Origin of the sequence: [Mycobacterium] fortunisiensis (assembly GCF_019050325.1) — a bacterium.
Lineage (GTDB): Bacteria > Actinomycetota > Actinomycetes > Mycobacteriales > Mycobacteriaceae > Mycobacterium > Mycobacterium fortunisiensis.
This window is the reverse complement of sequence record NZ_VOMB01000026.1, coordinates 1-54,846: the sequence shown is the minus strand read 5'-3', so window position 1 is coordinate 54,846 and position 54,846 is coordinate 1. Positions and strand designations below refer to the sequence as shown.

General features: G+C 66.8%; 60 protein-coding genes. 29 read left to right on the top strand and 31 right to left on the bottom strand.

Features of this window, described 5'->3' with window-relative positions; genetic code table 11:
• Window positions 1-90 precede the first annotated feature (90 nt).
• From carD to rlmB, 5 genes are read left to right on the top strand one after another with little or no spacing between them, the layout of a single operon-like run.
• Entirely contained in the window at window positions 91-579 is a 489-nt protein-coding gene (gene carD, locus FR943_RS23770) for an RNA polymerase-binding transcription factor CarD (RefSeq protein WP_003921720.1), read from the top strand.
• A gap of 6 nt (window positions 580-585) precedes the next feature.
• Window positions 586-1,254, top strand: coding sequence for a 2-C-methyl-D-erythritol 4-phosphate cytidylyltransferase (ispD, locus tag FR943_RS23765; RefSeq protein WP_217160741.1), 669 nt, complete (start codon window positions 586-588; stop codon window positions 1,252-1,254).
• The gene (gene ispF, locus FR943_RS23760; RefSeq protein WP_217160740.1) at window positions 1,251-1,727 is read left to right on the top strand and encodes a 2-C-methyl-D-erythritol 2,4-cyclodiphosphate synthase; all 477 of its coding nucleotides are present in this window, start codon (window positions 1,251-1,253) and stop codon (window positions 1,725-1,727) included. Before ispD ends, ispF begins: the two co-directional genes overlap by 4 nt.
• Window positions 1,728-1,746: 19 nt before the next feature.
• Window positions 1,747-3,183: a cysteine--tRNA ligase gene (cysS, locus tag FR943_RS23755; RefSeq protein ID WP_217160739.1), complete on the top strand. Its 1,437-nt coding sequence runs from the start codon at window positions 1,747-1,749 to the stop codon at window positions 3,181-3,183.
• On the top strand, window positions 3,184-4,128 hold the full coding sequence (gene rlmB, locus FR943_RS23750) for a 23S rRNA (guanosine(2251)-2'-O)-methyltransferase RlmB (RefSeq protein ID WP_217160738.1): 945 nt from the start codon (window positions 3,184-3,186) through the stop codon (window positions 4,126-4,128).
• Between the two features lie 6 nt (window positions 4,129-4,134).
• Here rlmB and FR943_RS23745 read toward each other — a convergent pair whose 3' ends face one another.
• The 4 genes from FR943_RS23745 to mrf are packed head-to-tail and all read right to left on the bottom strand — an operon-like array spanning window position 4,135 to window position 7,756.
• Window positions 4,135-5,367, bottom strand: coding sequence for an SLC13 family permease (locus FR943_RS23745; RefSeq protein ID WP_217160810.1), 1,233 nt, complete (start codon window positions 5,365-5,367; stop codon window positions 4,135-4,137).
• Window positions 5,368-5,369: 2 nt separating this feature from the next.
• A complete protein-coding gene (locus FR943_RS23740; protein ID WP_217160737.1) occupies window positions 5,370-6,296 on the bottom strand; it encodes an MBL fold metallo-hydrolase in 927 nt (308 codons plus the stop codon).
• Between the two features lie 15 nt (window positions 6,297-6,311).
• Window positions 6,312-6,575, bottom strand: coding sequence for a type B 50S ribosomal protein L31 (locus FR943_RS23735; protein WP_217160736.1), 264 nt, complete (start codon window positions 6,573-6,575; stop codon window positions 6,312-6,314).
• The gene (gene mrf, locus FR943_RS23730) at window positions 6,572-7,756 is read right to left on the bottom strand and encodes a ribosome hibernation factor-recruiting GTPase MRF (RefSeq protein ID WP_217160735.1); all 1,185 of its coding nucleotides are present in this window, start codon (window positions 7,754-7,756) and stop codon (window positions 6,572-6,574) included. The genes FR943_RS23735 and mrf overlap by 4 nt, the downstream gene beginning before the upstream one ends.
• 75 nt (window positions 7,757-7,831) lie before the next feature.
• Between mrf and rpmB the strand changes: the two genes are divergently transcribed.
• The 4 genes from rpmB to rpsR are packed head-to-tail and all read left to right on the top strand — an operon-like array spanning window position 7,832 to window position 8,800.
• Complete coding sequence (gene rpmB, locus FR943_RS23725; protein WP_217160734.1) at window positions 7,832-8,068, top strand: 50S ribosomal protein L28; 237 nt, start codon at window positions 7,832-7,834, stop codon at window positions 8,066-8,068.
• Window positions 8,068-8,232: a 50S ribosomal protein L33 gene (gene rpmG / locus FR943_RS23720; RefSeq protein WP_217160733.1), complete on the top strand. Its 165-nt coding sequence runs from the start codon at window positions 8,068-8,070 to the stop codon at window positions 8,230-8,232. Before rpmB ends, rpmG begins: the two co-directional genes overlap by 1 nt.
• Complete coding sequence (gene rpsN, locus FR943_RS23715) at window positions 8,232-8,537, top strand: 30S ribosomal protein S14 (protein WP_217160732.1); 306 nt, start codon at window positions 8,232-8,234, stop codon at window positions 8,535-8,537. Before rpmG ends, rpsN begins: the two co-directional genes overlap by 1 nt.
• A complete protein-coding gene (gene rpsR, locus FR943_RS23710) occupies window positions 8,537-8,800 on the top strand; it encodes a 30S ribosomal protein S18 (RefSeq protein WP_217160731.1) in 264 nt (87 codons plus the stop codon). Before rpsN ends, rpsR begins: the two co-directional genes overlap by 1 nt.
• A gap of 9 nt (window positions 8,801-8,809) precedes the next feature.
• On the opposite strand, the gene FR943_RS23705 is transcribed toward rpsR, so the two are convergent.
• The 4 genes from FR943_RS23705 to FR943_RS23690 are packed head-to-tail and all read right to left on the bottom strand — an operon-like array spanning window position 8,810 to window position 11,979.
• Window positions 8,810-9,355: a TIGR03943 family putative permease subunit gene (locus FR943_RS23705; RefSeq protein ID WP_246585235.1), complete on the bottom strand. Its 546-nt coding sequence runs from the start codon at window positions 9,353-9,355 to the stop codon at window positions 8,810-8,812.
• Between the two features lie 42 nt (window positions 9,356-9,397).
• Entirely contained in the window at window positions 9,398-10,159 is a 762-nt protein-coding gene (locus FR943_RS23700; protein ID WP_217160730.1) for a LamB/YcsF family protein, read from the bottom strand.
• Entirely contained in the window at window positions 10,159-10,821 is a 663-nt protein-coding gene (gene bluB, locus FR943_RS23695; RefSeq protein ID WP_217160729.1) for a 5,6-dimethylbenzimidazole synthase, read from the bottom strand. Before bluB ends, FR943_RS23700 begins: the two co-directional genes overlap by 1 nt.
• Before the next feature lie 27 nt (window positions 10,822-10,848).
• A complete protein-coding gene (locus tag FR943_RS23690) occupies window positions 10,849-11,979 on the bottom strand; it encodes a GTP-binding protein (protein ID WP_217160728.1) in 1,131 nt (376 codons plus the stop codon).
• Window positions 11,980-12,036: 57 nt separating this feature from the next.
• Here FR943_RS23690 and FR943_RS23685 point away from each other — a divergent pair, with 57 nt between their 5' ends.
• From FR943_RS23685 to FR943_RS23670, 4 genes are read left to right on the top strand one after another with little or no spacing between them, the layout of a single operon-like run.
• Window positions 12,037-12,987 (top strand): metal ABC transporter solute-binding protein, Zn/Mn family, encoded by a 951-nt coding sequence (locus FR943_RS23685; protein WP_217160809.1) that lies wholly within the window; start codon window positions 12,037-12,039, stop codon window positions 12,985-12,987.
• Window positions 12,987-13,778, top strand: coding sequence for a metal ABC transporter ATP-binding protein (locus tag FR943_RS23680; RefSeq protein ID WP_217160727.1), 792 nt, complete (start codon window positions 12,987-12,989; stop codon window positions 13,776-13,778). The genes FR943_RS23685 and FR943_RS23680 overlap by 1 nt, the downstream gene beginning before the upstream one ends.
• Window positions 13,778-14,659 (top strand): metal ABC transporter permease, encoded by an 882-nt coding sequence (locus FR943_RS23675; protein ID WP_217160726.1) that lies wholly within the window; start codon window positions 13,778-13,780, stop codon window positions 14,657-14,659. The genes FR943_RS23680 and FR943_RS23675 overlap by 1 nt, the downstream gene beginning before the upstream one ends.
• An 11-nt stretch (window positions 14,660-14,670) precedes the next feature.
• On the top strand, window positions 14,671-15,771 hold the full coding sequence (locus FR943_RS23670) for an Rv3575c family transcriptional regulator (protein WP_217160725.1): 1,101 nt from the start codon (window positions 14,671-14,673) through the stop codon (window positions 15,769-15,771).
• Window positions 15,772-15,803: 32 nt separating this feature from the next.
• Here the strand turns inward: FR943_RS23670 and otsB are convergent, their stop codons facing one another.
• Complete coding sequence (gene otsB / locus FR943_RS23665; RefSeq protein WP_217160808.1) at window positions 15,804-16,601, bottom strand: trehalose-phosphatase; 798 nt, start codon at window positions 16,599-16,601, stop codon at window positions 15,804-15,806.
• Window positions 16,602-16,613: 12 nt separating this feature from the next.
• Window positions 16,614-17,291 (bottom strand): cholesterol catabolism transcriptional regulator KstR, encoded by a 678-nt coding sequence (gene kstR, locus FR943_RS23660; protein WP_218046137.1) that lies wholly within the window; start codon window positions 17,289-17,291, stop codon window positions 16,614-16,616.
• A gap of 201 nt (window positions 17,292-17,492) precedes the next feature.
• On the opposite strand from kstR, the gene FR943_RS23655 reads away from it, so the two are divergent.
• Window positions 17,493-19,634: an acyl-CoA dehydrogenase family protein gene (locus tag FR943_RS23655; protein WP_217160723.1), complete on the top strand. Its 2,142-nt coding sequence runs from the start codon at window positions 17,493-17,495 to the stop codon at window positions 19,632-19,634.
• A 7-nt stretch (window positions 19,635-19,641) separates the two neighbouring features.
• On the opposite strand, the gene FR943_RS23650 is transcribed toward FR943_RS23655, so the two are convergent.
• Window positions 19,642-20,256 (bottom strand): TetR/AcrR family transcriptional regulator, encoded by a 615-nt coding sequence (locus tag FR943_RS23650; RefSeq protein ID WP_217160722.1) that lies wholly within the window; start codon window positions 20,254-20,256, stop codon window positions 19,642-19,644.
• Between the two features lie 60 nt (window positions 20,257-20,316).
• On the opposite strand from FR943_RS23650, the gene FR943_RS23645 reads away from it, so the two are divergent.
• The gene (locus tag FR943_RS23645; RefSeq protein WP_217160721.1) at window positions 20,317-20,832 is read left to right on the top strand and encodes an Rv1443c family protein; all 516 of its coding nucleotides are present in this window, start codon (window positions 20,317-20,319) and stop codon (window positions 20,830-20,832) included.
• Here FR943_RS23645 and FR943_RS23640 read toward each other — a convergent pair.
• Together FR943_RS23640 and FR943_RS23635 are read right to left on the bottom strand one after the other, a co-directional pair.
• Complete coding sequence (locus FR943_RS23640) at window positions 20,761-21,333, bottom strand: hypothetical protein (RefSeq protein ID WP_217160807.1); 573 nt, start codon at window positions 21,331-21,333, stop codon at window positions 20,761-20,763. The genes FR943_RS23645 and FR943_RS23640 overlap by 72 nt on opposite strands.
• A gap of 28 nt (window positions 21,334-21,361) precedes the next feature.
• Window positions 21,362-22,423, bottom strand: coding sequence for a ferredoxin--NADP reductase (locus FR943_RS23635; RefSeq protein WP_217160720.1), 1,062 nt, complete (start codon window positions 22,421-22,423; stop codon window positions 21,362-21,364).
• A gap of 168 nt (window positions 22,424-22,591) precedes the next feature.
• Between FR943_RS23635 and hsaA the strand changes: the two genes are divergently transcribed.
• The 6 genes from hsaA (at window position 22,592) to FR943_RS23605 (ending at window position 28,820) form a co-directional block, all read left to right on the top strand.
• A complete protein-coding gene (hsaA, locus tag FR943_RS23630) occupies window positions 22,592-23,782 on the top strand; it encodes a 3-hydroxy-9,10-secoandrosta-1,3,5(10)-triene-9,17-dione monooxygenase oxygenase subunit (protein WP_217160719.1) in 1,191 nt (396 codons plus the stop codon).
• Window positions 23,783-23,797: 15 nt separating this feature from the next.
• Window positions 23,798-24,673 carry a 4,5:9,10-diseco-3-hydroxy-5,9,17-trioxoandrosta-1(10),2-diene-4-oate hydrolase gene (hsaD, locus tag FR943_RS23625; RefSeq protein WP_217160718.1) on the top strand — a complete coding sequence of 292 codons (876 nt, stop codon included), beginning with the start codon at window positions 23,798-23,800 and terminating at the stop codon, window positions 24,671-24,673.
• Window positions 24,674-24,676: 3 nt separating this feature from the next.
• On the top strand, window positions 24,677-25,576 hold the full coding sequence (gene hsaC / locus FR943_RS23620; protein WP_217160717.1) for an iron-dependent extradiol dioxygenase HsaC: 900 nt from the start codon (window positions 24,677-24,679) through the stop codon (window positions 25,574-25,576).
• Window positions 25,577-25,578: 2 nt separating this feature from the next.
• The gene (hsaB, locus tag FR943_RS23615) at window positions 25,579-26,178 is read left to right on the top strand and encodes a 3-hydroxy-9,10-secoandrosta-1,3,5(10)-triene-9,17-dione monooxygenase reductase subunit (protein ID WP_217160716.1); all 600 of its coding nucleotides are present in this window, start codon (window positions 25,579-25,581) and stop codon (window positions 26,176-26,178) included.
• A 243-nt stretch (window positions 26,179-26,421) separates the two neighbouring features.
• A complete protein-coding gene (locus FR943_RS23610; RefSeq protein ID WP_217160715.1) occupies window positions 26,422-27,798 on the top strand; it encodes a hypothetical protein in 1,377 nt (458 codons plus the stop codon).
• A gap of 182 nt (window positions 27,799-27,980) precedes the next feature.
• Entirely contained in the window at window positions 27,981-28,820 is an 840-nt protein-coding gene (locus FR943_RS23605) for a mycofactocin-coupled SDR family oxidoreductase (protein ID WP_217160714.1), read from the top strand.
• On the opposite strand, the gene FR943_RS23600 is transcribed toward FR943_RS23605, so the two are convergent.
• Window positions 28,813-29,415 (bottom strand): TetR/AcrR family transcriptional regulator, encoded by a 603-nt coding sequence (locus FR943_RS23600; protein WP_217160713.1) that lies wholly within the window; start codon window positions 29,413-29,415, stop codon window positions 28,813-28,815. The two genes, FR943_RS23605 and FR943_RS23600, sit on opposite strands and share 8 nt — an antisense overlap.
• A 155-nt stretch (window positions 29,416-29,570) precedes the next feature.
• On the opposite strand from FR943_RS23600, the gene FR943_RS23595 reads away from it, so the two are divergent.
• Together FR943_RS23595 and FR943_RS23590 are read left to right on the top strand one after the other, a co-directional pair.
• Complete coding sequence (locus FR943_RS23595) at window positions 29,571-29,795, top strand: ferredoxin (RefSeq protein WP_217160712.1); 225 nt, start codon at window positions 29,571-29,573, stop codon at window positions 29,793-29,795.
• Between the two features lie 3 nt (window positions 29,796-29,798).
• Window positions 29,799-31,094, top strand: a complete 1,296-nt coding sequence (locus FR943_RS23590) for a cytochrome P450 (RefSeq protein ID WP_217160711.1) — start codon at window positions 29,799-29,801, stop codon at window positions 31,092-31,094.
• A 51-nt stretch (window positions 31,095-31,145) separates the two neighbouring features.
• On the opposite strand, the gene FR943_RS23585 is transcribed toward FR943_RS23590, so the two are convergent.
• From FR943_RS23585 to FR943_RS23570, 4 genes are read right to left on the bottom strand one after another with little or no spacing between them, the layout of a single operon-like run.
• Window positions 31,146-32,546 (bottom strand): aldehyde dehydrogenase family protein, encoded by a 1,401-nt coding sequence (locus FR943_RS23585; RefSeq protein ID WP_217160710.1) that lies wholly within the window; start codon window positions 32,544-32,546, stop codon window positions 31,146-31,148.
• Window positions 32,543-33,340 (bottom strand): carboxymuconolactone decarboxylase family protein, encoded by a 798-nt coding sequence (locus FR943_RS23580; protein ID WP_217160709.1) that lies wholly within the window; start codon window positions 33,338-33,340, stop codon window positions 32,543-32,545. The genes FR943_RS23585 and FR943_RS23580 overlap by 4 nt, the downstream gene beginning before the upstream one ends.
• On the bottom strand, window positions 33,337-34,137 hold the full coding sequence (locus FR943_RS23575) for a mycofactocin-coupled SDR family oxidoreductase (RefSeq protein WP_217160708.1): 801 nt from the start codon (window positions 34,135-34,137) through the stop codon (window positions 33,337-33,339). The genes FR943_RS23580 and FR943_RS23575 overlap by 4 nt, the downstream gene beginning before the upstream one ends.
• The gene (locus FR943_RS23570) at window positions 34,137-34,967 is read right to left on the bottom strand and encodes a mycofactocin-coupled SDR family oxidoreductase (RefSeq protein ID WP_217160707.1); all 831 of its coding nucleotides are present in this window, start codon (window positions 34,965-34,967) and stop codon (window positions 34,137-34,139) included. The genes FR943_RS23575 and FR943_RS23570 overlap by 1 nt, the downstream gene beginning before the upstream one ends.
• An 85-nt stretch (window positions 34,968-35,052) precedes the next feature.
• Here FR943_RS23570 and FR943_RS23565 point away from each other — a divergent pair, with 85 nt between their 5' ends.
• Complete coding sequence (locus FR943_RS23565; protein WP_217160706.1) at window positions 35,053-35,613, top strand: TetR/AcrR family transcriptional regulator; 561 nt, start codon at window positions 35,053-35,055, stop codon at window positions 35,611-35,613.
• On the opposite strand, the gene FR943_RS23560 is transcribed toward FR943_RS23565, so the two are convergent.
• Both FR943_RS23560 and FR943_RS23555 read right to left on the bottom strand, forming a co-directional pair.
• On the bottom strand, window positions 35,610-36,380 hold the full coding sequence (locus FR943_RS23560; RefSeq protein WP_217160705.1) for an alpha/beta fold hydrolase: 771 nt from the start codon (window positions 36,378-36,380) through the stop codon (window positions 35,610-35,612). The genes FR943_RS23565 and FR943_RS23560 overlap by 4 nt on opposite strands.
• Window positions 36,381-36,425: 45 nt before the next feature.
• Complete coding sequence (locus FR943_RS23555) at window positions 36,426-37,199, bottom strand: IclR family transcriptional regulator (RefSeq protein ID WP_217160704.1); 774 nt, start codon at window positions 37,197-37,199, stop codon at window positions 36,426-36,428.
• 162 nt (window positions 37,200-37,361) lie between these two features.
• Between FR943_RS23555 and FR943_RS23550 the strand changes: the two genes are divergently transcribed.
• Genes FR943_RS23550 through FR943_RS23540 form a run of 3 tightly spaced genes read left to right on the top strand, consistent with a single transcriptional unit; the run spans window position 37,362 to window position 40,186 of the window.
• Window positions 37,362-38,129: a CoA transferase subunit A gene (locus tag FR943_RS23550; RefSeq protein ID WP_217160703.1), complete on the top strand. Its 768-nt coding sequence runs from the start codon at window positions 37,362-37,364 to the stop codon at window positions 38,127-38,129.
• Complete coding sequence (locus tag FR943_RS23545) at window positions 38,126-38,782, top strand: 3-oxoacid CoA-transferase subunit B (protein ID WP_217160702.1); 657 nt, start codon at window positions 38,126-38,128, stop codon at window positions 38,780-38,782. Before FR943_RS23550 ends, FR943_RS23545 begins: the two co-directional genes overlap by 4 nt.
• Before the next feature lie 39 nt (window positions 38,783-38,821).
• The gene (locus FR943_RS23540; protein WP_217160701.1) at window positions 38,822-40,186 is read left to right on the top strand and encodes an MFS transporter; all 1,365 of its coding nucleotides are present in this window, start codon (window positions 38,822-38,824) and stop codon (window positions 40,184-40,186) included.
• Window positions 40,187-40,192: 6 nt separating this feature from the next.
• Here the strand turns inward: FR943_RS23540 and FR943_RS23535 are convergent, their stop codons facing one another.
• From FR943_RS23535 to fadD3, 5 genes are all read right to left on the bottom strand, one after another.
• Entirely contained in the window at window positions 40,193-41,350 is a 1,158-nt protein-coding gene (locus FR943_RS23535) for a pyridoxal phosphate-dependent aminotransferase (protein ID WP_217160700.1), read from the bottom strand.
• 105 nt (window positions 41,351-41,455) lie between these two features.
• Complete coding sequence (ipdE2, locus tag FR943_RS23530; RefSeq protein WP_217160699.1) at window positions 41,456-42,391, bottom strand: acyl-CoA dehydrogenase IpdE2; 936 nt, start codon at window positions 42,389-42,391, stop codon at window positions 41,456-41,458.
• A complete protein-coding gene (locus FR943_RS23525; protein WP_217160698.1) occupies window positions 42,388-43,356 on the bottom strand; it encodes an acyl-CoA dehydrogenase family protein in 969 nt (322 codons plus the stop codon). The genes ipdE2 and FR943_RS23525 overlap by 4 nt, the downstream gene beginning before the upstream one ends.
• Window positions 43,353-44,498: an acyl-CoA dehydrogenase family protein gene (locus tag FR943_RS23520; protein ID WP_217160697.1), complete on the bottom strand. Its 1,146-nt coding sequence runs from the start codon at window positions 44,496-44,498 to the stop codon at window positions 43,353-43,355. Before FR943_RS23520 ends, FR943_RS23525 begins: the two co-directional genes overlap by 4 nt.
• Window positions 44,489-46,084: a FadD3 family acyl-CoA ligase gene (gene fadD3 / locus FR943_RS23515; RefSeq protein WP_217160696.1), complete on the bottom strand. Its 1,596-nt coding sequence runs from the start codon at window positions 46,082-46,084 to the stop codon at window positions 44,489-44,491. Before fadD3 ends, FR943_RS23520 begins: the two co-directional genes overlap by 10 nt.
• Window positions 46,085-46,129: 45 nt before the next feature.
• Between fadD3 and ipdE1 the strand changes: the two genes are divergently transcribed.
• Both ipdE1 and ipdF read left to right on the top strand, forming a co-directional pair.
• Entirely contained in the window at window positions 46,130-47,278 is a 1,149-nt protein-coding gene (gene ipdE1, locus FR943_RS23510; RefSeq protein ID WP_217160695.1) for an acyl-CoA dehydrogenase IpdE1, read from the top strand.
• Window positions 47,279-47,309: 31 nt separating this feature from the next.
• A complete protein-coding gene (gene ipdF, locus FR943_RS23505) occupies window positions 47,310-48,104 on the top strand; it encodes a (5R,7aS)-5-hydroxy-7a-methyl-1-oxo-2,3,5,6,7,7a-hexahydro-1H-indene-carboxyl-CoA reductase (protein WP_217160694.1) in 795 nt (264 codons plus the stop codon).
• A gap of 445 nt (window positions 48,105-48,549) precedes the next feature.
• Here ipdF and FR943_RS23500 read toward each other — a convergent pair whose 3' ends face one another.
• From FR943_RS23500 to FR943_RS23475, 6 genes are all read right to left on the bottom strand, one after another.
• Window positions 48,550-50,100: a sensor histidine kinase gene (locus FR943_RS23500; protein WP_217160693.1), complete on the bottom strand. Its 1,551-nt coding sequence runs from the start codon at window positions 50,098-50,100 to the stop codon at window positions 48,550-48,552.
• The gene (locus tag FR943_RS23495) at window positions 50,078-50,782 is read right to left on the bottom strand and encodes a response regulator transcription factor (RefSeq protein ID WP_217160806.1); all 705 of its coding nucleotides are present in this window, start codon (window positions 50,780-50,782) and stop codon (window positions 50,078-50,080) included. Before FR943_RS23495 ends, FR943_RS23500 begins: the two co-directional genes overlap by 23 nt.
• Before the next feature lie 124 nt (window positions 50,783-50,906).
• The gene (locus FR943_RS23490) at window positions 50,907-52,343 is read right to left on the bottom strand and encodes a CotH kinase family protein (RefSeq protein ID WP_217160692.1); all 1,437 of its coding nucleotides are present in this window, start codon (window positions 52,341-52,343) and stop codon (window positions 50,907-50,909) included.
• Window positions 52,343-53,020: a DUF4956 domain-containing protein gene (locus FR943_RS23485; RefSeq protein WP_217160691.1), complete on the bottom strand. Its 678-nt coding sequence runs from the start codon at window positions 53,018-53,020 to the stop codon at window positions 52,343-52,345. Before FR943_RS23485 ends, FR943_RS23490 begins: the two co-directional genes overlap by 1 nt.
• A gap of 39 nt (window positions 53,021-53,059) precedes the next feature.
• Window positions 53,060-53,932: a polyphosphate polymerase domain-containing protein gene (locus tag FR943_RS23480; RefSeq protein WP_217160805.1), complete on the bottom strand. Its 873-nt coding sequence runs from the start codon at window positions 53,930-53,932 to the stop codon at window positions 53,060-53,062.
• 605 nt (window positions 53,933-54,537) lie between these two features.
• Window positions 54,538-54,846: mannosyltransferase YkcB-related protein (locus tag FR943_RS23475; RefSeq protein ID WP_504970604.1), on the bottom strand; the 309-nt coding region annotated here is incomplete at its 5' end.

The window sequence follows — 54,846 nt, the reverse complement described above, 5'->3', positions numbered from 1 at the left end:
CTTCACCTGCATGGCCCCTGACCTGCACAGTTGGTGCGCATGTGATCTGGGCCCGTGTTAGCATGGAGTAGCGAAAGGGGCTCGAATCAGATGATTTTCAAGGTCGGAGACACCGTCGTCTATCCACACCACGGTGCTGCGTTGATCGAGGCGATCGAAACCCGGACCATCAAAGGCGAGCAGAAGGAATATCTCGTACTGAAGGTCGCCCAAGGGGATCTCACCGTTCGAGTACCCGCAGAGAACGCCGAATACGTCGGAGTCCGCGACGTCGTGGGCCAGGAAGGCCTCGACAAGGTATTCCAGGTGTTGCGTGCACCGCACACCGAAGAGCCGACCAACTGGTCGCGCCGCTACAAGGCCAACCTCGAGAAGCTGGCCTCCGGTGACGTGAACAAGGTTGCCGAGGTGGTCCGGGATCTGTGGCGCCGGGATCAGGAACGCGGTCTGTCCGCGGGTGAGAAGCGGATGCTGGCCAAGGCCCGGCAGATTTTGGTGGGCGAGCTCGCGCTGGCCGAGAACACCGACGATGCCAAGGCCGAGACCATCCTCGACGAGGTTCTGGCTGCCGCGTCCTGACGCGTCGTGGCAACAACTGTCGCGGTCGTCCCGGCTGCCGGCTCAGGTGAGCGGCTGGGCGCGGGCCGGCCGAAAGCATTCGTCAATCTGGGGGACAAACCCCTGTTGGAGCATGCCCTGGACGGGCTGCTGTCCGCCGGGGTGATCGACAAGGTCGTGGTGGCGGTGCCGCCTGCGCTGACCGACGAGGCGACCTTGGTGTTCGGGGGCCGCGCCCAGATCGTGGCCGGCGGAGCCGACCGGACCGAGTCGGTGGCGCTGGCGCTGGCTGCCGCCGGTGAACCGGATTTCGTTCTCGTGCACGATGCGGCCCGGGCGTTGACTCCTCCTTCGCTGATCGCCCGGGTGGTCGAGGCGCTCAGCGGTGGTCACGCCGCCGTTGTTCCCGGGCTTCCGTTGACCGACACCATCAAGGCCGTCGACGCCAACGGTGCCGTGCTGGGCACACCCGAGCGGGCCGGTTTGCGGGGGGTGCAGACGCCGCAGGGATTCCGTGCCGATGTGCTGCGCCGCGCCTACCAGCGGGCCGGTGCCGGTGTCGTCACCGACGACGCGTCGCTGGTCGAGCAGATCGGGACGCCGGTACAGGTGGTCGAGGGGGATCCGCTGGCGTTCAAGATCACCACACCGTTGGATCTGCTGCTGGCCGAGTCCGTGTTGGCGCGCGGCATATGAGCATTCCCAGGGTCGGCCTCGGTACCGACGTCCATCCGATCGAGCCGGGTCGGCCTTGTTGGCTGTTGTGCTTGGAATTCGACGGGGCCGACGGCTGCGCCGGCCATTCCGACGGCGACGTCGCCGCGCACGCGCTGTGCGACGCACTGCTGAGTGCGGCGGGCCTCGGCGACCTCGGCGCGGTCTTCGGTACCGACCGGCCGGAATGGCGGGGAGTCACCGGCGCCGACATGCTGCGCCACGTGCGCGGGCTGGTGCAGGAAGCGGGCTTCGCGGTCGGCAACGCCACGGTGCAGGTCATCGGCAACCGGCCCAAGATCGGGCCGCGCCGTGAGGAGGCCCAGGAGCTGCTTTCCGGTCTGATCGGGGCTCCGGTGTCGGTCTCGGCGACCACGACCGACGGGCTCGGTCTGACCGGTCGGGGTGAAGGTTTGGCCGCGATAGCCAGCGCTTTGGTGGTTCCGGCGGAATAGGCCGGTAAGCTGGCACGTCGTGACCGATCGCGCTCAAGCTGTCGGGTCGGCAACAGAGACCGGCCTGCGGCTGTACGACACCATGGCGGGTGCCGTACGGGATTTCGTACCGCTGCGGCCGGGGCACGCTTCGATCTACCTGTGCGGTGCCACCGTTCAGGGCCTGCCGCACATCGGTCATGTCCGTAGCGGAGTCGCGTTCGACGTGCTGCGCCGCTGGCTGACCGCCAATGGATATGACGTTGCGTTCATCCGCAACGTCACCGACATCGATGACAAGATCCTCAACAAGGCTGCCGACGCCGGCCGACCCTGGTGGGAGTGGGCCGCCACCTACGAGCGGGCGTTCAGTGCCGCGTACGACGCGCTGGGCGTGCTGCCGCCGTCGGCCGAGCCGCGGGCCACCGGCCACATCACCCAGATGATCGAGCTCATCGACCGGCTGATCGAGCGGGGGCACGCCTATGCCGCCGGCGGCGACGTCTACTTCGATGTGCTGAGCCTGTCGGAGTACGGTGCGCTGTCCGGCCACCGCATCGACGACGTGCATCAGGGCGAAGGGGTGGCCACCGGTAAACGCGACCAGCGTGATTTCACGCTGTGGAAGGGCGCGAAGCCGGGTGAGCCGTCGTGGCCGACGCCGTGGGGCCGGGGGCGTCCGGGCTGGCACACCGAGTGCGTTGCGATGTGCGAGGCCTATCTGGGTGCGGAGTTCGACATCCATGCCGGCGGTATGGACCTGGTGTTCCCGCATCACGAGAACGAGATCGCCCAGGCGGTGGCCGCCGGCGACGGCTTCGCCCGGTACTGGCTGCACAACGGCTGGGTCACCATGGGCGGCGAGAAGATGAGCAAGTCGCTGGGCAATGTGCTCTCGATTCCCGCTGTGCTGCAACGGGTTCGAGCTGCCGAGCTGCGTTACTACCTGGGTAGCGCGCACTACCGGTCGATGTTGGAGTTCTCGGAGAACGCGCTGCAGGATGCGGTGAAGGCCTACAGCGGCATCGAGGATTTCCTGCACCGGGTACGCAATCGGGTCGGTGCGGTCGCGGTGGGTGAGTGGACGCCGAAGTTCGCCGCCGCGCTGAACGACGACCTGTCGGTACCGATCGCGCTGGCCGAGGTGCATGCCGCCCGGGCCGTGGGCAACCGGGCGCTGGACGCCGGGGATCACGACGGCGCCATGGCGCAGGCCACGTCGATCCGGTCGATGATGGGCATCCTGGGCTGCGATCCGCTCGACGAGCGCTGGGAGTCTCGCGACGAGACGTCGGCGGCGCTGGCTGCGGTGGATGAGCTGGTGCAGTGGGCGCTGGCCGGGCGGATCGAGGCGCGTGCCAAACGGGACTGGGCGGCGGCCGACGCCATCCGGGATCGGCTCAAGGCGGCCGGCATCGAGGTCACCGATACCGCTGACGGTCCGCAGTGGGCCCTCGTGGACGGGAACGGAGCGTAGATGGCCGGGAATTCGCAGCGGCGCGGCGCAGTGCGCAAGCCGGGGACCAAGAAGGGGCCGACGGTCGGGTCCGGCGGTGTCCGTCGTCGTGGGCTCGAGGGCCGCGGTGCGACGCCGCGCGCCGATCAGCGCCCGCACCACCCGGCCGCCAAGAAGGCCGCCAAGGCGGCCCGGCAGGCGCAGGGCCGGCATCGCAAGACCGACGAGAACGAGCTGGTGCTGGGCCGCAACCCGGTGGTGGAGTGCCTGCGGGCCAAGGTGCCGGCCACCGCGCTGTACGTGGCGCTGGGCACCGAGGCTGACGAGCGGCTCACCGAATCCGTCCAGATGGCCGCCGACCGCGGCATCTCGATCCTGGAGGTGCCGCGCCACGACCTGGACCGGATGAGCTCCAATGGGTTGCATCAGGGGCTGGCCCTGCAGGTGCCGCCGTACCACTACGCCCATCCCGACGACCTGGTGAAGGCCGCCCGGGAATCTGGCGAGCCGGCGCTGTTGGTGGCGCTGGACAACATCTCCGATCCGCGCAACCTCGGTGCCATCGTGCGTTCGGTGGCGGCGTTCGGTGGGCATGGTGTTGCGATCCCGCAGCGCCGTTCGGCGTCGGTCACCGCGGTGGCCTGGCGCACCAGCGCGGGGGCCGCAGCGCGAACGCCGGTGGCCCGGGCGACGAACCTGACTCGGACGCTGAAGAGTTGGGCCGATGCCGGTCTGCAGATCGTCGGCCTGGATGCCGGTGGTGACACCACACTCGATGAACTTGAGGGCACCGGGCCGGTGGTCGTGGTGGTCGGTTCCGAGGGCAAGGGTCTGTCGCGGCTGGTGCGCGAGACGTGCGATGCGGTGGTGTCGATTCCGATGGCGGGGCCGACGGAGTCGTTGAACGCCTCGGTGGCCGCGGGTGTGGTGCTCGCCGAGATCGCCCGCCAGCGCAGGACTCTCTAGCGCTCGTCACAGGAAAATGCGGAGGCTGACCCAGAGTGTCAGCACCCCGACCACCAGGGTCAGTGGCACCGTCACGAGTCCGACCCGGCTGAACTCGGTGACCTTCGCCGGCAGGCATTCTCGGTGAACAACATTGCGCCACAGCAGGTTTGACAGTGAGCCGACGTAGGTCAGGTTCGGCCCGACATTGACGCCGATCAGCACGGCCAGCACTGCGGCCGGTCCGGCACCGGCCACCAGCGGCAACAGCAGCAGCACCGCGGGCAGGTTGTTGACCAGGTTCGCCAGCACCGCGGCCACCACCGCGTAGCCCAGCAGTGCGGACAATGAGTCGCCGGCCGGCAGTACGCCGCGCATGACGTCGCCGAGCCCATTGTGGATGACTGCGTCGACCACCACGCCGAGGCACAGCACGAATGCCAGGAACGGCAGGTTCACGGCGCGGACGATGCCGCCGACCGTGCTGCGCCGCTGGGCCAGGCTGCGGACCCCGAGCACCACGGCCCCGGCCAGCGCGGCCCAGGCCGGGGAGATGCCGATCATCGAGGTGACCGCGAACCCGGCCAGCGTCAACCCCAGCACGCTCAGCACGAGCACCGGTATCTCCGGCGGGGGCGGGGCCACCTCGGCAACCGGATGGCTCAACTCGCGGCGGAAAAGCAGCCGCAGCAACACGAATTCGACGGCGATCGCAGCCACCCACGGCGCCGCCATCACCGCGCTGAACTCGACGAAGGACAGCCCGGCCACGGTGAAGGCCAACAGGTTCGTCAGATTCGACACCGGAAACAACAGTGACGCGGTGTTGGCCAGATGCGCGCTGGCATAGGCGTGCGGGCGCGGCGGGATCGACAGGGTGCGCGCCGTCGCCAGCACCACCGGAGTGAGCAGCACGACGGTGGCGTCCAGGCTCAGCACCGCGGTGGTGGATGCACCGATGACGAACACCCGGGTCAGCAGGCGCCGGGGATCGCCTCGGCTGGCCCGGGCCATCAACGTGCCCGCGGCGTGGAACAGACCTTCGTCGTCGCACAGGTGGGCCAGCACCAGCACGGCGGCCAGGAAACCGACAACCGGTAGCAGCCGCTGGGTTTCGGCCAGGGCGTCGTCGCGCGAAATCGCCCCGAAGACGATCAACAGCCCGGCCGCGGGCACCGCCGCGACCGCCTCCGGCCAGCCGTTGGGTCGCGCCATCGCAAAGGCCAGCACCACCGCCAGCGCGATGAGCGCGAGGATCAGCGTCAGGGTGCGCTCCACGGGTCGGTGCGCTGCCACACTGTGGGCAGATGCAGGCGCACCCCGTCGGTTTCGGCCAGCCGGGTCAGCACCTGCATCGAGGCGTCGAGATCGTCACCGGCATACGGCAAGGCGCGCAACGGTTTGTGCAGGGGGCGGAAGAAGTCGTCCCAGTGGATCAGCACCACCCGTCGGGCGCCGACCGCACGCACGGTGTGGGTCCAGTAGTCGACGAGGTAGGGCTCGGGTTGCAGGCCGAGTTGGCCGACCCCGAGGTAGACCACGTCGGCGCGCCGGCCGTCCAACGCGCCTGGCACCGCGCCGGCACTGCCGACGATCAGCAGCCGGTGGCCGCTGGGCCGGTGGCCGATCAGGGTCGACCAGGCCTCGCCGCACCGGTAGGCCGACGTCCTGACCGGGGGCACGACGGGCGTGGTGATGTGGCCGGGAAACCGGTCGGGTGGGCAGTGTTCGGACTCGAACAGCGTCACGTCGTAGGAACCGAGCGTGACTGCTTCGCCAGGGCTGACCGTGACGATCCGATCGGGCGACAGACCGCCCCCGGTGCCGACGTGCGCCGTCGACGTGCCGCCCACCAGCTGGGCACCGGTGCGCCCGGCCACCACGGCCGAATCCATCGCGTGGTCGAAGTGGGAGTGCACCGGCAGCACGGCATCGAGCTTGTCGATGCCGAGCCGGGCCAGGCAGCCGTCGATGCGGGGGAGTGACGGCGCCAGCTTGCCGATACCGACGCGCAGCAGTGGCGGCCGCGAGAAGAACCCGTCGGTGAGCAGCGCCGAGGAGCCGTCATCGACCAGCAGGGTGCTGACGCCGGCCCAGGTGACGGTGACCGGGGACTGTGGCGTGCCCGACGGCACGTCGAAGTACCGCGCGTAGGGGGCCAGGGCGGGCCGGCCGGGCTTGAGCCGCATGGGCCCACCCTAAAGCTAGCGGCGCGGGGATCCGCCGTAGCGGCGGCGGAACTTCTCCACCTGACCGGCGGCGTCGATGTGCCGCGCCGAGCCGGTCCAGAACGGGTGGGAGTCGCTGGTGATGTCGACGACGATCAGCGGATACGTCTGCACCCCCTCGGCGGTGGCCCACTCGATGGTGCGCGCGCTGGTGGCCGTCGACCGGGTCAGGAACTGGGTTCCCGTCGCGGCGTCCTGGAACACCACGGGGTGGTAGTCGGGGTGGATGTGCGGTTTCACGGTTGTCCTCCTTCGTGGTGGCCGGGCGCTGCGGCTTCGTCGGCGCCGGCCTGGTCCTCGCACGGGTCTTCGTGCCAGTCGCCGAACGGGTCGGCATAGTGGGCCCACTGGCCGGGCCGGGCGAGTTCTTCGTCGGTGAGCAGCGCGCCGCCGAGCGCGTCGGTGATCTCGTCGGGCCGGGCGCCGCAGACCAGGACCGTCAGGGATACGTGCCGGTCGCCGAACGTGTCATCCCAGTCGATGGCGGCCATGGCCAACCGTTCTGGGTCGGCGTAGGCCCGTTCGCCCGAGTCCATCGCTGCCAGCCACCGGCCGGCGTTGTGGAAATGCAGTCCGCCGCCGGCAGATTCGATCCACATCACATCGGCCGGCCGGTTGGCCAGCCAGGCCCGGCCGCGGGTGCGGACCACCCCGTCGAGCAACAGATCGATGGCGGCGTGGAGTCGCTGTGGATGGAACGGCCGCCGCGCGGTGAACTCGACGATGCCGACTTCACCGTCCTGGTCCAGCGGGGGTTGTCCGGCCAGCAGCGGATCGTGGGGCGACGTCGCGCGGCCGCGCCGGCTGTCCGGCTCCAGGTGGGCCAGCGCCATCTCGACCTGTTCGGTGCCGACCGTGAGCCGCGCGCGGGGCGCCAGCCGGCGCAGTACGGACAGGGTGGTGGCCTCGGGTTCGGTGAGCACCAGCATGTCGGCGAACTCGGCCTGGCCGACCGCCACCTGGGCGACGGTGCGTCCGTCGGCCAGTTCGTCCTCGCCGAGTGCCTGGTGCAGCCATTCCAGGCTGTCGATGCAGGTGATGACCGCCTCGATGCTGACGTCGCGAGCGGCGGGCCCGTCGATGTAGCCGGGGCCGACGTGTACGTGGATGTTCTCGACGGCCCAGCACACCGGTTCGGGTTCGAGCCAGCCCATCAGTATCACCACGATGCGGTCGACATCGCTGCGGCGGTGCAGACGCCGCAGCAGGATCAGGAGGTCGTTGCGAACCGTGCAGGACACGCAGCCGTGGGCCAGTTCGAGGGCCATCTCGGAGGTGCCGCCGGTGTCGGACACCGTCCGCAGCACCACCTGGCCGTCATACGTGTGACGGACCAGGGCGGTCCGGGGCACGCGGCTCAACTGATCGGCCACGCCATCGACGTCGCCCTGACCGGCGACGAGCACAACAGGGGTGCGCATCGGGCCTCCCAACTAGCTATTGAAAACGATTATCATTATGCTTAAGCCAGGTTACCTCACGAGTAAGGAGACTCAATGTCGGCCCATTGCCAGGTGACCGGGCGCTCGCCCGGATTCGGCAACACGGTGTCGCACTCGCACAAGCGCAGTCGTCGACGCTGGAACCCCAACATCCAGACCAAGACCTATTACCTGCCGTCCGAGGGGCGTCGGGTTCGGTTACGTGTCAGCGCCAAGGGAATCAAGGTGATCGACCGCGACGGCATCGAAGCCGTGGTGGCCCGGCTGCGTAGCCAAGGGCAGAAGATCTGATGGCCCGCACCGACATTCGCCCGATCGTGAAGCTGAAATCCACTGCCGGCACCGGCTACACCTACGTCACCCGCAAGAACCGGCGCAACGACCCGGACCGGATCGTGTTGCGCAAGTACGACCCGGTGGTCCGCCGCCACGTCGACTTCCGCGAGGAGCGCTGATGGCCAAGAAGTCCAAGATCGTCAAGAACGACAAACGCCGTGAACTGGTGGCGCGTCATGCCGAACGCCGCGCCGCACTCAAGGAGATCATCCGGAATCCGGTGAGCACCCGCGACGAGAAGGCCGCCGCCGTCTCTGCGCTGCAACGCCTCCCGCGGGATTCCAGCCCGGTGCGACTGCGCAACCGCGACGCCGTCGACGGCCGGCCACGCGGGCACCTGCGCAAGTTCGGTCTGTCGCGGGTCCGGGTACGGGAGTTGGCGCACCGCGGTGAGCTGCCCGGCGTGCGGAAGTCGAGCTGGTGATGGCGCCGAAATCCAGAAAGAATCTCAAGAAATACTCTCCGGCAGTCGAACTGAAGAAGCCCAAGCGCAACCAGCTTGCTGCGCTCGGCGTCACCGAGGTCGACTACAAGGATGTCCAAATGCTGCGGACGTTCATCAGCGAGCGGGGCAAGATCAGATCTCGACGTGTCACCGGACTGACCCCGCAACAGCAGCGTCAAGTCGCCACGGCGATCAAGAACGCCAGAGAGATGGCGCTGCTGCCATACGCCAACACCCGCTGAATCACGCGGCTAAGCGTAGGGCCGCTCGGGGGGATCGGTGCGTACGGCGTTGTGGGCCGCCATCGTCGGAATGGTGCTACGGCTCGAATCGCTCTGTCCCGCAGGTATCGTGCCCTCGACCCTGACCCAGGTGTTCTCCGGGTAACCGGCCAGCTGGGCGGCCGCCGGCCCGGAAAGGTGGATGCGGGCCAGCTGCGCGTCGGCGGCACAGCAGATGATCACCACCCGCGCCAGATCCGTGCGGTCACCGTCGCGCATCGTGAAACCGGACACCGTGACCGTGCGGTTGTCCAGGGTGCCGGCACTGTCCTGGGCGACCCGGATCAGCATGTCGGGCAAGGAGATTTCCGGTGCCCGGCCCTCGGGCAGCGGTGGAAATGGTCGTCGCAGCACATCGGTGGACACGTCGGCCACCGACGCGGCCGGCTTGAGCGGCCGGTTCGGCCAGGAGACCGGCCACCACTCGGCGACGACGACGATCAGCCGGAGAAGCCGGACGTAGGAAACCATGGCGGCGATTTTCAGCCGTGCGCGGGCGCGAAAGTATGGGGGCATATGAAAATGGTAATCATTACCGATAAAGCGCGGGAGGCTAGGCTAGCTGAAGGCGGACAGTTCGGTGCCCTCGGCGAGCAGCCGCTCGCGCACGGCGGTGGCGATCTCCACCGCGCCTGGCGAATCACCGTGTACGCAAACGGATTCGACGGTGATTCCGATGGTGCTGCCGTCCACCGCCGTCACCTGCCCGGTGGTGACCATGCGGGCCACCCGGTCGGCGATCTCGGCGGCGTCGTGCAGTACCGCGCCGGCTTCGCGGCGGGACACCAGGGTGCCGTCGGGTTGATAGGCGCGGTCGGCGAAAGCCTCGGCGACCGTGCGCAGGCCCAGCTTGTCCGCCTCGTCGAAAAACGCCGAGCCGGCCAATCCGAGCACCGGCAATTCCGGGTCGACGGCATGTACGGCGGCGGCCACTGCGGCGGCCTGCTCCTTGTGTCTGACGATCGCGTTGTACAGCGCGCCATGGGGTTTGACGTAGCTGACGTCGGCTCCCACCGAGTGCGCGATGGCCTGTAGTGCGCCGATCTGATAGATGACGTCGGCCGTCAGCTCGTCGGGTTCGACGTCGATGAAGCGCCGGCCGAACCCGGTGAGGTCGCGGTAGCTGACCTGTGCCCCGATGCGGACGCCGTGCCGGGCAGCCGATCGGCAGGTGCGGACCAGCAGTGCGGGGTCACCGGCGTGCAGGCCGCACGCCACGTTGGCGCTGGTGACCAGGCCGAGCATGGACTCGTCGTCACCGAGCTGCCAGATCCCGAAGCTTTCCCCCAGGTCGGCGTTGAGGTCGACATTTGACGGCATCAACCCAGCTTAGAGTCGTCGGGCCAGCCGTTCTCCGAGACGAATTCGGGCAGTGGGCGTCCGACGGTCCAGTGCTCGATCTCCAGCACCGGCCGATCCGGGAATTCGGGTACCGGGCCCAGGCACAGGATCGCTACCGGTTCGGCGTCACCGGGCATGCCCATCAACTCCGCCAGCGGCAGTGGCTCGAAGATCGACACCCAGCCCATGCCCAGGCCCTCGGCGCGGGCGGCCAGCCACATGTTCTGGATGGCGCACGACACCGAGGCCAGGTCCATCTGGGGGAGTGTGCGGCGGCCGAAGATGTGCCGGTCGCGGTTTTCGCCGAGCGCGACGACGAACAGTTCGGCGCAGTCGAGGATGCCCTCGACCTTCAGTGCCAGGAATTCGTCGCCGCGCGAACCCAGCGCGTCGGCGGTGCGGACGCGCTCTTCGTCGACGAGTGCATGGATCTTGGTGCGCAACGCGTCATCGGTGATCCGGATGAACCGCCACGGCTGCATCAGGCCGACACTGGGCGCGGCGTGGGCCGCCTGCAACAGCCGACCCAGGACCTCCGGTGCCACGGTGCTGCCGGGGACGAACTGGCGCATGTCACGACGTTCGGCGATGGCCCGGTAGACGGCACGGCGTTCGTCGGGGCTGAAGGCATGCTCGGACACGCAACGAGCTTAGGCGGGCCGTCCCGCTCAGTGTGCGTGCGTGACGTTCCAGGTCGGCAGTGGATCGGGATAGCTGAGCCAGACCTGCTGCCCCTCGGCCAGTTCGGCGTCGGTGAGCAGGGCGTCGTCGAGTAGTCGGTGGACCTTGTCCCGGTCGAGCTTGATTCCGATGAACACGATCTCCTGACCCGGCGCGATCTCGGTGCCCGACCAGTACTGGGCCGGCTCGATCGCCAGGTTGGGGCCCGCCTGTGACCAGATGGCGGCGATCGTCGGGCGGCTGGCGATCCAGCAGAATCCCTTGCTGCGCAGCACCCTTGTCACCTGGCCGAGTGCGTCGCCGAGGCGCTGGGGGTGAAACGGCCGGTCGGAGCGGAAGGTCATCGAGCTGATGCCGTACTCCTCGGTTTCGGGCGTATGGCCCATCGCGAGTTCCTCGTCCCAGCCCGGGGACTGGGCGGCGGCCTCCGGGTCGAACAGCCCGGTGTCGAGCACCTCGCCGATGTCGACGATGCCGTGGTCGGTCCGGATCAGCTTGGCGGTCGGATTGAGCCTGCGCAGCAGTGTTTGGACGGTGTCGAGGATCGCCGGGCTCACCAGATCGGTCTTGTTGAGCAGGATGACGTCGGCGAACTCCACCTGATCGGTGAGTAGGTCGGCGATGCTGCGGGCGTCACTCTCGCCTGCGGCCAGGTCTCGCTCGGCCAGCCCTTCGCCGCGGACGATCTCGGTCAGGAAGGTCGAGGCGTCGACGACGGTGACGAGGGTGTCCAGCCTGGCCAGGTCGCCGAGCCGAAAGCCGTCCTCGAATTCCCAGCCGAAGGTGGCCGCCACCGGCATGGGCTCGGAGATGCCGGTCGATTCGATCACCAACTGGTCGAATCGGCCCTGTCGCGCCAGTGCGCCGACGGCTTCGACCAGATCCTCGCGCAGGGTGCAGCAGATGCAGCCGTTGGTCAGCTCGACGAGCTTCTCCTCGGTGCGGTCGAGGTGGCCCTGTCCGGCGATGAGGGCGGCATCGATATTGACCTCGCTCATGTCGTTGACGATCACCGCCACCCGTTTACCTTCGCGGTTCGCCAAGATGTGGTTGAGCAGCGTGGTCTTGCCGGCGCCGAGGAAGCCGGACAGGACGGTGACGGGCAGCAGGTCGGACATCGCACTCCTTAATGAAAATAATTTTCAATAAATCATCATCCGCGCGTGCGCCAGCTAATGCAAACGGTTATCGTTATCGCCGTGCTCACGCCTCTGAAACTGCGCGCCGGTCTCGGCGCCCTGGTGCTCTCCGCACCTCTTGCCCTCGTCGCCTGCGGTTCCGGCGAATCCACCGACGCCGAACCGCAAGGGAATTGCCCGGCCACCCCGGTCAACGTGGTGGTCAGCGTCGACCAGTGGGGTGACATCGTGTCCGCCCTGGGCGGTGACTGCGCGAAGGTCACCACCATCGTCGCGGGGTCGTCGGTGGACCCTCACGAATTCGAACCCTCACCGGCCGACGCGGCGAAATTCCAGGGGGCGCAACTGGTCGTCGTCAACGGCGGGCACTACGACGAGTGGGCGAACAAGCTGGCCCAGAGCACGGCCCCGGACGCCGTCGTGATCTCGGCAGTCGGGCAGTCGGGGGCGGACGCCGGCAACCCGCACGCCTGGTACAACCCCGCCGCGGTGATCGGTCTCGCCGACACCGTGGCCGAGGAACTGGGCCAGTTGGCTCCGCAGGCTCGCGACTATTTCGCCCAGCGCCGCACCGAGTTCACCACCACGATGCAGCCCTACCAGCAGCTGATCTCCGATATCAAAGCCAAGGCCGGCGGCAAACGCTACGCCGCCACCGAAGCAGTTTTCGACGACATGGCCGCCGCGGTCGGCCTGGTCAACCAGACTCCCGCGGGCTACCAGGCGGCCTCCTCCAACGACACCGACCCGTCGCCGGCCGATCTGGACGCGTTCCTGCGCCTGCTCGCCGATCACGGCGTCGACGTCCTGATCTTCAACACCCAGACCGAGGGTTCGCTGCCCGACCAGATCCGGGCCGCCGCCGAGGCCGCCCGGATTCCGGTGGTCGATGTCACCGAAACGGTCCCGCCGGGCGAGGATTCGTTCGAGGCTTGGCAGGTGGACCAACTGACTGCGCTCGCCAAGGCGCTGGGTATACCGGGCTAGTGTCACCGAATCGCACCGAGCCGCCCGCCCTGCCGCCGGCTCTCGTCTTCGACGATGTCAGCGCCGTGCGCGGCGGACGCTTGATCTGGTCGGAGGGCACCTTCGAGATCCCGACCGGGAAGATCGTCGCCTTGATCGGCTCGAACGGATCGGGCAAGTCCACGATGCTCAAGGTGGTGCTGGGCGTGCTGCCGGCGGCCTCGGGTTCGGTGCGGGTGCTCGGTGGTGCGCCCGGGGAACACAACGACCTGATCGGTTATGTGCCCCAGGACTATGTGTCGGGTGCCGGTGAGGCCATCCGGGCCCGCGGTGCGGTGACGCTGGGCCTGACCGGGCGGCGGTGGGGGTTCACCCGGACTTCGCGCGCCGAGAAGGCCCGGGTCGACGAGGCATTGGCCTGGGTCGAGGCAACCGGTTTCGCCAATATGCGGATCTCGGAACTGTCCGGCGGACAACGCCAGCGCGTCGCCCTTGCCAGTGCCCTTGTCGGACATCCGAAGATGCTCATCCTCGATGAGCCGCTGGCCGCACTGGACCTGCGCAACCAGCATGAGATCGTGCAACTTCTGGCCCGGTTGAACAAGGACCTGGACGTGACGATTCTCGTTGTCGCCCACGACCTCAACCCGCTGCTGAGTGTGCTCGACAGCGCCATCTACCTGCTCGACGGGCACGCTCATCACGCCGCCATCGACGAGGTGGTGGACGCCGACCTGTTGACCCATCTGTACGGCACCCAGGTTTCGGTGGCCCACACCCCGCTGGGGCAGATGTACATGAGGAGCGTGTGATGCCGGTGAGCCTGGCTGCTGCTGGAACGCTCGCCCAAAGCAATCTGGCACTGGGCTACCAGCACAACTGGTGGCAGATCCTGACGTCAGCGTTCATGCGCAACGCGATTCTCGGCGGCACCCTGGTGGCGCTGGCGGCCGGGCTGATCGGCTACTTCGTCATCGTGCGCAACACCGCGTTCGCCGCCCACGCGCTGGCCCACATCGGGCTGCCGGGCGCCACCGGCGCGGCCCTGCTCGGCCTTCCGGTGGGGCTCGGTCTGGGCGCGTTCTGCGTGGGCGGAGCCCTGGTGATCGGGGCGCTGGACAGCCGTGCCAACGACCGGGAGGTGGCCACCGGCACGGTGTTGGCGTTGGCCACCGGGTTCGGTTTGTTCTTCAACTCACTGGCCACCAAGAACTCGTCGACGCTGACCAACGTGTTGTTCGGCAACCTGCTGGCCATCACTCATGAGCAGTTGCTGACCTTCACCGGGCTGCTGGTGGTGCTGACGGTCGCGGTGGTAATCGTTTATCGCCCACTGCTGTTCGCGTCGGTCAACGCGCAGGTGGCCGAGGCCAAGGGCGTGCCGGTGCGGACGTTGTCGGTGCTGTTCATGGTGTTGCTCGGGCTTGCGGTGACGATGGCGGTGCAGGCCGTGGGCACCCTGTTGTTGTTCGCCCTCGTCGTCACCCCGGCGGCGACGGCGATCATGGTGACGGCCCGGCCGGTCCTGGCCATGGCGATCTCGACGGGGATCAGTGTGGCGTCGGTGTGGGTGGGTTTAGCAATCTCCTCAATTTTCAATATGCCGCCGAGTTTCGTGGTCGTCACGATCGCGTGCGGCTGTTGGTTGGCGGTGTGGGCGGTTGACCGGGTGCGGAATTCGACGATCCACTAGCCTCGGGAAGCATGCCGAGGAGTCCCCACCCGCCGCGGCGGGCCACCCTGGCTTCGTTGGCGGCCGAACTCAAGGTGTCGCGGACGACGATCTCCAACGCATACAACCGGCCCGATCAGTTGTCGACCGAGCTTCGTGAGCGGATCTTCGCGGCGGCCAAGCGGCTCGGTTATGCCGGGCCGGATCCGGTGGCGCGGTCCTTGCGAACCCGCAAGGCCGGCGCGGTGGGGCTGATCATCACCCAGCCGCTCAATTACTCGTTCAGCGATCCGGCCGCACTGGATTTCGTTGCCGGGCTTGCCGAATCCTGCGAGGCGGTGGGGCAGGGGCTGCTGCTGGTGGCGATCGGACCCAACCGCAGTTTCGAGGACGGCTCGGCGGCGGTGCTCGCCGCCGGCGTCGACGGTTTCGTCGTGTATTCGGCCTCCGACGACGATCCGTACCTTCCGGTGGTGCGTCAGCGTCAGCTGCCGGTGGTGGTGGTCGACCAGCCCAAGGATGTCTCGGGGGTGTCGCGGGTCGGCATCGACGATCGTGGGGCCATGCGCCGGCTTGCCGAGCAGGTGTTGGAGCTCGGCCATCACGACATCGGCCTGCTGACCATGCGGCTGGGCCGGGACTGGCCGCATGCCGACCCGAAACCTGCACTGGCGGACCCGGATCGGGTGCTCTCACCGCATTTCCACGTGCAACGAGAACGCATTCACGGGGTGTACGACGCGATGACGGCCGCCGGTCTGGCGCCGAGCACGCTGACGGTGGTGGAGAGCTACGACCACCTGCCGACTTCCGGTGGTGCGGCCGCCGAGGTGGCACTGGAGGCCAATCCGCGCATCACAGCCCTGATGTGTACCGCTGATGTGCTGGCCCTCTCGGCGATGGATTACCTGCGTTCGCACGGCATCTACGTGCCGGGGCAGATGACGGTGACGGGTTTCGACGGGGTGCCCGAGGCGTTGGGCCGCGGCCTGTCCACGGTGGTGCAGTCCAGTGTGGCCAAGGGCCGCCGGGCCGGCGAGTTGCTGCACAATCCGCCGCGCGACGGGCTGCCGGTGATCGACGTGCTCCCCACCGAGGTGGTCCGCGGCCGCACGTCGGGCCCGCCGGCGTAATTTTTGCGTCGAAATGGCATTCCAGCCGGGCTCTACTCGGAGTTTCCCTGCCGGAATGCGGTTTCGGCGGAGGTGGTGCGGGGCGGGCGGCGCGCGTCGAGTACGTACTTCAGGGCTGCCGCAACGTCTTCGGGTTCGTCTACGCGATAGCCGGCCAGTGTCTCGCCGGGCCCCACCTTGACCCCCACGTCGCCGTCGCGCAGCCGTCGGAACGCCTTCTCGTCGGTGACGTCGTCGCCGAAGTAGATCACCACCGCCGCTCGATGTGTGTCGCGCAGGATGTCGATGGCCTCGCCCTTGTCGGTGGTGATCACCGCGAACTCCAGCACGGCTTTGCCTTCGGTCAGTTGCACATCCCAGCCCTGTGCAGCGGCATGTGCCTGTGCCAGCGCGGCTTTCGCATCGGCGGGGGCGGCGTTGCGCACGTGCAGGGCCACGCTGGCCGGTTTGGTTTCGACGGCCACGCCGGGCCGTTCGGCGGCGATGGCCCGCAGTTCCGCGGTGATCTCGTCGAGCAGGCCCCGGTCGATGGGATGGGCGAAGCCGGAGTCGAATTCGGCGCCGTGGCTGCCCACCATGTGCACTGCCTCCGGCATCCCAGACAAGTCGCGCAGCACCGTCAGCGCCCGTCCGGAGATCAGGGCGGTGGCGGTGCCCGGCAGTTCGGACAGGGCCAGCAGGGTTTGCGCGGCCGCCGGAAGGGGGCGTGCGTCGGCCGGGTTGTTGACGATGGGCGCGAGCGTGCCGTCGAAATCGGAGGTGATCAGGAGTGTGGGTGCCTGCGCGGCCCGGGTCAACGCGTCCTTGAGGTCGGCCGGCAGCTCACGCAGATCACTCACCCGTCAGATCTTAGGTTCGTCCTCGGCGCCGATCAGCAGTCGCACGGCCAGGTCGAGGCGCTTGCTCACGTCGGTGGCCGAGGCCCGGCGGGTCAGCCAGGCCAGCAGGTTCGACAGCCACACATCCGAGATGACCCGGGCGATGTGGTACTGGTCCTCGGTGGGCTCGCCGTCGGCCATGGCCCGGGCGAACATCGAGTCCATCAGCTTGCCGACGTGGTCCACTTCGCCGGCCGCGGAGGCATCGGCGAAGACGAAGGCCCGCGTCATGGCCTCGGTGAGCAGCGGGTTGCGCTGCATGGCCCGGTTCAGCTTGCCGACCATGAAGCTCAGCCGCTGGTGCGGAGTGCCGCCGCTGATCGCCGCACGGTCGGTCTTGGCGTCGATGCGCTCGAATTCCCGGCCCAGGGCGGAAACCAGCAGGTGCACCTTGGAGGGGAAGTAGCGGTAGAGCGTGCCGACGGCGACGTCGGCACGCTCGGCCACGGCACGCATCTGGACGGCTTCGTAACCACCCTTGGAGGCGATGGCCAGGGTGGCGTCCAGGATGCGCTTGCGGCGTTCCCGCTGTGCTTCGGAGCCGAGTTCGGATTCGGCGAGGACGGCCACGTTCAGAACCTCGCGTGGTCGCGAATCTGAGCCGGACGAGTCCTTGCCTGTTGGCTGTGATGCACCGGACATGGGGTGTGTGGCTCCTCCTCGTCGCGTACCTGGGGCAAAACGATACGCACGCCGATCTCCTTCTGCGCACCTCCGCGCCGGTAAACACACGGACGTGTCCTGCTTTGATGCGGGTCGACTTGACGGTCGAACACTGTCACCATTAGAACACGTTCTAGTGGGAAGCACGGACTTCTCGCGTTAGGGGCTAGGAGGTCCACCATGTCCGGCGCATCTGCCACCATCGCTGACGAGCAGTTTGCCGCCCGTGACCTGGTGAGGAGCTGGGCGGCGGCAGCTGCCACCGCCGCGGCCGTCCGCGAGGCGGAGCACGACGCCGATGCCTGGCGCGGCCCGTTTCAGGGGCTCGCCGAACTAGGGATCTTCAGTGTCGCGGTCCCCGAGGAGCAGGGTGGCGCCGGCGGCACGGTCGAAGATCTTTGTGCGATGGTCGACGAGGCGGCGGCCGCGCTGGTGCCCGGTCCGGTGGCCACCACGGCGCTGGCCACCTTGGTCGTCACCGACGAAGCGGTCCTGGAAGCCCTGGTGTCCGGTGAGCGCTCGGCCGGTGCGGCCTTGAGCGCGGACCTGACGCTCGACGGTGACCTCGAAACCGGCACAGTTTCCGGCACCGCCGAGTACGTCCTGGGTGCGGACGCCGCCGGGGTGCTGTTGCTGCCGGCCGGAGATCAGGTGGTCCTGGTCGACGCGGGTGCCGCGGGCGTGACGGTCGACGTGCTCGCCGCCACCGACTTCTCGTTGCCGCTGGCCCGGCTTGTGCTGGATTCGGTGCCGGCGCAGGTGTTGAGCGTGTCGCGGCAGCGCTTCGCCGACATCGCGGCAGCCGTGTTCGCCGCCGAGGCGGCCGGGTTGGCCCGCTGGGCGCTGCAGACCGCCACCGACTACGCCAAGGTGCGTGAGCAGTTCGGCAAGCCGATCGGCAGCTTCCAGGCCGTCAAGCACATGTGTGCCGAGATGCTGCTGCGTTCCGAGCAGATCTCGGTGGCCGCCGCCGACGCGGCCCGGGCGGTGTCCGAATCGGACGATTCCCAGCTGTCCATCGCTGCGGCGGTGGCGGCAGCCGCCGGGGTGGATGCCGCCAAGGCCAACACCAAGGATTGCATCCAGGTGCTCGGCGGCATCGGGATCACCTGGGAGCACGAGGCCCATCTGTATCTGCGTCGGGCATACGGGATTTCGCACGTGCTCGGTGGCCGGCGCGGGTGGCTTCGGCGCGCGGCCGCACTCACCCAGCAGGGCGTGCGCCGTGAGCTGCGGATCGATCTGGAGTCGGTGGCCGGGCTGCGCCCGGAGATCAGCGCCGCGGTGGCCGAGGTGGCTGCCCAGCCGGTCGAGAAGCGACAGGCGGCCCTGGCCGACGCCGGTCTGCAGGCGCCGCACTGGCCACGGCCCTACGGCCGCAACGCAACTCCGGCCGAGCAGCTCCTGATCGATCAGGAGCTGGCCGCGGCCGGGGTCGAGCGTCCGGACCTGGTGATCGGCTGGTGGGCGGTGCCCACGATCCTGGAGCACGGCAGCCCCGCCCAGATCGATCAGTTCGTGCCGGCCACCCTGCGCGGTGACCTGTTCTGGTGCCAGCTGTTCTCCGAGCCGGGCGCCGGGTCCGATCTGGCCGCGCTGCGGATGAAAGCCGTTCGCGCCGAAGGCCCCAACGGTGCGGCAGGGTGGAAGCTGACCGGGCAGAAGGTGTGGACCTCGGCGGCGCAGAAGGCGCACTGGGGCGTGTGCCTGGCCCGCACCGACGCCGACGCACCCAAACATAAAGGCATCACCTACTTCCTGATCGACATGAAGACGCCCGGCATCGTGATCCGCCCGCTGCGCGAGATCACCGGTGACGAGCTGTTCAACGAGGTGTTCTTCGACGACGTCTTCGTGCCCGACGAGATGGTGGTGGGCACCGTCAACGACGGGTGGCGGCTGGCCCGCACCACGTTGGCCAACGAGCGGGTGGCCATGGCAGGCGGTACCGCGCTGGGCAATCCGATGGAGGAACTGCTGCGTGCTCTCGGTGCGCAGGCCGAGGTGGATCCGGCGGACCTGGACCGTCTCGGTGAGTTGATCCTCACCGCCCAGGTGGGTTCGCTGCTGGATCAGCGGATCGCCCAGCTCGCGGTCGCCGGTCAGGACACCGGTGCGCAGGCCAGCGCCCGGAAGCTGATCGGGGTGCGTTACCGCCAGGCGCTGGCGGAGTTCCGCCTCGAGCTGTCCGACGGCGCCGGGGTGGTGCGCAACCAGGAGGTGCACGACTTCCTCAACACCCGCTGCCTGACGATCGCCGGGGGCACGGAGCAGATCCTGCTGACCGTGGCCGGTGAGCGGTTGCTGGGCCTGCCGCGCTAAGTCGGCGCTACGTCCGCAGATACCCCGCCAGCATCGCCACGATGCCGTCTTCGAGTTGTTCGGCGTCGGCGGGCTTTTCACACGCCAACAGTCGGTGCGTGAGCGATTCGATCGTGGTGACCACCAGTCTGGCCGCGAACGCGGTGTCGGCCACCGTCACGTCAGAATGGTTGTCCAGCAAGGCTTTTGCCATGTTCACGGCGTCCTCTTCGGCCCGGTGCAGCCGGTCCAGCAGGGTCGGTGAGCGCGGAGCCTCCTCGAACAGCACGCGGTGCAGGCGGGTGTCGTCGCGATGGTTGTCGATCGTGGTCCGGACGAACAGCCGCAGCAGGTCGTCCAGAGATGCCGGCAGTCCTGCCGCGGTGTGTTCGCGCAGGCGGGCGATTCCGGCGTCGATGTGCAGATCGGTGAGCGCGGACAGGATCGCGTCCTTGTTCGGGAAGTACTGATAGAGCGAGCCGATCGACAGATCCGCGGCCGCGGCGATGCGGTTGGTGGTGCCCGCGGCGTACCCGTATTCGGCGAAAACGCGAGCCGCCGCCGCCAGGATGCGTTGGCGGGTTTCGGCTGAACGGTGCTGTCTCGGCTGCTTACGGGGCCGGAACCGATCGGTCGGGGTCATCGTCACCTCCGCGCGAAAAGCGAGTAGTCAACCGCCGTGTGGCTGCCGAGAATCGGTGGTATGCAGCGCATTCATGTGGAGACGATTCTGCCAACCGAGGTCGGACGAGTGTGGCAGGCCATGCAGCAGGTCCCGACATTCCTCTATGTCTGCCGTGGCCTGTTCGGGGTGCCGGCGCTGGCGGGTCGCACCGAACCGTTCCGGGCCGGCGACCGGGGTACCGGCTGGCTGTTCGCGTTCCACGTGATCCCGGCCTACCGGCACACCATCGAGGTTCTCGATGTCGATGACACCAGCCACACGATCCGCACCCACGAGTACGGCGGGGTGCTGCGGCGCTGGGACCACACGCTGCATGTCGAGCCGGTCACCGAGCATTCGTGCCGGTACAGCGACACCGTCGAGATCGATGCCGGCCGGCTCACCGTGGCGGTCGTGATGTTGGCCCGCGGGATCTACGCCTACCGGCACCGCCGGTGGCGCAAGCTCGTGCGCAGGCACATGTCAGAAGCGGGTCTGGGCGCAGGCGCTGGGGGTGGTGACGTTGACCCCGCCGTAGACCACCTGGATCACTGAGCACGCGATGAAATCGGAGCTGGTGTCGGGTTGGCCGTTGGTCCAGTTGGTGGGCACGGATTCGCCGTCGATGGTGAACCGTTCGATGGGTCCGCCGCCGAAGTAGGTCGCTGAGATCTCGACCTTGTTGATCGACCGGTACAACTTCGACAGCACGTTGTCGTGGTTGGCGCCCTTGATTTCTCGGGGCATCCCGGCCGGCGCGCTGTAGGTCGCCTCCTGCCAGGTGTCGCGGTTCATGCTGCGCAGGGTGATGGTCTGCCGGGCCCAGGCATCGCCGGGGAAGCCGATGGGGCCTTCCGAGCCGAGCATGTTGGCCTGTGTTCGGAACGTGCACCGGGTGCCCGCACAGTCGGCGCTGACGTGCATCTCGATCAGGGGACCGCCGGGCACCGGTACGGAGGTGACCGCCGAGTTCGAGGCGGCGGCGGCCGAGGTGGGGAGCGTCAACGCAGTGGCGGTCAGCACTGCTGCTGCACTCGCTGCGGAGAGCCTGTTGATCGTCATCGTGAAAAAAGGTATCCGCTCGTTACTCGTCGTAGGTGACTTCGACTGAATCCGACACCGGTGTGGCCTGGCAGCCCAGGATCAGCCCCTCGTCGAGGTCGGAGGGTTCGAGTACGTCGTTGATCTCCATCTCGACGTCCCCGGACTTCTTGAGCACCGCGCAGGCGCCGCAGTGGCCTTCGCGGCAAGAGAACGGTGCGTCCAGGCCTTTGTCCAGCAGGACGTCGAGCAGCTTGGCCGACCGCGGCCAGCGGATCTCGTGGGTGGTGCCGTCGAGGGTGACGATCGCGGTGGCCGGGCCCTGGTCGCTGTCGTCGTCTTCCTCGATCACCACCGCGGCGAACGGATCGGAGTCCAGTGACTTGAACACCTCGATGTGGATGTTCTCGTCGGCGGTACCAGCCTGCTTCAGCGCCTGTTCGGCACCGGCCATGAACGGTCCGGGCCCGCAGATGAACGCCTCGCGTGAGGCGTAGGGGGCGACGAGTGCGGCCAGGGCGGCGGCGCTGGGCAGGCCCTGCACCGATTCGAGCCAGTGCACGACGGTGAACCGGTCGGGGTACTTGGCGGCAAGCTCGCGCAGGGTCGCGGCGAAGATGACCGAGTTCTCGTCGCGGTTGGCGTAGACGAGGACGACGTTGCCGGTGCCCTCGGCGAGCGCGGACTTGCAGATGGCCATCATCGGGGTGATGCCGCTGCCTGCGGCCAGCAACAGGAAATCGGTGTCGAGGTTGCGCGGCACGAAGGTGCCGGATGGGGCCAGCACGTGCATCTTCATCCCGGCGTGGGCGTTGTCGCACAGCCAGTTCGACGCGTAGCCGTCGGCGGTCCGTTTGACGGTGACGGTCAGCTGATCGTCGGTCAGCGGCGAACTCGACAACGAGTAGCAGCGGGCCACCGAACCCGTGCGGTCGCTGGGTATCCGCAGGGTCAGGAACTGGCCTGGGGAGTACCGCAGCCGGTCGGCGGGGATCTGGGATCCCTCAGGTACGGAGAACACGAGGGAACGCGCGTCGGCCGTCTCTTCGACGACCGCGCTCACCTGCAGTTCGAGCACATGGCTGCCCAGTGGCTCATCAGTCACGGCTGGACCCTCTCTTCACTCATAACTAGAACAGGTTACAAAAACGTACTTGCCCTGGTCCAGCCCCCGTAGCAACTCGCTACTCGACACAAATCGTAACGTGTTCTAATCTCTGTTAAGCGGTCAGCTCGCGCTCATCGCAGTCCAAATTTCTTGGGAGGCATTTCCGTGACATCCATTGAACAGCGTGACGTTCAGGCGGTTCTGGCCGGCATCGACGAACTGCTGCCGACGCTGCGCGAGCGTGCGCAGGAGACCGAGGATCTGCGCAAGCTGCCCGACGCCAACGTCAAGGCGCTGGAGGAGGTCGGTTTCTTCAAGCTGCTCCAGCCCGAGCAGTGGGGCGGCCTGCAGTGCGATCCGACGCTTTTCTACGAGGCGGTCCGGCGCCTGGCCAGTGCCTGCGGTTCCACCGGCTGGGTAGCCGGCATCATCGGCGTGCACAACTGGCACCTGGCGCTGTTCGACCAGCAGGCTCAGCAAGACGTCTGGGGTGAGGACACCGCGGTGCGGATCTCGTCCTCGTACGCCCCGATGGGTGCCGGTGTCGTCACCGAGACCGGCGACGGCTACATCGTCAACGGCGCGTGGAATTGGTCCTCGGGTTGTGACCACGCCACCTGGGCCTTCCTGGGCGGACCGGTGATCAAAGATGGCCGGCCGGTCGACTTCGGCAGCTTCCTGATCCCGCGCACCGACTACGAGATCGACGACGTCTGGCATGTCGTCGGCCTGCGCGGCACCGGCAGCAACACCGTCGTGGTCAAGGACGTGTTCGTGCCCAAGCACCGCTTCCTGTCCTACAAGGCGATGAACGACGGCACCGCCGGCGGTTATCAGACCAACACCGCCCCGGTGTACAAGATGCCTTGGGGCACAATCCATCCCACCACCATCTCGGCGCCCATCGTCGGCATGGCCTACGGCGCCTACGACGCCCACGTCGAGCACCAGGGCAAGCGAGTGCGCGCAGCCTTCGCCGGTGAGAAGGCCAAGGACGATCCGTTCGCCAAGATCCGGATCGCCGAGGCGGCCAGCGACATCGACGCCGCCTGGCGTCAACTGTCGGGCAACGTCGCCGACGAGTACACCCTGCTGTCGGCCGGCAAGGAGATCCCGTTCGAGCTGCGGGCCCGGGCCCGTCGCGACCAGGTGCGCGCCACCGGCCGTGCGATCGCCTCGATCGACCGGCTCTTCGAGGCCTCCGGTGCCACCGCGCTGGCCAATGACGCTCCGGTGCAGCGCTTCTGGCGTGACGCGCACGCCGGCCGGGTGCACGCCGCCAACGACCCCGAGCGCGCCTACCTGATCTTCGGCAACAACGAGTTCGGCCTGCCCCCGGCCGACACGATGGTCTGATCTGACGGTCTGACGATGACTGCTACGCAAGAGATCACGTTCGAATCCACCTCCCGCTACGCCGATGTGCAGGCCGGCGAGCTGGCCATGCGGTTGCACTACCACGAGGCCGGCGACCCGACGGCGCAGACGATCGTGCTGCTGCACGGCGGCGGGCCGGGCGCCTCGAGCTGGTCGAACTTCGGCCGCAACATCGCGGTGCTGGCCGAGAAGTACCACGTGCTCGCCATCGATCAGCCGGGTTACGGCCTGTCGGACAAGCACACCGAGCACGAGCAGTACAACCGCTACAGCGCCAAGGCGGTGCTGGGCCTGCTCGACAAGCTGGAAATCACGGGACGGGTTCCGCTGCTGGGTAACTCGCTCGGCGGCGGCACCGCGGTGCGCTTCGCGCTGGACTACCCGGACCGGGCCGGCAAGCTCATCTTGATGGGCCCGGGCGGGTTGAGCGTGAACTTGTTCGCGCCGGACCCGACCGAGGGCGTCAAGGCGCTGGCCAAGTTCAACTTCGAACCGACCCGGGAGAACCTCGAGGCGTTCATCCGGATCATGGTGTTCGACCAGAAGCTGGTCACCCCGGAGCTGGTCGACGAGCGGTTCGCGATCGCCAGCACTCCCGAGTCGCTGGCCGCCACGCGTGCCATGGGCAAGTCGTTCGCCGGTCCGGATTTCGAGCTCGGCATGATGTGGCGCGAGGTGTACAAGCTGCGCCAGCCGGTGCTGCTGATCTGGGGCCGGGAGGACCGCGTCAATCCGCTCGACGGCGCGTTGGTCGCGGTCAAGCAGATTCCACGGGTGCAGCTGCACGTTTTCGGGCAGTGTGGGCACTGGGCTCAGGTCGAGAAGTTCGACGAGTTCAACAAGCTCACCATCGATTTCCTGGGAGGCTGATCCATGAGCATCAAGGCACTCGGCTACATGCGCATCGAGGCCACCGACGTGGCGGCGTGGCGCGAGTTCGGGCTGAAGGTTTTGGGCATGGTGGAGGGCGACGGGGCCACCCCCGGTGCGCTCTACCTGCGGATGGATGACTTTGCCGCCCGTCTGGTGATCGTGCCCGGTGAGCAGGACCGGCTGTTGGTCTCCGGCTGGGAGGTCGCCGACGCGCCGGCACTGCAGAGCCTGCGGGAGAGCCTGTCCAAGGCGGGCGTCGACTTCGTCGAGGGCACCCGGGACGAGATCCGCGAGCGCCGGGTCGAGGGGCTGATCCGGTTCTCCGATCCGGCCGGCAACGTGCTGGAGGCGTTCTACGGCGCGCAATACCTGGGACGCCGGTTCGTCAGCCCGTATGGTCACAAGTTCGTCACCGCCGAGCAGGGCCTGGGGCACGTGGTGCTGACCTGTGACGACGACGCCGCCGCGCAGGCGTTCTACCAGGATGTGCTGGGCTTCAAGCTTCGCGATTCGATGCAGTTGCCGCCGCAGCTCGCGGGTCGTCCGGCCGACGGCGATCCGGTGTGGCTGCGCTTCTACGGCTGCAACCCGCGTCACCACGCGCTGGCCTTCATGCCGATGCCCAACCCGACGGGCATCGTGCACCTGATGGTCGAGGTGGAGAACTCCGACGACGTGGGCTTGTGCCTGGACCGGGCCAATCGCCGCAAGGTCAAGATGTCGGCCACCCTGGGCCGGCACATCAACGACAAGATGCTGTCCTTCTACATGAAGACCCCCGGCGGTTTCGACATGGAATTCGGTTGTGAGGGCCTGGAGGTCGAGGACGAGAACTGGGTCGCGCGGGAGAGTGTCGGCGTGAGCCTGTGGGGCCACGACTTCTCTGTGGGATTCAAGTAGGCATGTCCACCACCGAGATCGACCCGCGCTCGTTCCGGAATGTGCTCGGCCAGTTCTGTACTGGCGTCACGGTGATCACCACCGTGCACGAGGACGTGCCGATCGGCTTCGCCTGCCAGTCGTTCGCGGCGCTGTCGCTCGACCCGCCACTGGTGCTGTTCTGCCCCACCAAGCAGTCCCGCGCCTGGCAGGCCATCGAGGCCAGCGGGAAGTTCTGTGTGAACATGCTGCACGAAAACCAGCAGCACGTGTCGGCGCAGTTCGGTTCCAAGGCGCCGGACAAGTTCGCCGGAATCGACTGGACGGCATCGGAACTGGGCTCACCGATCATCGACGGCACACTGGCGCACATCGACTGCACCGTGCACTCGGTGCACGATGGCGGCGACCACTTTGTGGTGTTCGGCGCGGTGCATTCGCTGTCCGAAGGTTCCGCCGACGAGCGCTCGCGCGAGGAGCATCGAACACAGCGCAAGCCCCGGCCGCTGCTGTTCTACCGCGGCGAGTACACCGGGATCGAGCCGGACAAGAACACCCCGGCGCAGTGGCGCGACGATCTGGAAGCGTTCCTCACCACCACCACGTCCGACACCTGGCTCTAGGTTTCCATCTGCCTGAAGACCGGGCCCCTTCCATTCGGAGGGGGCCCGCTCTGTGTTCTGCGGTACCGCCTGTCGTGATTCGCCAGCCGTTCAGAGTTAACTTACGTGTGCGAAAATGAGGTTAGGTTTCCCTATTGATTCTTAGGCTACACTCAGCTAATTTTTGATTGTTCCTCAGTCAAATATCAGCTTTCAGGAGAACCTGTGCACCAACCTGTTCCCGAGCCCAGCCCTGTCTCAGCGGTGAGTCGGCGAGATAAGTTCCTCCTCGGCGGCGTTGCCGTGCTGAGCGTCGGCGCCATCGCCGTGACGCCAGTCGCGCCGAACACGGTGGCCACCCAACAGGCCGCTCAGGCCAAGACCCTGGCCTACGATCTGACCGCGGCGATGGATGCCACCGCTTCACCGCTGGAGGTGTACGGCGCGCTGATCGAGAACACGGTGACCAACCTCGAGGGACTCGGCGGTGCTCTGCTGGCCAACCCGGCGCCGTTGCTGCGCCAGGTGCTGGAGAACCAGCAGGGTTATGCCGAGACAACTGTCGGGGCTTTCACTGGCATTCCGGCGGCGATCGAGAGGTGGTACAACGGCGACGACGGCAAGGTGCTCTTGGACGCGGCGCAGGCCAAGCTGAGCGACGGCGACATTGCGGGCGCTTACCAAGACTTCAACAAGTCGCTGCTGTACGGGTTGGGCACAGGTCTGAGCGCCCCACTGCGGGCGCCCGGGTTCATCTTCTCGGGTGTGCCGCGCGGTGAGACCGAATACATTGCCGGAATCCCCGAGCAGATCGCGCAGAACTTCACCAATCTGATCGGTGCGAGTCTCAGCACTGATGCGCTGGCCGAAGTGTTCCAGGGCGTGTTCGCCCCGATCAGCGGCGCGGTGTTCGAGCTTTCCCGAATTGCCGATGCGATCGGCACGAGCATCGGCGAGGGAGACATCCCCGCGGTCGTCAACGCCCTGGTGAACACCCCGGGCGTCGTGGCCAACGCGGTCCTCAATGGATTCGACTACGGCGACGAAGATCCGGGGCACACCGAATGGGCGGGTCTGATCCGCTACACCCCCGTGCGCGACAGGACGCATGTCAACGGTCTGGTGCAGAGCGTGCTGATCAACATCCCGAAGGCTCTCGCCGGCGCTATTGACAACACCCCCGAGGTCGAGGCTCCTGAGGAAGACGGGGTCAGCCCGCAGACGAAGCGCACGGTCGTCTCGGCTCAGCGGTTGTCCGCTGACTTCGCCGCGCCGAAGGCCGCGATCGAGACGCCGATCAAGTCGGCGGCACCGGTCGAACTGACGGACGAGTCCGAATTGACCAGCGGTTCTGTGGAGCACGACGGGTCGGACGCCAAGGCTCTCTCGGTTGAGCAGGCGGCGACTGGTGAGGCGCAGGGGAACGCTGACAAGGGCAAGCCGTCGATCTCGGAGCGGATCAAGGACCGGATCAACGAGGCGAAAGAAGCCAGGGTAAAGGCCAAGGAAGACCGGCAGGCCAAGATCAAGCAGGCCAAGGAAGACCGGCAGGCCAAGGTCAAGGAGTCGAAGGCCAAGACCAAGGAGTCCAAGGCAAAGCCGGCCAAGTCCGGTAAGTCCAAAGGGGGCTCCGACTCCTAAGTAGCACGCCACGTAACTGGGCCCCATCCGTCAGGGTGGGGCCCAGTCGTGTCCGGGCACTTACCGGCCGTTTCGTCCGCCGGCCGCCCCTGCCGTTGATCGGTCGATCAAATCAGCTCTTGACTACGGGAATGTTCGATGCAATGTTTGATCGATCGATCAAATTTGAGGAAGGGATGGTTATGGCAGGCAGAGTCGAGGGCAAGGTTGCCTTTGTGACAGGCGCGGCGCGTGGACAGGGCCGCAGTCACGCCTTGCGGTTGGCGCAGGAGGGTGCGGACATCATCGCGGTCGACGTGTGCGCTCCGGTCACCGATACCAGCGCGATCCCGGCGTCAACCCCGGATGACCTGGCGCAGACTGCCGACCTGGTCAAGGGTCTCAACCGGCGGATCGTCACTGCAGAGGTCGATGTGCGTGATTTCGACGCGCTCAAGGCGGCCGTCGACAGCGGCGTCGAGCAGTTGGGCCGGCTCGACATCGTGGTGGCCAACGCGGGTATCGGCAACGGCGGCGACGTCCTGCACGAGACCAAAGAGTCCGACTGGGACGACATGATCGGCGTCAACCTGTCCGGCGTCTGGAAATCGGTGAAAGCCGCAGTGCCGCACATTCTTTCCGGTGGGAAGGGCGGCTCGATCGTGCTGACCAGCTCGGTCGGCGGGCTCAAGGCCTACCCGCACACCGGCCACTACATCGCGGCCAAGCATGGCGTGATCGGTCTGATGCGCAGCTTCGCGGTGGAACTGGGCCAGCACTCGATTCGGGTCAACGCGGTGTGCCCGACGAACGTCAACACCCCGATGTTCATGAACGACGGCACGATGAAGTTGTTCCGTCCCGACCTGGAGAACCCGGGGCCCGACGATATGGCAGTGGTGGCCCAGCTCATGCACGTGCTTCCGGTGGGCTGGGTTGAGCCGGTGGACATCAGCAACGCGGTGCTGTTCTTGGCTTCCGACGAGGCGCGTTACGTCACCGGTCTGCCGGTCACGGTGGACGCGGGCAGCATGCTCAAGTAGCGGGCTGCCCGGTGCCGAATCGGCGCAGGAACCGTTCGACGAAGGCGCGGAACTCGGCGTGGCCCTCGGTCACGCCGACCGCCTCTTCGTTGCACAGGCTGCGGGCGGACTGGGTGAGCAGCATCGACATCACCACCGGTGGAAACTCCTCCATGTCCACGCCGTGCGAGCGCAAAACCCCGGCCACTGCGGCGGTTTCGATGTCGCGGACCCGTTCGGAGTAGGCCTTGAGTTCGGCGCCGAGCGCCTTGCGGTGGTTGGCCAGTGCCATGAACTCGGTGTTCAGTCCGGTGGCCCGGGAGTCGGAGTTGATCAGCCACAGTGCGCGCAGTGGATCGTCGGTGGTGAGTGCGTCACGCATCCGCTCGAGGGCGGCATCGGCCCCGGATTGCAGAACCGCGACGAACAGGTCGTCGAGGGTGTCGAAGTAGTAGTAGACCAGCGCCGAGCGCACGCCGGCCACCGCGGCGATCCGCCGGGTGGTGGCCGCGGCATACCCCTCGTCGCGAATGACCTGGGCGGTCGCCTCGATCAGCCGTTGGCGGGTGCCGGCGTCCTTCTCCTTGGACTGTCGGGCCTGGCGGGGTGTGGCCATATCAGTGCGCCATCCGAAAACCGTTGCCCAACAACGGATACGACGTGCTGGTCAAAGTCCTTGACCGTCGATCGTCAGGGGTGGTAAGCATGAGCCATCCTAACGGTTTGATCGATTGATCAAATTTGGAACTGAGGAAAGAGATGCCCGAAGACATGAGCGCAGTTGGGGTCGAGGTGGATGCCGGCCTGTGTGAGGGCCACGCACTGTGCATCCAACTTGCCCCCGAGGTATTCGATCTGTCCGACGACGAGGTGGCCGGCGCTGCCCCGCCGCCCGGGCCGTGGGATCAACATACCCGCGAGGCCATCAAATCTGCCGTCGACGCCTGCCCGCGTCAGGCGATCAGCCTGATCAACACCAGCACGAAAGGCCAGTGAGCCATGACCGATTTCGCCTCCGTCGATTACTTCACCGATCCGGCCGTCGCCCAGGATCCCTACGAGTACTACGAATACCTGCGCAGCAACGGGCCGGTGTTCACCGAACCGCATCACGGTGTGGTGGCGGTGACCGGGTACGCCGAAGTGATGGCGGCCTTCAAAGACCATGCCTCGTTTTCCGCGGTGAACGCCATCGGCGGCCCGTTCCCGCCGTTGCCCTTCGAACCCGAGGGCGACGACATCAGCGAGCAGATCGAGGCGCACCGCCACGAGTTCCCGATCCACGAGCACATGGTGGTGATGGATCCCCCGCAGCATGAGCGGGCCCGTTCCCTGCTGAGCCGGTTGCTGACGCCGCGTCGGCTCAAGGAGAACGAGGACTACATGTGGCAGCTGGCCGACCGCCAGCTCGACGAGTTCATCGCGCCCGCTGGTTTGACTGGTAAGTGCGAATTCCTGTCGGAATACGCCAAGCCGTTCGCCACCCTTGCCATCACCGATCTGCTCGGGGTCCCGGAGGAGGACCGCGCCGAGTTCCGGTTGAAGCTGGGGGCCGGCCGGCAGCCCGGCAGCCGGGTGGGTGCGCTCGACGGGGAACCGGTGGGCCTCAACCCGCTGGAGTACCTCGACGACAAGTTCAGTGGGTACATCGCACAGCGCCGCGAACATCCGCGCGACGACGTGCTCGGCGGCATGGCCGCCGCGACCTACCCGGACGGATCGATCCCGGAGGTGCTCGAGGTGGTGCGCCCGGCGACGTTCCTGTTCGCCGCGGGTCAGGAGACGGTGACCAAACTGCTCAGCGCCGCAGTGCAGACGCTGGGGGATCGGCCCGAATTCCAGCAGCAACTGCGCGAGAACCCGGACCAGATCCCGGCTTTCATGGAAGAGGCGCTGCGGATACAGAGCCCCACCAAGATCGACTTCCGGCTGTGCCGCAAGTCCACGACGCTCGGTGGCGTACCGATCAAGGCCGGCACGGTGTTGATGCTGTGTCTGGGCGCGGCCAACCGCGATCCGCGCAAGTTCGAGAATCCTGACCAGTTCCATATCGATCGGCCGAATGTGCGTGAGCACATCGCCTTTGGGCGCGGTATCCACACTTGTGCCGGGGCTCCGCTGGCCCGGGTCGAAGGTCAGATCACCGTGGCCCGGATGCTGGACCGGATGCGGGATATCGCCATCGACGAGTCGGCACACGGTCCGGCCGCGCAGCGCAACTATGCCTACGAGCCGACGTTCCTGTTGCGTGGCCTCACCGAGCTGCACATCACGTTCACGCCGGTCCGGGGCTGACCCGATCTCGACCGTGACGGCCTGACTTCCCGGACAGCGTGGTCCGGGAAGTCACCGCACGGCGATCCGGATGTTCTTCACCTGCTGGAACTCCTGCAGGCCTTCTCGGCCACCGGTGCGCCCAGAGCCGCTCTGCTTGTAGCCGCCGTAGGGGCCTTGGGGAGAGATATCACTGAACTGGTTGATCCACACCGACCCGGATTCCAGCTGGCGAGCCACCCGATGCGCACGGTTCAGATCCGTCGTGTGGACGAAGGCGTTCAATCCGTACGGTGTGTCGTTTGCGACCCGGACGGCCTCGTCCTCGTCGCGAAACCGCATGACCGACACCACCGGGCCGAAGGTTTCCAGCTGGGCGAGTTCCGAGGTGTTATCCACGCCACCGAATACCGTCGGCTCGATGTAGTAGCCGTTGGCCAGGTCCGCGGGAAGCCGCTCACTGCCGACCCGGTTGCCGCCGAGCAGCAGTTCACCTACCCCGCCGGATACCGCTGTATTGATCGCATCAAGGACCCGGTCGGCGGAGGCCTGGCTGATCACCGGTCCGAATGTGGTCGAGGAATCCATCGGGTCACCGATGCGGGCCCCGCTCACCACCTCGATGAACTGCTGAACGAATTCGTCGTAGACCGTGTCGTGGACGAGAATCCGGCTCGCGCATGCGCAGCTCTGCCCCGATTGCATGAGCGGACCTTGGTGAGCTGACAGCGTGGCGGCGAGGCTGAGATCCGCATCGGCGAATATGAGGTTGGCCGATTTGCCGCCCAGCTCGGTCACCACCGGCGTGAGATTGGTTGCGGCAGCCTGTAATACCTTGCGTGCGGTCGCACCGCCACCGGTGAACGCGATCTTGCCGACACCACGATGACGCACCAGAGCCTCGCTGCCCTCGGCGTCCGCAGGAACGACGGTCACCAGACCCTCGGGCAGCCCGGCCTCCAAGCACAATTCACCGAAACGTAGCGCCGCGAACGGCGCGAGCTCTGAGGGCTTGAGTACCACGGCGTTTCCTGCGGCAAGTGCCGGTGCAACGCACGACCCGGCAACCACCAGGGCGCCGTTCCATGGGGTGATGACGGCGATGACACCGTAGGGTTCGCGCTCGACGAGGTTGATGTCGAACGATCCGTTGACCGGCGTGGTTACCCCATGTGGCTTGTCGGCGTAGCCCGCGAAATGCCGCAGGAAGCGTTCGAGCAGTACCGCATTGCCTGCGAACGAAATCGGCACGGCATAGTCGGCCACGTTGAGTGCGGCGAGCTCGTCGAGATGCTCGTGCACCACGTCGGCCAAGCGGATCATCAGGTCCCGGCGCCGGTCTACGGTTAGCGAGGCCCACTCCCGCTGCGCTTTCGCGGCCAGTTGGACAGCGTCATCGACCTCGGCTGTACCTGCCAGCGACACAGTCCCGTTCGGCTGCCCAGTCGCGGGGTAGATGTGCTCGAACGTCATGCCTCGGCTTCCCATTCTTCGAGCACCCGCTGCTTCTGCTCGCCGATCACCTGGTTGAGGTTCGCCGCCTTGGGCCAGCCGTAGTAGGCCGCGAAATGCAGTGCCAGCTCATCCATTTCCTCGAAGGAGACGTCGCGGCTCTTGAGGGCGGCGTAGACATGGCTGAGGATCGGCAGCGGCGCATCCTGAAAGGCCACACAGGCCACCGTCACCAGGCGTCGTTCCTTCATGCCGAGTCCGGGCCGCAGCCACATCTCTCCGAAGACGAAGTTGAGGATGCCCGCCCCGGAGTACGGGTTGTCTCGGGTCGGGGCGAACGGGATGCAGTTGATCTCCCGGAAGGACTGCTCGCCGCAGACCAATCGTTCCTCCGGGTCGCTCGGCGTGGGGAGCGGCAGCAGCGGTTCGGGTGCGGGCGGGGTGAGCCCCCGTTCCCGGTGGATCCGGTCCCACTGCTCGTCGACCATGATGTTGAACCGAGACGCCTTGGGCCAGCCGGCATAGACAGCGAAATGCAGGACTGTTTCCCGCATTTCGACGATCGACACGTCGCCGCTGTTCAGGGCGGCGTAGACGTGGTCGCGCAACGGTTCTTCGGCGTCGGCGGCCGCGACGCAGGCCAGCGTGACGAACCGCCGGTCCCGACGCGACAGTGTCGGCCGCGTCCACACCTCGGCGAAGACGAAGTCGAGTAATGCTGAGCTCGCAGCGGTGTTGTCGTCCGGCGCCGCGAACGTCATCACCTCGGCGAACTCGCGCCTGCCCCGCTCGGCCCGGGTGTCGGAGGCGGTCATCGGATCGTGGCTCCCGCGTCGACCTTGAACTCCAGCCCGGTGACGTGCCGGGCCTCGTCGGAGATCAGGAACAGCACCGCGTTGCTGATGTCGAGGGCCTCGGTCATCTGGATCGGGAGTGCGTTCTGGAAGATCGCCCCCAGGTCCTGGCGGGACTGGTGGATCAGGGTGTGCAGGGTGTCCGGCCGCAGCCCGGTGGCGACACCGGTGGGATGCACGGTGTTGACCCGGACATTCACTGCGGCAAGCTCATTGGCCAGGGCACGGCTGAGGCCCACCACACCGTGTTTGGATGCTGTGTAGGGCGTGTGCAGCGGTGAGCCCTTGATCCCGGCCACCGAGCTGACGTTGATCAGGCTGCCGCCGCGCTCCACCAGGTGTGGCAGTGCGGCGCGGCAGGTGTTCCAGGTGCCGATCAGGTTGACATCGACGACGGTGCGCCACTGCTCGGCGGTGGTGGTGTCCCAGGTGCCTGCGGTCAGCACGCCGGCGTTGGCCACCGAGGCCTCCAGCCCGCCCAGCTTGTCGACGCCGTCGGCCACCGCCGCGCTCAACGCTTCGCCGTCGCGCACGTCGACCACATACGGCACGGCCTGGCGGCCCAATTCGCGGACCAGACGGGCGGTTTCGTCCAGTTCGTCACGGGTGGCGAGGGGATATTCCACCTCGGGCAGGGATTCGCAGATGTCGACGAGGATCACGTCGGCGCCCTCTTCGGCCAGGCGTACGGCGTGGCTTCGGCCCATACCGCGTGCTGCGCCGGTGATCAGCACGCGCTTGCCGGTGACGCGCCCCATCAGAGTTTGTTGGTGAAGCCGGCGTCGACGGGGAGGGTGACCCCAGTGACGTATTTGGCAGCGTCGGAGACCAGGTAACTGATCGTCGCGCTGATGTCCTCGGGCTCCAGCAGTGAGACCGGCATCGGGTTCTGCAGGTGCGGACCGCCGTCGGGGTAGTTTTCCAGGAACGCCGTCATGGCCGGGTTGACGGCCATCATGGTGTTCACCGCGGTGGGGTGCACGGTGTTGACCCGGATGCTGTGTGGGGCAAGGGCGTTGGACAGGGTACGCATCAGTCCGACGATGCCGTGCTTGGACGCCGCATAGCCCAGGCCGCCGCCCTGCATGCCGCCGAAGCCGCGCAGTCCGGCGGTGGAACTGGTGAACACGATCGACCCGCCGCGTCCGCCTGCGATGAGGTGGGGGATGGCGGCCTTGGCGGTGTGGAACGAGCCGACCAGGTTGACGCCGACCGCATCGGACCACATCTCGAGGTCTTCTTCGATGGTCACTTCACGAAACGCGGTCGGGGCGACGCCGGCATTGGCGAGCACGATGTCCAGTCGACCGAACTGCTCGACGCCCGCATCGAGTGCGCTCTTGACGGCGTGGAAGTCGCGCACGTCAGCGACCGATCCGAGCATCTTGCCGCCGGCCGCTTCGACCAGGGCGACGGTCTCGTCGAGCTCGTTGCGGCCGGCCATCGGGTACGGGTTGGATGCGATATTTGCGCAGATGTCCACCCCGATGATGGCCGCGCCTTCGCCGGCGAGCGTCACCGCGTGGCTGCGGCCCTGGCCACGTGCCACCCCGGTGATAAAAGCGACTTTGCCGTCCAGATTCCCCACTGATCCTCGATTCGTCGAATGGGTGTAACCGTGTTACAGCGGTACGGTAACGTGGTTACTCTCCGGCGGCAAGGGTGTTTTCGAAGTGGCAGATGAGCGTGATCGGATCCTCGACATCGTCGTGGAGATCCTCGAGTCCGAGGGCTATGAGGCCGTGCAACTGCGGGAGGTGGCGCGTCGGGCCAAGACCTCGCTGGCCACGATCTACAAGCGCTACTCCACCCGCGACGAGCTGATCCTGGCTGCGCTCGATTCCTGGATGGCGGAGAACCGGTATTCGGGGGTGGCCGGTCAGACGCGTGCACCGGGGGAGTCGCTGTACGAGGCGCTGATGCGGATGTTCCGCACCATCTTCGAGCCCTGGGAGAAGCACCCCGACATGCTCAGGGCCTACTCGCGGGCCCGGGCCGCGCCCGGTGGGGACCGTCTGGTGCGCCGCGGCCTCGACGCTGTGGTGCCTGCGGGCCTGTCCATCCTGTCCGGGGTCGACGAGGAGTTCGTGCACGACCTCGACGCCATCCTGATGAACCTGGTCTTCGGGCTGGTCGGGCGTTTCACCGCGGGCGAGATCGACATCACCGAGATCCTGCCCAGCCTCGACCGGACGGTCTACTGGCTCACCGCCGGATATGACGCCGCACGTTAGCCGATCTGCGCGTCGATGAACTTCACGATGGCCGCCGCCACCTCACGGTGCACGGATTCGTTGAGAATGTCGTGACGGCTGCCGGCAAACTCCTTGTACTGCAGGGGTTCTATCTGTTCGGCATACGCCTTGACGGCGCCGGCCGCTGCGATGACGTCGGCCGAACCGTGCAGCGCCAGGGTGGGCACGGTGAGCCCGGGTAGTTCTGCGCCGAATCGGTCCCAGGCCCGGTCCAGCTCGCGGGTGAGCGCCACTCCGTCGGCGTCGACGAAGGCCAGCGGGTCGTTCTGTAGGGAGTCGAGGTAGAACGGGTCCGACGAGAGCCAGGTCGGATCCAGGTCCAATGCGGTGTCGGTATCGAGCATTTCGGGGATCGGCACCAACGGCGCACCGGAAATGATGCCGGCCCGGTAGCGGGTGGGTTCGCCGAGCAGCCGGAACAGCGTGACCACCGAACCGAACGAATGTCCTTGCGCCACCAGCGGTATGGCCGGGGTGTCGCGTTCGGCGAGGGCGGTGAGCGCCTCGGCCAGCGCCGAGCTGTCCTCGATGCTGCCGAAATCACCCCGGGCGCCCGGGCTCAGGCCATGGCCGAACTGGTCGACGGCCCACAGGTCGATGCCTGCGGCGTTGAGGGCGAAACCGTAGCGGTGGTACAGCCCGGTGTGCTCACCGAAGCCATGCAGGAAGACCACTGCGGCCCGGGGCGCTTCAGCGGCCCAGTGCCGGTAGTACGCCCGCCCGCGGTCGTGCTCGAGGAATGGCATGCCCACCACTGCAGCAATATCGGGGCCGAACCGCAAGCAGGTGGCTCATCGCTTCCGTTTGAGCCGCTGACCGAGGGTGTGTGCGGCCAGCAGGAGGGTCTCTCCGAGTGCCGCCTGGCGCTGGGCGCCGAAGCGGATCTCCACCCCGGTCAGGCTCAATGCCCACATGGGTCGACCGAGCTCGTTGAACACCGCCGCGCCGATCCCCCAACTGCCCTCGACGACCAGCCCCGGGTTGACCGAGTAGCCCTTGATCCGGGTCTGTTCGACGCGCCGTCGCAGCTGGGCGGACGAGTGGGTGTCGCCCCAATCCGCGGTCAGGTCAACATGTTCCAGATACGCCGTCACCTCTGCGTCCGGTAGGTGCGCCAGCATGACGATGCCTGCCGAGGCGACGCCGAGGGGAAACCTCTTGCCGGGGTACAGCACGTGGGAGCGCAGCGGGAAGCTGCCTTCCTCGGCCGCGACACAAACCGATTCGTCGCCGCGACGGGCGGACAGGAAGGCACTCTCTCCCGTATCGCGAGCCAACTCGCGCAGGATGTCGGAGGCCAGCGGCGCCGCGTCGTAGCGCGCTGCCGCCACCGAACCGAGCAGATAGACCTCGGGGCCCAGGAACCACAGCCCGGTGTCGGACGCGCGATCGACGAGGCCTTCGTCGGCCAGCGCGGTGAGCATCCGGTGCGCCGTGGCCCTCGGCATGCCGGTGGTGCGGGCGAGCACCGTCGTGGTGATCCCGTCCGACCGCGCGTCGGCGAGGGCGCGCAGGATCGCCGCAGCCCGCGTGATCACCGGGGTACCGGGCCCGACTTCGGTCACAGCCTCGACTCTAGCGTCCACTCAGTGGACGTCGGCGTCGCGGGACGTCACCTGAGCGGACACAACGTCGCCGATCAACCACCAGGCCTTGCGCTCACCAGCCCTTCGGTGATGTCCTCGGCTGGGAAAGTCATCCACTGAGCAGACGCAGGAGCATCGAGCATGGCCGGTAAGAAGGTGACTGATGTCCACGAGGCGGTCGCGGACATCGGTGACGGCGCAACCCTCGCGGTCGGAGGTTTCGGACTGTGCGGGATTCCCGACAGTCTGATCCAGGCGGTGGCTGACGCCGGCGTAGGTGACCTGTCGGTGTTCTCCAACAACTGTGGCGTCGACGGCGTGGGGCTGGGCGTGCTGCTCGGCCTCGGACGTATCCGCCGGGTGACCGCCTCCTACGTCGGCGAGAACAAGGAATTCGCCCGGCAGTATCTCTCCGGTGAACTCGAAGTCGAACTCACTCCGCAGGGCACCCTGGCCGAGCGGCTGCGCGCCGGCGGAGCCGGCATCCCGGCGTTCTACACGCCGGCCGGTGTCGGCACCCTGGTCGCCGACGGTGGGCTGCCGTGGAAGTACGCGGCCGACGGAACGGTCGCGGTCGCGTCCCCGGCCAAGGAGACCCGTGAGTTCGACGGCCGGCGCTATGTGCTCGAAACCGGCATCCGGGCCGATTTCGCGTTGGTGCACGCCGCCGTCGGCGACACCCAGGGCAACCTGGTCTTCGACAAAACCGCGATGAACTTCAACCCACTGGTCGCCATGGCCGGCCGGATCACCATCGCCGAGGTCGAAAAACTGGTGGAGCCCGGCGAATTGGATCCCGAAGCTGTCCATCTGCCCGGGGTGTTCGTCCAGCGGATCATCGAGACGGGACCGCAGGAACAACGTATCGAGAAGCGCACGGTGCGCGAGGAGACGGAGGTGCCGGCATGACGGATTCGGTGATCACCAAAGGCTGGACCCGTGCGCAGATGGCCGCCCGCGCGGCCCGCGAGCTGTCCGACGGGCAGTACGTCAACCTCGGAATCGGCCTGCCCACACTGATTCCCGGCTATCTCGACCGCGACGTGCACGTGACCCTGCACTCGGAGAACGGCATCCTTGGCACCGGCCCGTACCCGACGCCTGAGGAGATCGATGCCAACCTGATCAACGCCGGCAAGGAGACGGTCACAGTGCTGCCCGGTGCCGCGTTCTTCGATTCGGCGTTGTCGTTCGGCATGATTCGTGGCGGCCACATCGATGTCGCCGTCCTTGGCGGGATGCAGGTCTCCCGGTTCGGTGACCTCGCCAACTGGATGGTCCCGGGAAAGATGGTCAAGGGCATGGGCGGGGCGATGGACCTCGTGCACGGCGCCGGGCGGGTCATCGTCCTGATGGAACATGTCGACAAGTCGGGGCAGCCGAAGATCCTGGACAGCTGCACGCTGCCGCTGACCGGAGAGCGCGTGGTGCATCGCATCATCACCGATCTGGCGGTCATCGACATCCCCGGTGACGGCACCCTGACCCTGGTCGAGACGGCGCCCGAGGTCACCTTCGAGGAGGTTCAGGCAGCCACCGGGGCGCCGTTGGTCAGGGGCTAGTTACCGGGGACGCCGCGGCGACCTGCATACTCACACACCATGTGTGCTGCCGATCACAACACAACGGACGGTCTCGCTGGGCACTTACCGACCACTGGCCTGAAGCGCGTCGTCGCCGCCTCGATGGCCGGCACCGTCGTGGAGTGGTACGAGTTCTTCCTGTACGGCACCGCGGCCACCCTGGTGTTCAACAAGATTTTCTTCGCCCAGGCCGGCAGTGATCTCGATGCCATCCTGGCCGCCTTCGTCACCTACGCGGTGGGTTTCGTGGCCCGGCCGTTGGGCGGCATCGTGTTCGGGCACTTCGGCGACAAGTACGGCCGTAAGAAGCTGCTGCAGTTCTCGCTGCTGCTGGTCGGTGTGGCCACGTTCCTGATGGGCTGCCTGCCCACGTTCGACCAGATCGGGTACTGGGCGCCCACGTTGCTGGTGGTATTGCGTTTCCTGCAGGGATTCGCCGTCGGCGGCGAATGGGGTGGCGCGGTGCTGCTGGTGGCCGAGCACAGCCCGAACCGCAGCCGCGGGTTCTGGGCGAGCTGGCCGCAGGCCGGCGTTCCGGTCGGCAACATGCTGGCCACCGTGGTGCTGCTGGTGCTGACCGCCAGGCTGTCGGAGGCGGAGTTCCTGTCGTGGGGCTGGCGGGTGGCGTTCTGGCTGTCGGCAGTGGTGGTGCTGATCGGCTACTACATCCGCACCAAGGTGACCGATGCGCCGATCTTCGTTGCCGCGCAACAGGAAGCCGAACAGATCAGAGCGTCGGCGTTCAGCGCCATCGAGGTTTTGAAGCGGTACCCGCGCGGAGTGGTCACCGCGATGGGGCTGCGCTTCGCCGAGAACATCATGTACTACCTGGTGGTCACGTTCTCCATCACGTATCTCAAGATTCAGGCGCACGCTGACACCGGTTCGATCCTGCGTTGGCTGCTGGTCGCACACGCCGTGCACTTCATCGCGATCCCGTTGGTGGGCATGCTGTCGGACCGCGTGGGCAGGCGGCCGGTCTACCTCGCCGGGGTGCTCGGCACCGGCGCCTGGGGGTTCTTCGCCTTCCCGATGATGGACAGCGCCGACAACCTGGTGATCATGACGGCGATCGTGCTCGGGTTGGTGTTCCATGCCCTGATGTACGCCCCACAGCCGGCCCTGATGTCCGAGATGTTCCCCACCCGGATGCGCTATTCCGGTGTCTCCCTTGGCTATCAGGTGACGGCAATCGTGGCCGGGTCGCTGGCCCCGATCATTGCGGTGTGGCTGTTGGAGAGGTATGACTCATCGGTGCCGATTGCGATCTACCTGGCCCTGGCCGCGCTCGTGACCTTGATCGCGTTGGCGTTCGCCCGGGAGACCAAAGGGCTGGACCTGACGCAGATCGACGCCGACGACGTCGCGCGAGCCTCAGCCTGACGGCGTTCAGCCCAGCCACGAACCGATTCGGCGCAGCGCCTCTTCGATGTCGCTGGTCGGGCCGGCGAACGACAGTCGGACGTAGGAGCCGCCCCGCACGGTGTCGAAGTCGATGCCCGGAGCAATGGCAACCCCGGTGTCGGCCAGCAGCTTTGAGCACCAGACCAAGGAGTCGTCGGTGTACTGGCTGACGTCGGCGTACACGTAGAAGGCGCCGTCGGTCGGGGCCAGTCGATCGATGCCGATGCCGCGCAGGCCGTCCAGCAGCAGCGCCCGGTTGTCGCCGTAATGCGACAGCAGGCCTTCGGCCTCGGCCAGCGCTTCGGGCGTGAATGCCGCCACCGCGGCGTGCTGGGCCAGCGCGGGCGGGCAGATGGTGAAGTTGCCGGTGAGCCGGTCGACCGCGCGCTGCAGTTCGGTCGGCACCAGCAACCAGCCCAGCCGCCAGCCGGTCATCGCGAAGTACTTCGAGAAGCTGTTCACCACCACGGCATTTCGTGATGTCTGCCAGGCGCAGCTGGTCTCCGGCGCACCAGGGTAGACCAGGCCGTGGTAGACCTCGTCGCTGATGAGCCGGACGCCGGAAGCGTCACACCAGGTCGCGATCGCAGCGAGCTCGTCGGGCGGAATGACAGTGCCGGTCGGGTTGGCCGGGCTGGCGACGATCACCCCGGCCACCGGGGGATCGAGCGCCTCGAGCATCGCGACCGTCGGCTGGAACCGGGTCTCGGGCCCGCAGGGCATCTCGACCACCTCGCAGCCCAGCGCGGTGAGGATGTTGCGGTAACAGGGGTAGCCGGGACTGGCGATCGCCACCCGGTCGCCGGCGTCGAAGCAGGCCAGGAAGGTCAGCAGGAATCCGCCGGATGACCCGGTGGTGAGTACCACTTCGTCGACGCTCACCTCGACGTCGTACTTGCGGTAGGACGCGGCGATCTCGGCACGCAGCTCGGGGATGCCGAGTGCGACGGTGTAGCCGAGTGCGCCCTGGTTCAGCGCGGCCACGGCGGCGTCGCGCACCGCCGTCGGCGCTCCGGCGCTGGGTTGACCGGCCGAGAGATTGACCAAGTCGCCGTGTGTGCGTTGGCGTTCGGCCGCGGCCAGCCACACGTCCATGACGTGAAACGGCGGAATCCCGGCTCGCAGTGCGACGTGATCGGTCATCAAAGTGAGGTTAGCAACGCTGATCTCACCGCCGAAACCGCATTCCAGCAGAGAAAGTGCGAGTGAGCACCTGCCGGAATGCCGTTTCGGCGAGAGGGCGCAGCGTCAGAACACCTCGGCTTCGAGCCGGCGCAATTGCTGACGCGGCGGACCGAGCAACTGGGCGCTGCCGTGGGCCCGCTTGAAGTACAGCTGGATGTCGCTTTCCCAGGTGATCGCGATGCCGCCGTGCAGCTGGATGGCCTCGGCGGTCACCGCGGACAGGGCTTCGCTGGCGAAGTAGCGGGCCAGCGAAGCCGAGGTGGACGACGGCGCGGCGATGGCGTCGTTGACCACGGCCCGAGCCGAGGCCACCCTGACGTAAAGGTCAGCCATGCGGTGCTTGAGTGCCTGGAAGCTGCCGATGGGGCGGCCGAACTGGACGCGGTCCTTGGTGTAGGCCACGGTCAGGTCCAGGCAGCGCGACGCGGCCCCGATCTGTTCGGCGGCCAGCAGCAGGGCCGCGGTGTCGGCCAGGCCGGGATCGGTACCGAGTGCGGCGGTGTCACCGGGGATCACCGCGGACAGCCGGCGGGTCAGATCCATGGTGGTCTTGGGAGTGGCGGTGAAGGTGGTCCAGCGGGTCAGGTTCTCGCCGTCGGCCGCGATGACGACGTCGGCGACGTCACCGTTGATGACGTAATCGGCGTCGAAAACCACGGCGCCGATCGAGGTGCCCTCGGCGAGAGCTTCGAGTGGTTCATGGTCGTCGACGGCCAGCAGGGCGAGCTCGGCCAGCGTGGTACCCAGCAGCGGGGTCGGCACCAGGGCCTTGCCGAGCTCTTCGAGAACCACTGCGGCGTCGGCGAGTTCGCCTCCGGCGCCGCCGAGCTCCTCGGGGACGACGAGCGCAGCCGCACCGACCTGCTCGCACAGCAGGGCCCACAGCTTTTCGTCGTAGCCGCGTTCGGATGCCATCGCCGTGCGCACCGCCTCCGGCGAGGCGTGTTTGTCGACCAGCGCGGCGACGGTTTCGCGCAGCAGTTGGCGTTCTTCGCTCATGAGAGGGCCTCCAGTACCCGACGACGGTGCAGACTCGGATCGCCCCAGGCACTTCGCAGGGCCTGCACCCGCAGCAGTGACAGGGACAAGTCGTGTTCCTGGGTGAAGCCGATGGCGCCGTGGGTCTGCAGCGCCGAACGGGCCGCGAGCAGCGCGGCGTCGGCGGCGGCCACCTTGGCGGCGCTGATGTCACGCGCGGTGTCCGGTGACCCGTCAGTCAGCGACAACGCCGCACCGTAGATCAGGGGCCGGGCCAGTTCGACGGCGATGTGCACATCGGCCAGCTTGTGCTTGATGGCCTGGTACGAGCCGATGATCCGGCCGAACTGGGCACGCTGCTTGGCGTATTCGACCGACTGGTCCAGCATCGCCTGGCCGGCGCCGACGAGCTGGGCGGCAGTCGCCAGGACGCCGAACTCGTAGGCCCGTGCGGTATCGGCGGCCTGGGTCTCGCCGGATGCGGTGACGTCGAACAGCTTTCGGGTGGGGTCGACGGAATCGTGTCCGGCCCCGGCCTGCACGTCGACGCTCGCGTCGCCGACCTGTCCGTCGGCTGCCAGCAGGGTCAGTCCGGCCACGTCGGCGTTGACGGCCCGGGGCACCTGCGGCGGCATGGCGACCGTGGTGATGAGCTCGCCCGATGCGAGTTGCGCGGACCTGTCGTCGTTCGCCAGCAGAACCGGTGCCACCGCAATGGATTCGGTGACCGGGCCGGGCACGGCCCAGTAGCCGAGCCGCTCCAGCGCCACCACCAGGTCGACCGGGCTGGCCTCGATGCCGTCGAACTTCTCTGGCACCAGCAGTGCGGTCACGCCCAGGTCGGTCAACTGTGCCCACACCTTGCGCCCGGGCGCGGTGTCGCCGTCGCCCCAGGCCCGTATCGCGGCGGGCACATCCGCGGCACTCAGCGCCGCGTCGATGCTGGCTGCGAAATCCCGCTGCTGTTCGTCGATCTCGAAGTTCACGCCTTGACCCCCAACTTCGGCTCCCGCGGCAATCCGAGCAGGCGCTCGGCGATGATGTTGCGCTGGATTTCATTGGTACCGGCGTAGATCGGGCCGCCGAGCGCGAACAGCAAGCCTTCGGTCCAGTTGTCGGCGAGTTCGGCGTCGGGTCCCTGCATGTCCAGGGCAGTCTGGTGCAGGGCCACGTCCAGGTCGGACCAGAACACCTTGGTCACCGACGACTCGGCACCCAGTTCGCCGCCGTTGGCCAGCCGGGTGACGGTGCCGAAGGTGTGCAGCCGGTAGGACTGGGCCTTGATCCAGGCGTCGGCCACCCGGTCGGTGAACACCGGATCGGGGTTGTCTTTCCACATTGACACCAGACGCTGCGCCGGCGCCACGAAGCGTGCGGGGCTGCGCAGCGACATGCCGCGCTCGTTGCTCGACGTGCTCATCGCAGCGCTCCAGCCGTCGTGCACACCGCCGATGACGTCGTTGTCCGGCACGAACACGTCGTCGAGGAAGATCTCACCGAAGCCGGTGTCGCCGCCCAGCTGGGCGATCGGTCGCACGGTGATTCCGGGCGCCTTGAGGTCGAACATGAAGTACGTCAGGCCCTTGTGGCGCTGGGCCTCCGGGTCGGACCGGAACAGGCCGAAGCCCCGCTCCCCGAACGGTGCCCGTGAGCTCCAGATCTTCTGCCCGTTGAGCTTCCAACCACCGTCGACCTTGGTGGCCGTCGACCGCAGCGAGGCCAGGTCACTGCCTGACTCGGGCTCTGACCAGGCCTGGGCCCAGATCTCCTCGCCGCTGGCCATTTTCGGCAGCACGCGTTGCAGTTGCTCTTGGGTGCCGTGCGCGAAGAGGGTCGGCGCCAGCATCGCGGTGCCGTTGGCGCTGGCTCGTCCGGGCGCACCGGCGTAGAAGTACTCCTCCTCGAACACCACCCACTGCAGCAGGGTGGCGTCGCGGCCGCCGTACTCCTCGGGCCAGGCGATCACCGACAGGCCGGCATCGAAAAGCACCTTGTCCCAACGGCGATGCTGTTCGAAACCTTCGAGCGTGTCGTACGACTTCGTCGGGAAGGAGTCCCGATTTGCCGTCAGGAATTCGCGGACCTCGGCGCGAAAGGCCTCGGTCTCGTCATCGAATTTCAGGTCCATTGCACCCCTTCTCGGGTTCCTTTGCTGCGCAATACCGGCTTGATCACCTTGCCGCCCGGATTTCGCGGCAACACGTCGAGGAACTCCACCGACCGCGGCACCTTGAAGTTCGCCAGATGCTCACGGGCGTGGGCGATCACGGCAGCCTCATCGAGTTCGACCCCGGGTTTGAGCACCACGAAGGCCTTGCCGACCTCGCCGAGACGTTCGTCGGGAACACCGATCACCGCGGACTCGGACACCCCGTCCAGCCGGGCCAGCACCTGCTCGATCTCGGCCGGGTAGACGTTGAATCCGCCGCAGATGTACATGTCCTTGAGCCGGTCGGTGATGGTCAGGTTGCCGCGGGCATCCAGCGTGCCGATGTCGCCGGTGTGCAGCCAGCCGCCGGCGTCGATGGCCGTCGCGGTGGCCTGCGGGTCATCGAGGTAGCCGAGCATCACGTTCGGTCCGCGCAGTAGCACCTCGCCCGAATCGTCCAGTCGCAGCTCGAAATCCGCGATCGGCCGGCCGCACGTGGTGGCCACGGTGAGGGCGTCGTCGTCGGGACGGCACATGGTGCCGAATCCGGCGGCCTCGGTCAGCCCGTAGGCGGTCAGCACGATGTCGATGTCGAGTTCGGATTGCATCCGCTCGATCAACACCACCGGGACGACGGCCGCACCGGTCACCGAGAAGCGCAGCGAGGACAGGTCGTAGTCGGTGCGGTTCGGGTGGTCCAGCAGGGTCTGGAAGATCGTCGGCGGGCCCGGCAGAACGGTAATACGCTGTTCGGCAATGGTTTTCAGGACCTGCTCGGGGTTGAAGGTGAGCACCGGGTACAGCGTTGCGCCGGTCTGCAGGCAGGCCAGGATGCCGGCCTTGTAGCCGAAGTTGTGGAAGAACGGGTTGATGCACAGGTAGCGGTCGGCGCTGGTGACCTGCCCGCACTCGGCCCAGGCCGCCGACCCGTCGAGCGACTGGCGGTGCGCGCACCGCACCCCCTTGCTGCGTCCGGTGGTGCCGGAGGTGAACAGGATGTCGGAGACGTCGTCGGGCTGCACTGCGGCAGCGCGGGCGTCCACGGCATCAAGGTCGGTCCCCCGCGCGACGAACTCGTCCCAGGTTCCGTCGTCCTTCTCGATCGGAACGCGCACGATGTGCTTCAGAGCGGGCAGTGCGTCCCGGTCCAGTTCGGCGGCGCGGTCGGCGCCGAGGAACTCGCCCGAGGCGATCAGCAGCGGGGCGTTGGTGCGGGCCAGGATGTCGGTGGCCTCGCTGGCGGTGTAGCGGGTGTTCAGCGGCACCATCACCGCACCGGCGTAGTGGGTGGCCAGGCAGGCCACCACCCAGTGCCAGGTGTTGGGGGACCAGATGGCTACCCGGTCGCCGGGTTCGACGCCGAGGTCGATCATCGCCGCGGCGGCTCGACGGACCTCGTCACGCAGCTGGGAGTACGTGAGCCGGCGAACGGCACCGGCTGAATCGCCGGCGCCGTCGGCGGTGACCAGGGCGTCGTGGTCGGAAAACTGCTCGGCAATACGGTCCAGCACCGCCGGCACGGTGCGGCGGTCTTGCCCCGCGAGCGGGTGGTGTGCCCAGGCCATCGACTCCCCTAACAAAGCAAGTGCTTGGTAGGTTAGCCTACAGGGGTGATAGAGGTCCAGGAGTTCCGGGCCGAGGTCCGGCAGTGGCTCGCAGACAATCTGGTAGGCGAATTCGCAGCGCTGAAGGGCCTGGGTGGACCGGGGCGTGAGCACGAAGCCTTCGAAGAGCGGCGGGCGTGGAATCAGCACCTTGCCGCCGCGGGATTGACCTGCCTGGGGTGGCCGGTAGAGCACGGTGGTCGCGGGCTGTCGGTTGCGCATCGCGTCGCCTTCTATGAGGAGTACGCCCGCGCCGACGCCCCCGACAAGGTCAACCACCTGGGCGAGGAGCTGCTCGGGCCGACGCTCATCGAGTACGGCACCCCCGAGCAGCAGCAGCGGTTCCTGCCCAAGATTCTCGATGTCACCGAGCTGTGGAGCCAGGGCTACTCCGAGCCCAACGCCGGCAGTGACCTCGCCAACGTGGCGACGACGGCCGAGCTGGTCGGCGACGAATGGGTCATCAACGGACAGAAGGTGTGGACCTCGCTGGCCCACTGGGCGCAGTGGTGCTTCGTGGTCGCCCGCACCGAGAAAGGCTCCAAGCGGCACGCCGGCCTGTCCTATCTGCTGGTGCCGCTGGATCAGCCGGGCGTCGAGATCCGCCCGATCATCCAGCTGACCGGAGACTCCGAATTCAACGAGGTGTTCTTCGACGACGCCCGCACCGACGCCTCGCTGGTGGTCGGTCAGCCCGGTGACGGCTGGCGGGTGGCGATGGGCACGCTGACCTTCGAGCGTGGGGTGTCCACGCTGGGCCAGCAGATCCGCTATGCACGTGAGCATTCCAACCTCGTCGAGCTGGCCAAGCGCACCGGCGCGGCCGACGATCCGCTGATCCGGCAGCGGCTGACCGAGTCATGGACCGGTCTGCAGGCCATGCGGTCCTATGCGCTGGCGACCATGGACGTCGAGCAGCCCGGTCAGGACAACGTGAGCAAGCTGTTGTGGGCCAACTGGCATCGCGAGCTCGGCGAGATCGCCATGGACGTGCAGGGCACGGCAGGACTGACGTTGCCCGAGGGCGAGTTCGACGAGTGGCAGCGGCTCTACCTGTTCTCGCGTTCGGACACCATCTACGGCGGGTCCAACGAAATCCAGCGCAACATCATCGCCGAGCGGGTGCTCGGCCTACCCCGAGAAGCTCGTGGATGAGCGCTCGCGCGAAGACCATAGGAGAACGCTGATGTCGTCAGATCTTTCCATCGCTCCCAACGAGGTTGAGGGCCACGGCCTGCTCAAGGGCAAGGTCGTCCTGGTGACCGCCGCGGCCGGCACCGGCATCGGCTCGTCCACCGCCCGCCGCGCTCTGCTCGAGGGTGCCGACGTCGTGGTGTCCGACTACCACGAGCGGCGACTGAACGAGACCCGCGACCAGCTGGCCGAGCTCGGCCTGGGCCGGGTCGAGGCCGTGGTCTGCGACGTCACCTCCACCGAGGCGGTCGACGCGCTGATCGCCCGGTCGGTCGAAAAGATGGGCCGCCTGGACGTTCTGGTGAACAACGCCGGACTTGGCGGCGAGACCCCGCTGGTCGACATGACCGACGACGAGTGGGACCGCGTCCTCAACGTCACGCTGAACTCGGTCATGCGGGCGACCCGCGCCGCGCTGCGGTACTTCCGCGACGTTGAACACGGCGGCGTGATCGTCAACAACGCCAGTGTTCTCGGCTGGCGTGCACAGCACTCGCAGTCGCACTACGCCGCGGCCAAGGCCGGTGTGATGGCGCTGACTCGTTGCAGCGCCATCGAGGCGGTTGAGTTCGGGGTCCGGATCAACGCGGTCTCCCCGAGCATCGCGCGGCACAAGTTCTTGGAGAAGTCGGCCGACGCAGCCCTGCTGGACCGGCTGTCCAGCGACGAGGCGTTCGGCCGGGCGGCCGAGCCGTGGGAGATCGCCACCACGATCGCCTACCTGGCCAGCGACTACTCGAGCTACCTGACCGGCGAGGTCATTTCGGTCTCCAGCCAGCGGGCCTGAACATAAGCGTTCGCTGTCAGGACACTATGGCGTAGCTATCAACCCCAGGTTGATGATGAAATAGCCTGTGGCGCAGTAGTTTTTCTGCAAATCATAGTTTGCACAAAGCGGCTTCATAGTGTGCCAACCGTGACATTTGCGTAGCGGCTCCGAGATGTCGGTGATTCAATGTTGCTGCCGTGCCCGCGAGGTTCAAACTCCGGGCGCGGAAAGGAATGAGAATGAAGTCGCATTCGCGCCGCCTGATGGGCGGAGTTGCAATCGTCGGTGGAATGTCACTGGCCGCCTTGGGATTCAGTGGAGTGGCCGCCGCCAACCCGCCGCCTCCTCCACCTCCCGGTCCCGGCCCAGCACCGTGTGCACCCTTGCAGCCGTGCCCACCGGGGCCCGGTCCTGCGCCGGCCCCAGGGCACCCGGGCGGCCCGGGTGGTCCCGGCCATCCTCGCTAGAACCGAGTGGGTGCGGCGCGCAGTGGTTGCGCGTCGCACCCGCCGGTCGGGTGCGGGCTGACGGGAAGCGTTACGACAAAGGTTGTTTCCCCTGGTGCGCTGCGAACGTCAACTGTGCCGCGGTGTGCCTTGACGAGGGCCGAAACGATCGCCAAGCCCAACCCGGTGCTCCCGGCGCGGCGTGAGCGCGAGGAGTCGCCGCGGGCAAAGCGCTCGAAGATCTCGGACTGCTGGTGTTCCGGGATGCCTGGACCGTCGTCGGTCACGGTGAGCAGCACCGTATCGCGGTCGGGGCACAACAACGAGATATCGACCCGGGTTCCAGGTGGCGTGTGCACGCGTGCATTCGCCAACAAATTTGCCAGGATCTGGTGCAATCGCAGACGATCTCCGCCGATCACAACCGGTTCGTCAGGCACGTTCACCGACCATCGGTGATCGGGCGCGGCCACGTGTGCATCGCTGACCGCGTCGACCGCCAGCTGGCAGAGGTCCACATCCTCGCGGTCGAGTGCCCGCCCGGCGTCGACCCGTGCCAACAACAGCATGTCCTCGACCAGCTGGCTCATCCGCTTGGATTCGAGGTCGACGCGGTCCACGGCATACGCGAGATCATCTGGGATCACGGACAGTTGGCGGCGGACGAGCTCGATGTAGCCGCGGATCGAGGCAAGTGGGGTGCGTAACTCGTGGCTGGCGTCAGCGACGAACTGGCGCACCCGGGTCTCGCTGGCATGGCGCACCGCCAAAGCGTCGGCTATTCGGTCGAGCATCCGGTTGAACGCCGCAGCGAGTTGCCCCACCTCGGTGTGCGCCGCGTCCGGATCCACCGGCACGACCGGTGTCGGCAGATGGACCTCGCCGCGGACGAGGTCCAATTGTGCGACGTCGTGTGCGGCGTCGACGACTTTCGACAGCGGTGCGAGTTGGCGACGGATGATCACCATTCCCACCGCGGCGGCCAGCGCGAGGGCAACTGCGGCCATCGCACTGAAGAAAACCAGGATTGTCACCTGGATGTTGTGGACCCCGGACAGCGGCAGGCCGGCCACGACGATATTGCCGTCATGGGCATTGACGGCGCCCAGCTGGTACGCCCCGAGACCGTCGAGCTCGATGCGAACGGTGTCGTCTTCGCCGATTCCTTTCAGTTGCCCGAAGGCACTGGGCGTCAGCTGACTTCGAGTCCCGTCGGATGTGACCACGGCAGCTTCGGTCAGCGCTCCGTCGATGATCACCGCCCCTACCGTCCCGACGGACTGGCCGGGAGCATCGAGGAACATCGGCCCCGGCCCGGCGTACCGGGCGAACGGGGGAGGCCCGAAATCGTAGAAGACCATCGAGCGCGTCACGGCGTCGGCCACCTGATGGTCGAGCTGTTGGTGCAGAACGCGGTTCATCGCGAGCAGGGTTCCGGCGCCGATGCCGGCGCAGACAAGTATGAGCAGACCGACGAGTACCGCGAGCAACCGGGTCTGTAGCGACCAGGTGTGCGGGCTGCGGAACCGAATGCGCTCGCGAGGGTCAGCGCGCCGGTTTGAGGACATATCCGGATCCGCGGAGAGTGTGAATCATCGGTGGGCGACCGGCATCGATCTTTCGACGGAGGTACGAGATGTACAGCTCGATCACATTCGAGCGACCGTCGAAATCGTAGTGCCACACCTGCTCTAGGATCTGTGCCTTGGTGAGTACCCGGCGTGCATTTCGCATCAGGTATCTGAGTAGCTCGAACTCTCGTGCGGTCAAGTGGATCTCGTCACCGTCGCGGGTGACTTCGTGACTGTCCTCGTCGAGGATGAGATCACCGACGACAAGCTTCGCCTCGCCGGTGTCCTCCGATACCCCGGTGCGTCGCATGAGCGCCCGTAGCCGAAGGATCAGCTCTTCGACGCTGAACGGCTTGGTCACGTAGTCGTCACCGCCGGCGGCGAGCCCGGCGATGCGGTCTTCGAGTGCCTCCTTGGCGGTCAACACGAGCACGGGCAACCCGGGCTGTGATTCTCGTAATTTTCGTAGCACTTCGAGACCGCTGGTGTCGGGCAACATGACGTCCAACACGACGACGTCGGGCCGCGTGGCCTGAAACTGCCGCATCGCCGACATGCCGTCTTCGGCGGTGGCCACCTGCCAGCCCTCGTAACGCACTGCCATGGAGACCAATTCGGCCAACCCGGGCTCGTCGTCGACCACGAGCACCTGGATGGGACTGCCGTCGGCCCGGGTCATCGCCGGCCGCGTGGTGGCCCCGACCTGTGGTTCGGCGGCCCAAGGTCGGTTGTCGTCAGAATCCGGCACTCAAAGAGTGTCGTAAGTGGTGTTATGTGGTGACTGTGCCGATTCTGTGGCCTGCCTATGAGGTCGCATCGAGCGCCGACACCCGCTCGTCGATCCACGTGTGCATGGAATCTACCGCAGTGGTGAGATCTTGCTCACTGAGCCCATTTGTGAGCGGTATCGCCGCGGCGATCTCATCCAGGATGGTGTGCGCCTTCCCATCGCCATATATGCCGTCATAGAGGTCCCAGTAGACGTCGTCGTAGACCTGTGTCCAACGTTCGGATTTGAGAAATCGTGTTTTGAGCGGGTTGTCATGCGCAATTCCGGGGCCCCCACCAGGCATTTCGGGCGGCTGCCGGCCCTCCGGCGGTCCCACGCCTGCGCCATCTCCCGGCGGCCCGACCTGAACTGACTCGTGCGCTCCCACCGAGGCATTACCGTGCATCGCGAGGTTGAGGTCCCATGAGACAACGGTGAACTTCTCGGTTTCCAGGTCGTACCAGAGGTAGTAATTCTGTCCGGGGCCGCCCATGTCGTCGCCGTTGACCAACAGATTCTGGGTGGCGAGGTAGCGCGCCAGGGAATCGGTATCGAACCAATCAGACAGGTGAGAGTCGAATTCCTCCTGATCTGCACTGTCCAGCCACTCGAGGAAGTTGATGATCGGCTGGAGATTGCCGCTGTCGACAGCGTTGATCTGCTTGAACTGGTCCGCGTACGCCGATTGGTCGGTACCGACGAACTCCATGCGTGAGCCGGCGTCGGCCTTGTACAGATATCCGTCGGACTCGAACAACGAATTGGCGTACGTCTCGTCGGGGTGCTCGAGGATCAACCGGGTGGTGGTCTGGCCGTTGATGCTGTACGTGGCATAGGTGTAACGCTGTGTGGGCTGGCCGGTTTCGGCGGTAAGCGACAGAGCCAGAGATTCGTTGAGCACCGGCGTTCCCGGCCGGACGGACAGTTCGGTGAGGCCCTGATAGCCACGTCCGTCGGCGTTTTCATCGAAGCTGATCAGTAGCGGCAGCGACGTTGGATCGTCGGCGGACGCACTCATCACGGCCATCATTTCATCGGGTGGCGGCATGTCGAGGGCGGCGCCGGTCATTCCCGCCGGCCTGGCATCGTCGCCGCGCAACGTCATCAACGTCGAGTTTCCCTTCAGTCGCACTGCGACGTCGCTGATCGAGGTGCCGTCGACCGTGACGTCGGCGGTAACCCACTTTTTCTCGCCGTCCTTCTGGTATGCCGACAGCATGTCGCGGTATTCGGCCGGGGTGAGATCGATGGTGAGGGTGTGCGCGACAGAGCGGTCAAAGAGGTCGACGGTTCCGATGATGTTGTCGGTGATCTCCGAGGTCATCACCGTGGTGTCGCTGGTGATGTAGGGACGGATCGTGAGTTGACCGAAGGTCACCGTCAAGCCCACCGCGAACACGACGAGCAACGCGAGCAACCTCCAATGCTGACGCAGTCGCACCGGCAGCCGGTGGGCGAGACGGCGTTTCATCAGATATCGGTCTGGTCGTAGCCGGTCAGGACTGTCACCCGTTGTCCCGAGTTGACGGCACCGAGCGCGGCGATCAGCTCCCCGGCCTTGCGCCCCTTTTTGAGCTGTGCGGTGTAGTAGAGCTCGTTGAGGGCGCCTGAGCGGGCGGATTCGGTGGACACCAACTCGAATTCGGTGCAGTACTCGATGAGGACATCTTCGACACGCGCGGTGTATTCCGGCTCCGGCGGCACCTGGACCTTGACCACCTGGCGTTGTACATCCAGCTTGAACCAGTTGAACCGGTACATGATCAGCAGGACGAGGCAGATGACCACCGTGGCGGCGATCGCCAGGACATAGAACCGGGTGCCGGTGGTCATGCCGATCGCCATCGCCAGGAAGATGAAGCCCACGTCGCGGGTTTCCTTGATGGCATTCCGGAATCGGATCACCGACAACGCGCCGACAAGGGCGAAGGCCCGGGCGATGTTGGAACCGACGACGAGCATGATCACCGAGATCACCATGCAGACCATGACCAGCGTTTGGACGTAGGACTGGCTGTAGGAGACGTTCTTGTGGGTGTAGCGGTAGACCCATCCGATGATCGTCGCGAGGACAAATGACAATGTCAGCGAGGCGATCACGTCGAATACGGTGAAGGTGCCGCTGAGGTCTTGGAGGTCGATGGTCACGTTCGGCTTTCTTGTCGAATGGTGGGTGGTTGAGTCGAATCAGGCTGTGGGAGAAGGGAGCTCGTGTATGAGCTCGGGTGCGCCGAACCGTGAGCGCGGCGCCAGCCCGAAAGCCTCCACCGACTGACAGTATTTCGACACCCTGACTACCGACATGTCGATGCGCGCAGCGAGATCGGTGACCCAATACGGCACACGTTCGTTGGCTTTGACCTCGACGATGGCGAGTTTGGGTGGGATGATGTAGCGATTCTCCGCGCCTGAAGCGAAGTGGAAGTCGCGGTCACGTCCGTGCACCTTGTGGTCGATGGTCACTCGCAGGCCGAGATCGGCGTCGCGTCCGACGAAGGCCTCACGCAGATACCCGGTGGTGACGATGGGCCGCAGATCGAGATTGCCGACGAGCGTGGTGACTTCTTCGACGAAAGCGCGCTGCGCTGGATCACAGGACGGTGATCGGCGCCCATCGATCCATCGACGTGCGGAACCGTAAGGCATTGCGATCCGGCGCTTCTGGGTCACGCGGTTCACCCGCTGCTTGACCTCGATCTGCACCGGGGTGTCATCGGTGCAGGCCGTGGGTTCACCGTAGAGGCGGATGCGCAATTTCCGTCGGAAGCGCAGACCTTCGATCTTCTCCCAGTAGAACCGTAGGTCCTGGGTGTCGTAGTACAGCGACGTGACCGGGTACCCGCCCTGCGGCGAAAATGGGTCCGAATTCATCCGGGCGGCGAGTTCTGCGCGCAGCGCGGGAACTTTGAATTCGTCCAGCAGGTACTTGATTTCGTACCGGTTGAAGGAGTGCAAGCGGCTCGCCGTCTGTTGGTAACCGGTCGGTCGTGTCGGGACATCCGTGTGCCGGCGGTCGATGTGGCCGGCGGCTTCCGAGACGGACCGCTTGAACATGCCCATGAAGACCCTTCCGTTCCGATGGAATTCAAAGTTTGTGTCACCAGCTAACAATGTGAAGCTATGTGCTGCGTGAGCGTTGAATAGTCGATGGCTGTCAAGAAACTGAAGGCGTGAGCCGACGAGCGGTGACACTGCTGTGGCAGGTGATTCATAGCTCGCTGATAGCCAGGGCCTAGGTACCCCTCAGTCGCGCCGGAAACGATAAGTCTCGCCAGATGTATGTCGACTACGAAGGATGTGGACCATGCCGAAGAAGAATCGCCGCGCAGCGGTCGGATCGGCGCTGGTGGCCGTCTCCGTGCTCTGCGCCGGTGCGACAGTCGGAACCGCGGTTGCGGTGGCCGCCCCGCCGCCGCCTTGTCCGCCCGGAGCGCCCTGCGGACCGGGCGGGCCGGGGCCGGGCCCTGGTGGCCCGGGATTCGGGCCGGGGCCGGGTCTGCCGCCACCGGGGCCGGGTGGTCCGGGATTCCATCCGGGGCCGGGTGGGCCAGGACTGCCGCCGCCCCCGGGACGTGGGCCCTGCCCGCCGTTCGTACCCTGCTGATCGACAACGGATTGAGCCCGGCGCAGCAGCCGCTGTGCCGGGCTCAATGCCGTGTGGGCGGCTATCTGAGCGGTGCGGTCAGGTCGTAGATCGTCACGCCGTCGACCTTTGTGCTGCTGAAGTGCTGTTTCACCCAGTCCTTGATGTGCGCGGCCTCGCTGTCGCCGTTCATACCTGGCGGCTTGATCGGCGGGAGCCCGGGTTGGCCCGGCATCGCGGGCAGCCCCAAACCTGTTGACTCGACGTAGTAATGCACGCGGCCGTCGGCGACGTAGGCCTGGAACTGCTCCAGCGTGGGCGCGGGATCGGCCGAACCGAATCCGCCCAGCGCCATCACCGGGAGGTCGGTCGCGAGCTGGTAGTAGCCGGC

Excerpts from the sequence above, each read along its gene's own strand:
- FR943_RS23550 (WP_217160703.1), top strand. The coding sequence starts at position 37,362 with ATGGCCGGTAAGAAGGTGACTGATGTCCACGAGGCGGTCGCGGACATC.
- kstR (WP_218046137.1), bottom strand. The coding sequence starts at position 17,291 with ATGTCCGGTGCATCACAGCCAACAGGCAAGGACTCGTCCGGCTCAGAT.
- FR943_RS23490 (WP_217160692.1), bottom strand. The coding sequence starts at position 52,343 with ATGAAACGCCGTCTCGCCCACCGGCTGCCGGTGCGACTGCGTCAGCAT.
- FR943_RS23740 (WP_217160737.1), bottom strand. The coding sequence starts at position 6,296 with ATGCGGCTCAAGCCCGGCCGGCCCGCCCTGGCCCCCTACGCGCGGTAC.
- hsaB (WP_217160716.1), top strand. The coding sequence starts at position 25,579 with ATGTCCACCACCGAGATCGACCCGCGCTCGTTCCGGAATGTGCTCGGC.
- FR943_RS23545 (WP_217160702.1), top strand. The coding sequence starts at position 38,126 with ATGACGGATTCGGTGATCACCAAAGGCTGGACCCGTGCGCAGATGGCC.
- FR943_RS23685 (WP_217160809.1), top strand. The coding sequence starts at position 12,037 with ATGCAAACGGTTATCGTTATCGCCGTGCTCACGCCTCTGAAACTGCGC.
- FR943_RS23700 (WP_217160730.1), bottom strand. The coding sequence starts at position 10,159 with ATGCCGTCAAATGTCGACCTCAACGCCGACCTGGGGGAAAGCTTCGGG.
- FR943_RS23580 (WP_217160709.1), bottom strand. The coding sequence starts at position 33,340 with ATGACCGCCTCCGACACCCGGGCCGAGCGGGGCAGGCGCGAGTTCGCC.
- ispF (WP_217160740.1), top strand. The coding sequence starts at position 1,251 with ATGAGCATTCCCAGGGTCGGCCTCGGTACCGACGTCCATCCGATCGAG.
- FR943_RS23585 (WP_217160710.1), bottom strand. The coding sequence starts at position 32,546 with ATGACGTTCGAGCACATCTACCCCGCGACTGGGCAGCCGAACGGGACT.
- carD (WP_003921720.1), top strand. The coding sequence starts at position 91 with ATGATTTTCAAGGTCGGAGACACCGTCGTCTATCCACACCACGGTGCT.
- rpsR (WP_217160731.1), top strand. The coding sequence starts at position 8,537 with ATGGCGCCGAAATCCAGAAAGAATCTCAAGAAATACTCTCCGGCAGTC.
- rpmG (WP_217160733.1), top strand. The coding sequence starts at position 8,068 with ATGGCCCGCACCGACATTCGCCCGATCGTGAAGCTGAAATCCACTGCC.
- FR943_RS23650 (WP_217160722.1), bottom strand. The coding sequence starts at position 20,256 with ATGACCCCGACCGATCGGTTCCGGCCCCGTAAGCAGCCGAGACAGCAC.
- FR943_RS23690 (WP_217160728.1), bottom strand. The coding sequence starts at position 11,979 with ATGTCCGACCTGCTGCCCGTCACCGTCCTGTCCGGCTTCCTCGGCGCC.
- ipdF (WP_217160694.1), top strand. The coding sequence starts at position 47,310 with ATGTCGTCAGATCTTTCCATCGCTCCCAACGAGGTTGAGGGCCACGGC.
- rpsN (WP_217160732.1), top strand. The coding sequence starts at position 8,232 with ATGGCCAAGAAGTCCAAGATCGTCAAGAACGACAAACGCCGTGAACTG.
- mrf (WP_217160735.1), bottom strand. The coding sequence starts at position 7,756 with ATGCGCACCCCTGTTGTGCTCGTCGCCGGTCAGGGCGACGTCGATGGC.
- hsaC (WP_217160717.1), top strand. The coding sequence starts at position 24,677 with ATGAGCATCAAGGCACTCGGCTACATGCGCATCGAGGCCACCGACGTG.
- FR943_RS23600 (WP_217160713.1), bottom strand. The coding sequence starts at position 29,415 with ATGGCCACACCCCGCCAGGCCCGACAGTCCAAGGAGAAGGACGCCGGC.
- FR943_RS23675 (WP_217160726.1), top strand. The coding sequence starts at position 13,778 with ATGCCGGTGAGCCTGGCTGCTGCTGGAACGCTCGCCCAAAGCAATCTG.
- FR943_RS23595 (WP_217160712.1), top strand. The coding sequence starts at position 29,571 with ATGAGCGCAGTTGGGGTCGAGGTGGATGCCGGCCTGTGTGAGGGCCAC.
- rlmB (WP_217160738.1), top strand. The coding sequence starts at position 3,184 with ATGGCCGGGAATTCGCAGCGGCGCGGCGCAGTGCGCAAGCCGGGGACC.
- FR943_RS23575 (WP_217160708.1), bottom strand. The coding sequence starts at position 34,137 with ATGGGGCGCGTCACCGGCAAGCGCGTGCTGATCACCGGCGCAGCACGC.
- FR943_RS23655 (WP_217160723.1), top strand. The coding sequence starts at position 17,493 with ATGTCCGGCGCATCTGCCACCATCGCTGACGAGCAGTTTGCCGCCCGT.
- hsaD (WP_217160718.1), top strand. The coding sequence starts at position 23,798 with ATGACTGCTACGCAAGAGATCACGTTCGAATCCACCTCCCGCTACGCC.
- FR943_RS23520 (WP_217160697.1), bottom strand. The coding sequence starts at position 44,498 with ATGGACCTGAAATTCGATGACGAGACCGAGGCCTTTCGCGCCGAGGTC.
- fadD3 (WP_217160696.1), bottom strand. The coding sequence starts at position 46,084 with ATGGCCTGGGCACACCACCCGCTCGCGGGGCAAGACCGCCGCACCGTG.
- rpmB (WP_217160734.1), top strand. The coding sequence starts at position 7,832 with ATGTCGGCCCATTGCCAGGTGACCGGGCGCTCGCCCGGATTCGGCAAC.
- FR943_RS23495 (WP_217160806.1), bottom strand. The coding sequence starts at position 50,782 with ATGACCCGGGCCGACGGCAGTCCCATCCAGGTGCTCGTGGTCGACGAC.
- FR943_RS23590 (WP_217160711.1), top strand. The coding sequence starts at position 29,799 with ATGACCGATTTCGCCTCCGTCGATTACTTCACCGATCCGGCCGTCGCC.
- FR943_RS23480 (WP_217160805.1), bottom strand. The coding sequence starts at position 53,932 with ATGGGCATGTTCAAGCGGTCCGTCTCGGAAGCCGCCGGCCACATCGAC.
- FR943_RS23705 (WP_246585235.1), bottom strand. The coding sequence starts at position 9,355 with ATGCCCCCATACTTTCGCGCCCGCGCACGGCTGAAAATCGCCGCCATG.
- FR943_RS23645 (WP_217160721.1), top strand. The coding sequence starts at position 20,317 with ATGCAGCGCATTCATGTGGAGACGATTCTGCCAACCGAGGTCGGACGA.
- ipdE2 (WP_217160699.1), bottom strand. The coding sequence starts at position 42,391 with ATGAGCGAAGAACGCCAACTGCTGCGCGAAACCGTCGCCGCGCTGGTC.
- FR943_RS23540 (WP_217160701.1), top strand. The coding sequence starts at position 38,822 with ATGTGTGCTGCCGATCACAACACAACGGACGGTCTCGCTGGGCACTTA.
- FR943_RS23560 (WP_217160705.1), bottom strand. The coding sequence starts at position 36,380 with ATGCCATTCCTCGAGCACGACCGCGGGCGGGCGTACTACCGGCACTGG.
- FR943_RS23605 (WP_217160714.1), top strand. The coding sequence starts at position 27,981 with ATGGCAGGCAGAGTCGAGGGCAAGGTTGCCTTTGTGACAGGCGCGGCG.
- FR943_RS23535 (WP_217160700.1), bottom strand. The coding sequence starts at position 41,350 with ATGACCGATCACGTCGCACTGCGAGCCGGGATTCCGCCGTTTCACGTC.
- FR943_RS23500 (WP_217160693.1), bottom strand. The coding sequence starts at position 50,100 with ATGTCCTCAAACCGGCGCGCTGACCCTCGCGAGCGCATTCGGTTCCGC.
- FR943_RS23670 (WP_217160725.1), top strand. The coding sequence starts at position 14,671 with ATGCCGAGGAGTCCCCACCCGCCGCGGCGGGCCACCCTGGCTTCGTTG.